The following is a 46,294-nucleotide window of genomic DNA, read 5'->3' as shown; positions in this document are numbered from 1 at the left end:
AATGTGGCTCCTCTTGCTGGGCTTGAACCAGCGACACACGGATTAACAGTCCGTTGCTCTACCAACTGAGCTAAAGAGGAATTGTAAACTTCTTACTATTAAATCTAAACATAAATTAACAGTGTCTCTATTGCTCTACCAACTGAGCTAAAGAGGAATTGTAAACTTCTCACTATTAAATCTAAACATAAATTAACAGTGTCTCTATTGCTCTACCAACTAAGCTAAAGAGGAATTGTAACTTTCTCACTATTAAATCTAAATACAAATTAACAGTGTCTCTATTGCTTTATAAACTGAGCTAAAGAGGAATTGTTCTTTTAAGTCTTCAAATTATCAGACTCGTTACACTCGACATAATCAAGTTTAACTAAATGTGGCTCCTCTTGCTGGGCTTGAACCAGCGACACACGGATTAACAGTCCGTTGCTCTACCAACTGAGCTAAAGAGGAATTGTAACTTTTTCACTATTAAATCTAAATACAAATTAACAGTGTCTCTATTGCTCTATAAACTGAGCTAAAGAGGAATTGTTCTTTTAAGTCTTCAAATTATCAGACTCGTTACACTCGATATAATCAAGTTTAACTAAATGTGGCTCCTCTTGCTGGGCTTGAACCAGCGACACACGGATTAACAGTCCGTTGCTCTACCAACTGAGCTAAAGAGGAATTGTATAGCTAGCCTTCTATCATATCAATTGATTATATAATTGATAGTGTAACCAGAAACTTATTTGCTTCAGTCACGTTAAAGACGGGCGCAGTATATTTTTTGCGTTTAATCATGTCAACAAAAAAGGTAGATAAAAAAATTGGTTGCTGATAATTCAAGCAACCAATCACAATTACAGGCTAATTCGCCCTTTTATTGTTCAATATTAGAGCAGGTTAGATATCCCACTTAATACTTTTATTTATTTTTTCTTTCATCATTTCAAGTGGCTCGTCCGGTTCGCCAACAATAACAACACTTGCTTTACCAACCTGTTCAGAAATACCTTTAAGATGTTTGTTGCTAAATTCAGCGGATGGTGTGAAGTTTCCACCTTCAGGTACAACAAATACAGTAACACGCCCTTTTTCACCCTTAAATATCATGTGTAAGGCTGAAGTACCTTCAAAGCTACAATAGTTAACAAACATCACTTCGCCTAGACCAGATTCTGCAGTACCACCGTAAACAGCTAATTTAGCATTAACAGTTTGTAATGTAGCATTCTCATTTGCTTTGGCAGTTAAAAAATATTCTTGTTGTACATGCTGTAAAGCAATTGTTCCAATATCTGATGGTCCACTATGCTCAGTCAAGCTATTTAACATAGGTAAACTTAAACCAATCACAAATGCAATTGATGCCGCGATCGCGACATGCCAACGAGCACTCATATTTTTATCACGTTCCAATGCAAAGCTTTGCTCTAACATGATCTTATCCGTCAGATCATCTGGCACTTCAATCTGTAAGCTATTTTTTAATAGTTTATCGAATGCTTTTGATTCATCTATTAATTTTTTTGCACAATCTGACTCTGTTGCACGTGATAAAAACTGTTCTGACTTATCATTTGGCGTCGCTATTGCAGTATGACGAAATAAAATATCATCCATGCGCTTCTCCATTATTATTAATCTCTACTTTTAAGTTAGTTTTAAGTAAATTCTTTGCTCTAAATAATCGCGTTAAGACTGTGTTTTTATTTAGATCTAATTGTGTAGCTATTTCTTCAGCAGTAAAACCAGCAATAAGTTGTAATAATAAAGGTTCTTTATATTCAACCGGTAAAGCTGCTATTTTCTGTTGAATCAACTCTTGGTCATATGGACTAGTATTATCTTCTGCTGCTATTTCATAATCGTCTATATCAACTAATGATAATTGCTTACGTTCAAAGCGCCTTGCATTTTCTCGCCTTAAAATAGTAAATAACCACGCTTTTGCTGATTTATCATCTAATAAGCTATCAATGTTCTTCCACGCTCTTAAACAAGTTTCTTGTACTAGATCTTGAGCAACCTCAGGATCTCGGCACACCCAGAATGCATAACGGTATAAATCCGCACTATACACATTCACTAATGATTCATATCGTTTTTGTTTTCTATTCATATCCTTAAGGACCGCGCATGACTCACTTTTATTTCGCTTTGATGTAAAAAAAATCATTATTTTCCTTAATTATTTACTTTAAGCCCAAAATAATGAGCTTATATATAAGTTTTTATCTTAATAAGTAGTGTTATCACTGATCGACGAAACACCTTAAAATTTGAAGCTTTTTAATTTAATTTAAATTTTTTAATAATTTTGAAATTTTTTCTAAAAAAAAACGGTATCTATTGGTACAGCTAAAAAATAGAATTAAATAGGTCAAAGAGATAACTGTACTTTCCCTATTATAAAATAAACTTTCATACTTACTAAAACTTACCTTTCTTATTTAATATTATATTGACTAGAGCTTATTGAGGAATAATAGAAAACTAATTTCTTCAATAGAAATTGGTAAGCCATATAAGAACATGTCTACATAAATAAATTTAGCATTATGATGAATAACAAGAATCTATTAAATAAGTTAAAAATTGATAATAGCACTTTGAGTAAGAAGAAAAATCACGCTTTTATAACAATTTTAAAATTGTATTACCCAACTATCTACTTTTAAATTAAATACAGATTCTATTTTATTTCTACTGCCCAATTTATTTAACGATTAGAAAGTCGTAATGTACATCAATTGCTTTTCCTTCAATTTCTATTATCATTTTCAGTCGCCACAACATTCTATCTTCAGTACAAACACCAATCATGCTTTTAGCATGAGATTGAAGCTCTCCACCTTTTTTTGTTATAGGAGAGAATTTAATTGGGATTTGTCCCATAAACATGGTTTTACCCACTATTTTAGCACTCATGACTTGCCAGTTTTTAGCATTACTTTTTAGTGTTAAGTTATACCAATGTTCAGGTACGATCTTTCCTTCATCAACAGATAAAACGAAGTTTCCTAATATTGAATTAAAAACACAGGGTTGAGAAAGATCACAAATTGTTTCATCAAGCTCTAACCCTTGTTCATCAGCTTTAGACTTATCCGTTTCTATTTCAGATAAATCAATGGTTCTCCAAATGAATAAACCAATCAGTAAACTAAGCATACTAACTAGTTGAATCAATCTACTTTTTGTAAGCATTGCAATTCCTTGTAAAAATAGTGGTTAACGCGCATTTTTTAAAACAAACATTAATTTTATTGACATTAAATCAATGGAAATCTGTTCATTTTTTTAATTGTCGCGTAAACTTCGGTCCAAATATAAATGTTTTCAGTTTAACTTTAAAACATTTTTGTTGAATACTTATTTTTACGTCATAACGAACGTACATTGTAAATACATGCATGGAATCAACACAATGACAACCGCAACCAATATCCAACCTGACTACAACATGAAAGTAGTTCGTCAGTTTACACTTACCACCATTCTTTGGGGTATCGTTGGCATGAGTGTAGGGGTGCTTATCGCTGCTCAACTCGTATGGCCAGCTTTAAACTTCGATACACCTTGGCTTACTTACAGTCGTTTACGCCCCCTTCATACCAATGCTGTTATTTTTGCATTTGGTACGTCTGCGTTAATGGCCACTTCTTTTTATGTCGTTCAACGAACCTGTCAAACTAGATTGTTTGGTGGCCCATTAGCCTCTATTGTGTTTTGGGGATGGCAATTAGTAATTTTATCTGCTGCTATTTCATTACCTTTGGGTTACACAACGTCAAAAGAATACGCTGAATTAGAATGGCCAATTGACTTGCTTATTACTGTCATTTGGGTGCTTTATGCCACGGTTTTCTTTGGCACAATGGCAATACGTAAAACGTCACACATTTATGTTGCGAATTGGTTCTTTGGTGCGTTTATTCTAACAGTAGCGGTATTGCACATTGTTAATAGCATGGCAATTCCCGTTTCAATGTCATCGATGAAATCATACTCTGTTTACGCAGGTGCAGTTGATGCGATGGTGCAATGGTGGTATGGGCATAATGCCGTTGGTTTCTTATTAACAGCTGGCTTCCTTGGAATGATGTATTACTTCGTTCCTAAACAAGCAAACCGCCCTGTTTATTCTTATCGTTTATCAATTATTCATTTTTGGGCATTAATTGCCGTTTATATCTGGGCTGGCCCACATCACCTTCATTACACTGCATTACCTGATTGGGCTCAATCATTAGGTATGGTGATGTCACTGATCTTATTTGCTCCATCTTGGGGCGGCATGATCAATGGTATTATGACGCTATCTGGCGCGTGGCATAAACTACGTACAGACCCTATTTTACGTTTCTTAGTTGTTTCTCTTTCTTTCTACGGTATGTCTACGTTTGAAGGGCCAATGATGGCGATTAAAACCGTTAATGCTTTATCGCATTATACTGACTGGACAATCGGTCACGTACACTCTGGTGCACTAGGTTGGGTAGCAATGGTTTCAATTGGTTCTATTTACCACTTGGTGCCACGTTTATTTGGCCAACAAGGCATGTACAGCACAGCATTAGTTAACTTACATTTCTGGTTAGCCACTGTCGGTACTGTTTTATACATAGTCGCAATGTGGATCTCAGGTGTTATGCAAGGGTTAATGTGGCGTGCAGTAAATGCAGACGGTACATTAACGTATACCTTCGTTGAATCATTAGAGAAATCTTATCCGTTCTATGCATTACGTTTCCTAGGCGGTCTCATCTTCTTAACTGGTATGTTTGTAATGGCTTACAATACATTTAAAACAGTGACTGCAGAAGAAGGCTCTATCAAGCCTCAAGAATTAGCTTAGGAAGGAGTTGATAATGAAACACGAATTTATTGAAAAGAATGTTGGGTTATTAGCAATCCTTATTATCATTGCGATTAGCTTTGGTGGATTAGCACAAATTACACCATTAATATTCCAAAAAGAAACCAATACACCGGTTGATACATTACGCCCATACACAGCATTAGAAATGGAAGGCCGTGATATTTACATTCGCGAAGGATGTAGCGTATGTCACAGCCAAATGATCCGTCCTTTCCGTGCTGAGACTGAACGTTACGGTCATTACAGTATGGCTGGCGAAAGTGTTTGGGAACATCCATTTTTATGGGGTTCTAAACGTACTGGTCCAGATTTAGCACGTGTAGGTGGTCGTTATTCTGATGCATGGCATGAAGTTCATTTAATGAATCCTCGTGATGTAGTATCTCAGTCAAATATGCCCGGTTTCCCATGGTTAGCAACTGATTTGTTAACAGGTGAAGACACTGCTCGTAAGTTAGAGATTTTCAACATGTTGACTAAAGGACAAGGTCATAAAGATGAAAATGGAGTAATGCAGCCAATCTATACTGAACAAGATATTGCAGGTGCGAAAGCAGCAGTCGAAGGAAAAACTGAGATGCAAGCATTGATTGCATACTTACAATCACTTGGTCATGCGTTTAAATAATTAAAGTTGGTGCCTAGCAATAGGCACTTTAGGCTACTGGAGGCTATATGGATTTTGGAACTTTTAACGGATTATATACATTATTTTTAATTATTATTTTCGTTGGGTTGATTTTATGGGCCTACAGTAAAAAACAAAAAAAGTCATTTGAAGAAATGGGTAATTCTATTTTGGAAGATGATCTGGACTCAACACAGTATGAAAGCACCTCAAGCGAACATACAGGAGCTAAAAAATAATGAGCATTTTTTGGACAATATGGATATCTGTCATTACGTTAACCGTCATCATCGGTTGTGCAGTACTTCTGAAAGCAGCAAATACAAATAACACAGGCGTTAAAGAAGGCGAACCAATGCCTCATACCTTTGATGGTATTCAAGAACTGAATAATCCATTACCAAAATGGTGGGTTGGTTTATTTTGGTTTACGATTGTTATCGCACTAATTTATTCAATTGCTTTCCCTAGTTATACTGCAAATTGGAATGGTTTTTTAAACTGGACTAGTGCAGATAAAGACGTTACTGACGTTTCTAAGCTGGATCAACGAGCGGAAACATCAAAATCACAATACCAACGTGAAATAGATGCTGCAGAAATCAAATATGGCGAAGTATTTAAACAACTAGTTTATACCGATGCAGGTGTTTATAAAGACATCGAAGTGATTGCTAAAGACGCTGAAGCAGTAAAAGTAGGTCAACGTTTATTCTTACAAAACTGTGCTCAATGCCATGGTTCAGATGCACGTGGCAGTAAGGGTTTTCCAAACCTTACTGATGACGATTGGTTATATGGTGGCGATCCATTAACCATTAAAGAAACATTAATGAATGGTCGTAACGCAGCAATGCCTGCTTGGAAAGATATTCTAGGTGAAGATGGCATAAAAGAAGTAACAAGTTATGTATTACAACTAAGTGGTCGTCGTGTAAATGACATAGATGCCCAAGCTGGTGCAGAACGCTTCGTAGTTTGTGCTGCATGTCATGGTGCTGATGGTAAAGGTTTACATGCATTTGGCGCACCTAACCTAACGGATAAAGTTTGGTTATACGGTGGCTCACGTAAAGCAGTTGAAGATACATTACGTAATGGACGAAATGGTGTAATGCCAGCTTGGAAAGATGTATTAGGCGAAGATAAAATTCAATTAATCTCTGCATTTGTTTACTCTTTATCACAACCAAAATAAGTTAAATTTAATCGCTGCTTAGCGTATTAAAGTGAACATTTAAAGCCTCGTTAATCGAGGCTTTTTTATAGCTAAAATTCGTCATAAATGCTAGATTATCGCGTATTGCCTCCCCCTACTTTTAATAACAGGAATTGTCATGCAAACAGAAGTAAAAAAGTCTTGGTTTAAACAATTTTGGCCTTGGTTTTTAATTATTTTACCAATGGCAGCTGTTGTTGCGGGTATCAGTACTTTCATTATAGCTTCTGATAATAAACCCGATATGGTTGTTGATGATTATTATAAAACAGGCAAAGCAATTAATGCAGATTTAAGCTTACTAACTAATGCTAAAAAATTAGGCCTATCTGCTGAAGTCGTACAACAAGCAGATGGCTTGTTAATTAAAATGGAGGGGTTAGAAACAAATACATCGATCAGCTTCTCTTTATTTCATTCAACTCAATCTAAGCGCGACAAACTTGCAATGTTAACAGCTGACGCAGAAGGCAATTATCATTTTGAAACAGACCAGCCATTGGTAGGTAAATGGTCACTTCGCCTTGAACCCTTTGATAAGAAATGGCGCTTAGAAAAGAAAGTAGTTTTCCCATCTGAAAAAATAGCATTGTAAATGCAACAAGTAAGTCAATGCTTTCACTGTGGGGAGCCTAACCCAACCAAGACTAGTTTTCAGGTTCTGATTAATGGAGAGCAACAAACAATGTGCTGCCCAGGTTGTCAGGCAGTGGCACAAACAATTGTTGATAGTGGCTTAAGTTCTTATTATGAGCACAGAACAGAGGTTGCAGCTAAAGGGGAATCGTTAATCCCTGATGAGCTTCAACAACTTGAACATTATGATATTGAACAAATTCAACTCGACTTTATAAAACAAAATGGCAACACCACTGAAATAACATTAACTGTTGAAAGCATTAGTTGCGCTGCTTGTGCTTGGCTCATTGAAAAGCAATTACGTTTTTTACCTGGCCTTATTTTTGTTAATGTGAATACCACTTTAAACCGTGCTGTAATTCGTTGGGATAATGAACAGCTGGTACTCAGTAAAATACTGGAACAAATTCAACGTATTGGTTACAAAGCCTACCCTTTCCAAGTTAATCAACAAGAGTTGTTTTATACTAAACAAGTAAAATCTTACTTACGTAGGTTAGGGCTTGCGGGCCTTGCAACTATGCAGGTAATGATGTTTGCGATCGCCTTATATGCTGATTTCTTTTCAGGTATGCAACAAGAGTTTATTACTTACTTCAGGTGGGTTAGCTTTATTCTTGCAACACCGGTACTCTTGTATAGCGCACAACCTTTTTATGTAAATGCATGGCGTAATATCCGCAATAAAACATTAGGCATGGATATTCCTATTTCTATTGCTTTATTAGGTGCCTATTCTGCCTCCGGTTATGCAACTATCGTAGGGAGAGGTGAGGTCTATTTCGAGTCAGTCTCGATGTTCACCTTCTTACTATTATTAGGTCGTTTATTAGAACTCCGAGCTCGTCGTAAAGCATCTGAAACCAGTAGTAACTTATTGCGTTTGCTTCCCTCGATGGCGACATTATTAGAAACAAATGATGGCATTATTAGCCATCAATTAATCCCCGCAAAAACACTCATACCAGGGCAATATATACTCGTTAAGCCAGGTGAAACTATTGCAATCGATGGCATCATTATTGATGGGCAAAGTAATATTGAAGAGTCGATGCTTACTGGTGAACATTTACCTGTTTTTAAAAAGTCACGAGATAATGTTTATGCAGGTACTGTTAATATTAGTAGTGTATTGACCATTGAAGTGGTGAATATAGGTAACAACACACTTATTTCAGACATCATACAATTACAAAATAGCGCACAGCAAAATAAACCCCAAATCGAAATAATGGCTGATATCGTATCACGTTATTTCGTGGCAGCCTTATTGTTGGTAGCAACACTGACTTATATTGGCTGGAGCCTTATTGATCCTGACCAAGCATTTTGGATCACCTTGTCGGTACTGGTTGCCACTTGTCCGTGTGCATTATCTCTTGCAACACCAACTGCGCTAACCTGTGCCACTGCGCAGCTTAATAAACAAGGTATTTTAATTAAGCAACATCACGTATTAGAAACGGTGAATAAAATACATCATGTTGTTTTTGATAAAACAGGCACGTTAACGCAAGGTGACTTTAAATTGCTTAATACGCATCTACCCGCGCTAGGCGTTGCAAAGTACCCATATAATAAACAACAATGTATTAATCTTGCCGCAAATCTTGAAATGAACTCAGAGCACCCTATTGCAGTTGCTTTCACTCAATTAAAAAACCAAACTTTAATATTAAACAATATTGAAAATATTCCAGGGCAAGGCTTACAAGCAACTTGGGAAGATAATGGTCAAAAATTACAAGTTAAATTAGGTCATGCAGCTTTCTGTGGAGTGACTAGAGAATTAAGTAGCCAAGAGTTATTGATCTATTTGACTGTGAATCAACAATTAATTGCAACCTTTGAGTTAGGTGATGAAATACGTGAATCAGCAATGGATTTAGTTAGTTTTTGCCATAAAAACAACTTAGAAACCACCATGTTAACGGGTGATATTTCAGATAAAAGTGAACAAGTCGCTAAGCAACTTAACATTAAAAATGTAGTCAAAGGTGTTAGTCCACAACAAAAATTAGCGCATATCGAAACGTTACAACAATCGCAGCAAGTTATGATGATTGGCGACGGTATCAATGATGCACCGGTATTAGCAGGTGCCCATATTTCTGTCGCATTAGCTAGCGGTACTGACATTGCTAAAAACAGTGCTGACGTTATTTTATTAGGCTCTGATTTACGTAAAATAAACCTATTAACGACTAATGCTAAGCAAACAACACGTATCATTAAAGAAAACCTAGCTTGGGCTATCGGATATAACTTAATCATAGTCCCTTTAGCGGTGATGGGCTTAGTTCCTCCCTACGTCGCGGTCTTAGGTATGTCTTTTAGCTCATTAATTGTAGTGAGCAATTCATTAAGGTTATTAAAATGAATATTATCTATGTATTGATTCCGATTGCAATGATCTTTGTATCCATTGCTGTATTAGTATTTTTTTGGGCCGTTAAGTCTAATCAGTATGATGACCTAGATAGAGAAGGTGTAAATATTTTATTTGATGAAGATGTACAACCATCAAAACCAATGAAAAAAACGCAGGCAGATATTGAACACTCTGAAGGAAAGGTATCTAAAACAACTCCCTTGAAAATAAGTGATATAAAACCAGATGCTCATTAATGACTTTTTAAGTGCTTTTTTAATTGGTTTACTAGGTGCTGGGCATTGTATTGGCATGTGTTCAGGGATTGCTAGTGCACTGAGCTTTTCAATCAACCCAGATCAAAAAAATGGATTACTTTCATTACTACTCTATAACTTAGGCCGCATAACGAGTTATTCAGTGGCAGGGTTTATCTTCGCAGCCAGTAGCAGTGTATTAATTATCTGGATGGGAGGCAAAGAATCCCTTATTTATTTACGTATTATCGCTGCCATCATGATGCTGTTATTAGCATTTTATATTGCTAGATTATGGAATGGCTTAATAATAGTAGAGCGAGCCGGACAATTTTTCTGGAAATTCATAAAACCTTTAGCACAATATTTTTTACCTTTAAAACACCCTGCTTTAGCTTTTCCTCTCGGTTTTTTTTGGGGATGGTTACCTTGTGGTTTAGTTTACTCTTCTTTGGTTTGGGCAATAAGTACTGCTAATGGGCTTAACGGTTTAGTTATCATGCTTGGCTTTGGGTTAGGGACATTACCTGCCATGATGCTAGTCGGCTCTTTAAGCCATAAACTGAAAAATATTCTAAATAAAAAATGGTTTAGATATGGCAGCGGATTAGTATTAGCACTATTTGCTTTTCAAACTATTTATGTCGCATTTACACAGTTATATTAGCACTTACCTTAACCCCCTTATGCTCCTAAAATACTGACCTAGATAGGCAACTTTGTGATTAACAATTTCAAAGGAACTTTATAAGGTGTTAGTATTAACACAAATCAATATTATTTAAGAGATGAATATGGATAAAAGCAATTCAAGTCGAGCACAAACAGGCGCTAATACAATTCACTGTCAAGATTGTAGTATTAGTCAACTATGCATACCTTACTCTCTTAACGAGACTGAATTAAATCGTTTAGACACTATTATCGAACGTAAAAAACCAGTTCAAAAAGGCAGTGAGATTTTCAAAGCTGGTGATAACATGAAGTGTTTATATGCAATTCGTTCAGGCACTTTAAAATCTTATACCATCACAGAGCAAGGAGATGAACAGATCACTGCTTTCCACCTTGCTGGTGATTTAGTTGGTTTTGATGGTATTAGTACAGGTACGCATCCAAGTTTTGCACAAGCGCTTGAAACTGCAATGATTTGTGAAATTCCATATGATACTTTAGATGAATTATCGACAACAATGCCTAAGCTAAGACAGCAAATATTACGTCTGATGAGTAGTGAAATTGTTGGTGATCAAAATATGATTTTACTTCTCTCGAAAAAGAATGCAGAAGAAAGATTAGCTTCATTTATTCATAACTTATCAGTTCGCTTTGCAGCTCGTGGTTTCTCGCCAAAAGAGTTTAGATTATCGATGACACGCGGTGATATCGGTAATTACTTAGGTCTAACGGTTGAAACAATCAGTCGTTTATTAGGTCGCTTTCAAAAAAGTGGCATGATTGCGGTTAAAGGTAAATATATTACTGTATTAGATAATGCTCAATTATCTGAATTAGCAGGATCAATCGTTTAAAATCAACAAGCTCTTATCTACTACGTAACTTGCCAGAAAATAAATTAATTTCCATTTTCTGGCAGATATCACTATCTGTTTGTCCTTATTTGATCTAAGTTATAGTTATATAGATTATTAAAAATTGGAGGCGAACATGCTTAAATACCGTAATATTTTAGTTTATATAGATCCAACACAGGAAGAGCAACCCGCTCTACAGCGTGCTATTGAAATAGCCGAAAAAGATAAAAATACTAAAATTACTTTATTCTTATCTTGTTACGATCTGACCTACGAAATGACCTCTTTAAGTTCTATGGAAGAACGTCAAGCAATGCAGTCATTAGTCATTCGAGATAACACGGAATGGCTAGATACACTTGCTGCGCCTTATAGAGAGCAAGGACATATAATAACTTGTCAGGTGCATTGGCATAATCGTCCTTTTCAAGCAGCTATTCAATTAATACTAAAAGAAGGATATGATTTATTAATAAAATCAACACATCCTCATCCGCGTCTTAGTGCTATTTTATTTACACCGACAGACTGGAATCTACTCCGCAAATGCCCAATTCCATTATTATTAGTCAAAGTAAAATCGTGGCCTGAGAATGGTAATATCTTATGTGCAGTTGACTGTAAAAGTATTGAAGATCCTGACCATCATAACTTAAATGAATCTATTTTAGCGGAAGCCAATGATATTGCAGAGATGGTGAAATCAAATGTGCACGTAGTAAATGCTTACCCTAGCCCACCAATGAATATTATGATGGAACTACCTGAATTTGATCCTATTCATTATGAAGATGGCTTAAAAAAATTCCATCACAAAACCTTAAATAATTATGCAAATAAATATCATATAGAAACACAAAACATTCACTTACATCAAGGTTTACCTGAAGATGTTATTAGTGATGTAGCACAAGAAATTAAAGCAGAATTAGTTATTTTAGGAACAGTAGGACGTTCAGGTATAGGCTTAACACTATTAGGTCATACTGCAGAACAAGTAATTGATAAACTTGATAGTGATTTACTCGCCTTAAAACCAGCTGGTTTTATCAGTCCAATAAAACTAGAGTAATTAACAGTTTCAAGCGACCAATACCATTAGGTATATGAATTAAACTTTACTCAAAACCACAACTCAATTTAAAACCTAAATTGAGTTGTGGTTTTATTATATTGTTGTGTTTTTTATATAGTTATTTAATCTCAATTCTGGTTAATGAAAACAAAATTACATTTAAAATCATAAGATTATATTTTTACTATACTGTGCTGTTAGTTTTGTGTTGTTCAAGGCGAATTATTGAAGCAATAACGGGTTATTGAAAGATAATTTAACGCAGAAATCCGCGGAAATAGCGATGTTGTATTGCTTTGCTTATCCAGAACTGAGGTTATTTAGTGAATCCCACAACTTAGAAGTGAACTTTCTAAGTTCGAAAATTAGTTCAGCTCTTTAATCGGAATAGTATAAATATTTAATTGCAATAAAATACACGTAGAATTGATAAAAACACACTAGAAGCCAAATTCCAATTATGTAATTAAATAAATGATTGGAATTTTTTATACCCATTAAATTAATGTAATAGAGCTAATTTATTTGGGTCCCAAGCAGTTTAAAAATATTACAGTTTAAATACCTCAACAGACTTATTTAAAGCAGCGGCAATGTTTAATAATTCAGTGGCTCTTTTAGTGTTATTCCTAGCACCATCAAAAGCAGTCTTGGCTATATTATTGATACCAGTAATACATTGATTAACTTCACCAACAACTACTGCTTGTTGTTCAGTTGATGTTGCAATTTGATCATTCATATCTTGGATAATTGAAATAGAGCGACGTATCTCTTCTAAAATATTATTTGCATCTCTCGATTTTATTACCGTTAATTTTGCATTATCTAGATTAATTTGTATCAACTCTATTGCATTTTTTGATTCATTTTGTAGACGATCAAGCATAGACCGAATTTCAACAGAGATGTCTTTGGTTTTATTGGCAAGATCTTTTACTTCACCTGTTGAAACAGCAGAGTCTTGCCTTCTTCCTTCAACTTCAGCCGCTTCAATAATGCTATTTGATGCCAATAAACTTGTTTTCTCTGAAACATCAATAATCAATTCAATAATGTAGCCAATATTCTCAACTTGCTTTTCTAAGGTGCATATCACTTGCTGAACATTAGTAATACCTTCTACTAATGTTGAAATACTGGCATTCATATCATTTACAATATGAATACCTTTAGTCGTCTTTTCATCTGCTTCGTTCACCACCGTTGATGTGTATAAGGTATTACGTGCAACTTCACTAACTGTTGCAACCATTTTATTTAATGCTGTAGAAGTTAGCTCTAGCTCTTTTATTTGTGTCCCTGAGCTATTGTTCACTCTGGAAGCTGATTCTGACATTTGCACTGATGAAATGTTTAATTGCCTTGTCGATGTATTAATATTTTTAATAATATCTTTTAAATTATCCACCATGGTGTGAATTGCACTATAAATACCAGTTTCACGGCCAGTAAGAGGAGCAACAGAATTTAATTCTCCTTGTGCAATTCTTTTTACAATAGCTTCGATTTCAGCCGGCTCTCCACCAATAGGACGATACATCACTTTCATTATTATCAGATAAGTGAGGTACAGCGAGGTAATAATAAATATTAATGCAATCCATAAGCTAACTTGTAAATTTTTACTTGATGCTTCGTTAATATCATCCCAACTGCTCCAGCTCCAGACAGTCCAATTTAACGAATCGATGACAACTCCTGAAACGGTATACTCCACCCCTTCTAAATAATAATCATGATTGCTGATACTCTTATTTTTAAACTCTTTATAAGAAGGACGTTCGTCATATATATTTTTACCGATTAAACCAGCTTCTTTCGCTGCAAGTAGATAACCATCTTGACGACTTACAAAAATATTGTTTTCAGGTGCAAGCTCTTGAATAAAGCCAGTAATTTGATTAATACCAATATTTAAAGCAAGCACACCTAACACCTTTTCATTACGCTTAATGGGTACCGCGAATGTAGTGACTTTATTACCATAACTACTTACATAAGGACTTGTAATTATTTTATCTTCACTATTAAATGCCCGTATGTACCATTCACGTTTTTTTTCTTTGGCATTAAAACCGGCCTCTAGACCATCATTTTGATGTGTATAACTACGTGCATCCTTAGTCGTAATATAGGCATCAAGAACTCCTAAGTTATTTGCTATTATATGTAACGATTGAATCGTTTTATTTATATTTAATAAACCAGTTTCATCGATTTCAATATCATTAGCCATGACATTGAGTACATCAAAATAACGTTCTATTTTCTGCTCAAGTGCTTTAGATATTAAAAAGGCTTGATTATCTAACTTTACGGTCTTATTTTCCGTTGATGCTGTTTTAAAATTATTGAAGCCAACACCAGAGACTAGCAATATGATTGATGTGAAAAGTAATCCGATTAATAATAATATTTTTGTTTTTGCAGTCATGTTTATTATGCCTAAAATGAACTGTGTTTATTGGAGAGGTGTTATATTTAAAGTGTTATTCATCTCTTTCTATCAATGTCTTATATATAATTTTAAATTTCATAACGATGTGTCAAAAAAATAATGGCAATCATAAATAATTATGTTGAAGTTATATTAATAACTAACGAGAAAATAACTGCTAATTCTACAGCTGTTAGGCAAGCTGATTAATTTAGCGAAATAAGTTTTACTTCATATTTTATAGTGCATAAATATTTTCAATACTTTTCTTAAACAACATTAATATTCGAAGTAAATTAGCTACAACATCGGCACTTTTTACCTTCAACTAGAGCATGGTTGTAGCTATACTTTTCAAGCTTTAAATTTAACCTTCTGATTTTAAGTAGTTAAGTACTACTTCATGATGGTCTTTGGTTTTAAATTTATTAAAGATATGCTCTAACTTACCATTTTCATCAATTAAGAAAGAAGTCCTCACTACGCCCATATTTTCTTTGCCCATAAATTTCTTTAATTGCCAAACACCATAGCTTTCACACGTGCGATGATCTTCATCGCCCAGTAAGGTAAAGTTAAGATCTTGCTTGTTGATAAAATTAGTTAACTTCTTAGGAGTATCTGGACTAATACCCAACACAACAACATTTAATGCAGTTAATTCATCTTTACTATCCCTTAAAGCACAGGCTTGCGTAGTGCAACCAGGTGTAGAAGCTCTTGGGTAAAAATAAACGAGTATTTTTTTACCAAGATAATCACTTAACGTAACAGGTGAGTTATTTTCGTCTGGTAATGTGAAGTTTGGTGCCAAGCTACCGATTTCTAACATAATATTTATTCCTATTATTTCATATTTAAAGTCATTGTTACTAATTTCGAGCTCAGCTTTTACTTAATAGCTGATGGTATTAACGGCTGAAACTTTAATTCATTTACTGCTTATTTCAAGAGAACAAATTACTTTTCAATAAGCTCTATATCATCCAAATCAGCTTGCACTGCTGGCCATGCATTTAAAACAGCTTTAACAAGTGTTGCTAAAGGAATAGCAAAAAACACCCCCCAAAACCCCCATAAGCCACCAAAGATTAAGACTGATATTATAATAACCACTGGGTGTAAATTAACTGCTTCAGAAAATAAAATAGGCACAATTAAATTACCGTCAAGCGTTTGAATGATACCGTAAGCTATCATTAAGTAAGCAAATTCAGGAGAAATGCCCCATTGAAATAAAGCAACAACCGCTACAGGAACCGTCACTGCAGCAGCTCCTATATAAGGTATCAATACAGACAAACCAACTAATACAGCCAGTAAAGCTGAATAACGCAAATCCATGAAAAAGAAAGTAAAGTAAGTCGCGACACCAACAATTAAAATTTCAGTTATTTTACCTCGAATATAATTCATTATTTGACCGTTCATTTCTGACCAAACTTGAGCCGCTAATTTACGATTTTGAGGTAAGAAACGAGCCATACTAGCAATTAATTGATTTTTATCTTTAAGCATAAAAACCATCATTAATGGTACTAGCACCGCGTAGACGAGTAACGCAGCAATATTCAATATAGAGGCAAAAGATTGTGATAATAAAAAACCACCACTATCAACTAAATAACTTTTTATAGTACCAATGATGTGTGTAATAGTAACAGGATCAATAGCATCGGGATAATGAGCAGGTAGAGTTAGAATATATGCTTGCCCTTGATTTAACATGGTTGGCAAATCACGAATAAAGGACGCTGCTTGCTTGAAAATAGTTGGTAAGACACCTAAGAAAGCAAAAATAGAAATAGATATAAATAACAACATAACAATTAATGTAGCAAACGTTCTATTTATTTTAAAACGCATTAAATAAGTTACAGGCCAATCTAATAAATAAGCTAATACTATAGCAACAAATAGAGGGGCTAAAATATTGCCAAAAAGATAGATGACAATAAAAGAAAATAACAAAAGTAGGAACAAAACACTTAAATTAGGGTCTGAAAAACGTGTCTTATACCATTGAAATAGTTGCATAAACATTGAAGATTAATCCTTCTATTGGTGCACATAGGTCGTTCTATAGGCCAGAAAACACTTACTAAACAACAATTTACTTTAGGTAGCTAAAGCGATTTTTATACTGATAATACATCACATTATTTATTATCTAATTGAATCAATAATGTATTTTGATTGCAGTGATAGCAATAGTTTTTTTTATCCAAATACCGTCGAATATCCTGTATTGCGACTTGGTTAGAAAATAACACCTCGATACTTGCATTTGTATCTAAAGTGAGTAATTGCTGTTTCAGTAAAACTAATGCTAATGGACAACGTACTTGGCGTAAATCTAAACTTTGCATAGATATTATCTTATTGCACTTAAATATGTGATAAATGAATGAATTATAGCATTTCATTCATTTGAATAGTCCATCATTGCGTAATAAAACAATTGTAATCCATAACAAATAGCGAATTGAAAATGTTATGCTCATTCTAAGATACCGTTCACCAATAGGGTTAACATTAATACTTATTTATGCTCTAAAAAAACATAACCTTTAACTGTATAATTATGATCTATTTAATCTTGTTTACGTAACACTTTTTACGTAAGTTAAATTACCTTAATTACCTAATTTAGGTAATCTTAAGCTAATCATTCACTTGGAGTTAGTAATGCGTTACAAATTAAAACTCGTTACAGCATATTTATGCTTATCTAGCTTATCTCCGGTTAGCTTTGCTAATAATGACTTACCTGAAATTGGTACAGTAGGCGCTGGCGCATTGACAATTGAAAAAGAAAAGCAATATGGCTGGGCATTTAATATGATAGCTAATCAAGCTTTGCCTATTATTCGGGACCCAGTGTTAAATCATTATATATCGGAACTTGGTCAAGATATCGTCAGTCATTCAGACTCTGTAAAATTACCTTTTAAATTTTTCTTAGTAAAAGATGAAGATATTAATGCAGCTGCTTTCTTAGGGGGAAATGTAAAGATTAACACAGGGTTATTTTTGTACGCTGAAACAGAAAGTGAGCTGGCAAGTGTTATTGCACATGAAGTTGCACACATTACACAGCGCCATTTAGCTCGAATATTAGAACAACAAGCGCTTAGTAATCCAACTTCAATAGCAGGTTTAGCTGGTTCAATATTATTAGCATTAGTTTCACCAGCAGCAGGGTTAGCAGCATTATCAACGACGGTAGCCGTCAATATTCAAAGCCAAATTAACTATACTCGTTCACATGAATATGAAGCGGACCGTATTGGTATTCAAACATTAGCAAACGCTGGCTTTGACCCTTATGGAATGGCTGATTTTTTCGGTAAATTAGCTGAAAAATACAAATATGCTAGTCTACCGCCACAAATGCTATCAACTCATCCCTTACCTGAAGCACGCCTTTCTGAAGCGCGTTTACGTGCTAGTCGATTGAAAAAAACGCATATAAAAAATAGTTTAGATTACCACCTTAGCAAAGCGCGTATCACTGTCAGGTTTCATCGTTTAACAGCGCCGACACTGATTAACCAATATCAAAGTCAGCTGCAAAATCATAAATATCAATTCAAAAAAGCAGCTGAATACGGTTTAGCATTAGCTTACTTTAAAAATGAGGAGTTTGAACAAGCCGAAAAGATTAATAAGCAATTAATTAATGATGATCCTAATAACTTCTTTTTTATTGATTTAGCAGCTGATATTTCATTATCAACTAAACATGTGCAACAAGCGATTGATTCACTAATCTCTTATGAATATCGTTTTCCTGGTAATGAAGTCATTTTATTAAATTTAGTCGTAGCACTTAAACAAGACAAGCAATATGCATTAGCAGATAAGAAAATAGAATACTTTTTGCGATCTCACCCTGATCATATCTTAGGGTACTTATTAGCAATAGATCTCTATAAAAAAATGCATGAAAAAGCCAAAGAATTTGCAATGAGAGCTGAATATTTAGCATTACTAGGACGATTTAAAGAAGCATCTGAAAAAATGAGCAGTGCCTTAGCTTATACAGAAAAAAAGCTAGATCAAGCACGCTATAGTGCCAAAATTGAAGAGTTTAAACGCGATGATATTCGTTTAAAAGCCTTACAAGATGAATAATTAATTTTTAATATATTCACTAAATGATAGATACAATCTTTAAATAATATTAAAAAAAATTTGGTGAAATTCGTTTTTTTATAAAAACATATAAAATTAAAAGCTATAGCGGTAATACTAATTATATTAAATATGTATTCTAAATTTGACGGAGGAAAGTGGCTTAATTTAAGGCGTAAATGGAGGCACTTCGAAGATTAACTTAGTTAATCGTCTGTCTGAAAATTAACAAAAAGATGTTAATGAGTGTAATTGGTATCATTATATCATGCGTTAATGAGTTAATGAGTTAATGAGTTAATGAGTTGCTATTTTACTAATGACATAATCGAATTAGCGAGCTAATTAACTCACTAATCCGAAAACGGTTACTTTAAAAAATAGGCACGTATGATATTAAGCTTGTAATATTTTTAAGAAATGTAGTTCTTTACTGTCATCAGCAATAAAACCCATTTTAATTAAATAGTTACGGTGCATATAATGGTTCGCAGCAGCTTTTAAAACTTTAACCCCCCTTTTCTGTAAAAAATGTTGATTAGTTTTAAAATAATAAGTACCTAATTTATAATCACGATATTTAGACACAACATAATCTAAATAGATTTCAAAACAACCGTCTTCATTTAAATCACCAACTAATAATCCAGCAATACTGTCATTACGCAACATATAAAAAACACGATTAGCTTGATACAACTGTTGTAATGAAACTTGCTTCGTTATTTCTACCTCATTGTTGCCAATAAAGTGTCGAAGGTACTCTGAATCAATTGAAGTAGAAACAATTTTAAACTCTTCTTTTGTTGCATAAATCTTATATAAGAAATAAACATTAATAACAGCAATGCCAAGATTCATAATCATGGTAGGCCATGAATTGATAAAATAAGCAAAAGCAGCAAACAATAAACAACCAATAAAATTGATTAGGCGTAATTTAATAATTGAACTCATTGTTAATGAGATCAGCACCACTAAAGATGCACAATAACCAAACCATTCAACCCAATTTATTGAGTTTAACTCAACCATATAACTAACTCCGATAAATAAAATACAACTATCATCTCCCCATAAAAATGGGTAGCACACTTTACGCCATTTAGACTCGCATAATAAGGGGAAATTAAATAGATAATGAGATTGAAATCAAAGTAGTTTGAGAAATTATAAATTTTTCATGTAAATAATTAAAAATTAAGTTCAAACATATTACTTTCAAATTTATTGTGAAAATAAAAAGTGAAAATTATAGTACTTCAATAGCAATAACAGTTTTAGAATAGAGAATAGAGAATAGAGAATAAAGGATAGGGAATACCTTAATTCATAAAGATAATCAGACAAAGAAATTTGTATTTAATCATCTATTTATCATTATAATGATTTATAACATCCAAAATATAATTCACATGAGAGTCTTATGGATCACAACCTATTATTGCTATTTATCCCCACCTTTTTTGCCGTGTCAATTACACCAGGAATGTGTATGACTTTAGCAATGACGTTAGGTATGACCATTGGTATTAGACGTAGTCTATGGATGATGCTTGGAGAATTAGTCGGTGTTGGCTTAGTCGCTTTATCAGCGCTAATTGGTGTCGCTACTTTACTGCTCGCTCGCCCTAATCTATTTTTATTCTTAAAGTATGCAGGTGGTGCATATTTATTATACCTCGGCATACAAATGTGGCGCTCTCGTGGAAAAATGGCCATCCCAGCCACACCTGTAAATCAAGACTCAGTCAAACGTACTGCATTAATTAGCCAAGGCTTTATTACGGCGATTGCTAACCCTAAAGGTTGGGCATTTATGATTTCACTACTGCCTCCTTTTATCAATGCAGATACGCCCTTGTTACCACAAGCAACACAACTAATCGCTGTAATATTATGCTTTGAACTAACTTGTATGCTTATTTATGCAACGGGTGGAAAAACATTACGTCACCTATTACAACAACAAAGCAGCGTAAAATTATTAAACAGAATTGCAGGCTCAATGATGATGTTAGTCGCGGTATGGTTAGTAGTCAGCTAAATTGACGCCTCAAATGATAAAAAGCGTACGCCTTGTGGCGGGCAAGTTTCAATGGAAAGTATTACCAAACCACTTGTCTCAAATACTTTAATAAACAATTTGAATATTCCAGAACCATGGCAGCAATGGTGGAAAAGCAGTAGTGCAGATCGGTTCTATGTGAATGATCTGTTTATTCTTAAATTAGCCAATGCAGACTAGCGTTATTATTCACATTAAGTGAACGTTAATGAAAGAGAGTATGAAAGCTCTATGACCAGATAACAAAAAAGCGCCGAAGCGCTTTTAATCAATATGATCACTATTAAGTTTTATTACTTATTAGTGATCGTAATGCCATTATCTGCAATCACGATATCGCCATTTTTATATAATTGACCAATGGCTTTTTTAAAGTTGCCTTTACTCATTTTCAAAATTTTAGCAATTTGATCCGGGCTACTTTTATCTGATAATGGTAAAAATCCATCATGTTGTCTAAGCGTTAATAATATACGGTCAGATAAACCATCCATTTTCGCATAACCTGTTTGCGTTAAGCTTAAATCAATTTTTCCATCTTCACGAATACGTCTAATATAGCCTTTACACTTTTTACCAATACCAAGGTCACCAAAGACATCATTTTCAAAAATAACGCCCCAATGTTTATGGTTAATAATCGCTTTAAAACCAATATCAGTACGGTCTGCAATTAGTAAATCAACTTTTTCACCGACTTTATATTCAGCAGGTACTTTATCTAAAAATCGATCTAATTTAGATGAAGCAAGTAAACGCTCACTGATATCATCTTGATATACATAAACGACATAACCAAAGCCAGTTTTCATTGCTACTTTTTGTTGGTTAAATGGTACCAATAAATCTTTTGGTAACCCCCAATCTAAAAATGCACCAGCCCGGTTAGTATCGATTACTTTTAACGAAGTAAACTCACCAGCAATCGCTTTTGCTTTTTGTGTCGTTGCAATTAAACGGTCTTCAGAGTCGAAATATAAAAACACTGTAATACTGTCACCAATATTCATTTCATCAGTAACATAACGCTTTGGTAATAAGACCTCTCCAAAATTTTGTCCTCCATCTAAATAGAGTCCAAAATCCACTTCTTTAACGATTTTAAGCTCGTTATAAGTGCCTACTTTAATCATAATTCTCTCTTTTTAAATAACCCTCATCATATGAAGATTTTAGTGTTTAGTTTTTATTGTTTAGGCTTATCGATTACGGCAACCGTTAATCTTGAAGTACACACTAATTGCTGACGCTCATTACAAATTTCTATCTGCCAAATTTGCGTACTATAACCAATATGTACTGCGGTTGCTGTTCCCGTTACTATGCCTTTCTTAATACTTCTAATATGGTTAGCATTCACTTCTAACCCGACACAGACTTTATCGTCTGCTACCGCTAAATTTGCAGCAACGCTACCGAGAGTTTCAGCTAAAACAACTGATGCGCCGCCATGTAATAATCCATGAGGTTGATGCGTCCTATTATCCACGGGCATAGTGCCTTGAATAAAATTATCACCGACCTTAGTGTATTCGATGCCTAACAGTTCAATAATAGTATTTTCACTTATTGTATTTAAGCGACTTATTTCTGTGCTTTTTTTCCAAATACTCATTGCGCCCTCTACTATTCTGTTGGCATCTACTTTCATTCAGCATCTTATAATAAACTCAGTAATGCTTGTACTGGGTGTTTAAGTGTTTCACCCTCAATACGTTTCACCTGGCTACGACAAGAATATCCCGTCGCAACACATTGTGCTCTATCGCGTTTTGCTATTTCAGCTTCCCAACTTAAACTATAAATAGCTTTTGACTCGGTAAGCTTACCAGCATCGTGACCATAGGTTCCAGCCATGCCACAACATCCCACTGCAACTTCAGATAATGATCCACCGAAATGCTTAAAGATAGATGACCAGTCATTTGCAGAGGTAGGCTCAGCCGTTTTTTCAGTACAGTGACCTAATAAGAAAAAGTCTGCATTTTCAGATTTTTTAGGTTCGCCTGATAATCGTGGTTTTAACCACTCTTGAAATAGTTGAACATTAAACTGACCACGTTTTTCACCTAACGCTAGCTTATATTCATCACGATAACATAATACCATCGCGGGATCTGTCCCAACCATAGCAATATTTAACGCCGCCATTTGATTCAAAAACTCAGCGGAGTCATTAGCCGTTTTAGCAAACTTACTTAAAAATCCTTTAATATGCTGTGGCTTGCCATTAGGCTTAAATGGTAAAACAACTGGCTTATAATCTAACTTTTTAATCGTTAATATCAAGTCACGTACTACGTCTGCATCATAATAAGTAGTGAATGGGTCTTGCACGATTAATACATACTGCTCACGTTGCTCAGCCGTTAATGCTTGTAATTTTTCTAAATCAAACTCTGTAATATCATTATCTTTCAATGCTGATTTTAGTGTTGGAGATGAAAGCTGCGGAATATCCACCATACCGACTATTTTTTCAGTCAAAACAGACGTCACTTTCAACCCAGTAAAGAAGTTAAAAAAGCGTGGCATTGTTCCCATTATTGGTGCGTATTGTTCAACATAAGCGACAAAATAATCTTTCACGGGGCGTAAATAACGGTCATGGTATAAATGAATGAACCGAGATCTAAACGTAGGTACATCAACTTGCACAGGACATTGACTACTACAAGCTTTACACGCTAAACAGCCTTGCATTGCTTCCATCACTTCATGTGAAAAGTCGTATTCGCCATTGCGTTTAGCTAACGTATTTTTGAATTTAGTAAAAATACTCGCATTTTTGCCTGCGTACAAATCACTTTCTAATTGTAGAACATCAATATCGTTATTCGCTAATTGACGTAACCATTCACGCATTAAGCCAGCACGACCTTTTGGTGAATGAACACGATCGCGTGTAACTTTAACAGACGGACACATTGGTGATTTTGTATCATAGTTAAAGCACAAACCGTTACCATTACAATCAACGGCTTGTTTGTAACTTTCTCGTATTTTGATCGGGATTTGTCGGTCAAAGGTACCGCGCTTAACCGCATCAACACTCACTAACTGATCCGTTGAATCGATTGGTGTACAAATTTTGCCTGGATTAACGCGGTTTTTAGGGTCAAACGCAGCTTTAATTTTTCTTAATTCATTGAATAAAACATCACCGAAAAAATCAGGGCCATATTCACTACGGAAACCTTTGCCATGCTCACCCCACATCAAACCTTTATACTTAGCCGTTAAGGCAACGACTTTGTCTGATACTTCACGCATCAATTTTTCTTGTTCTGGGTCACATAGATCTAATGCAGGACGTACATGTAAAACACCGGCATCGACATGACCAAACATGCCGTAATGCAAACCTTTATCATCCAATAATTGACGGAATTCAATAATATATTGCGCTAAATTTTCAGGCGGAACACAGGTATCTTCAGCAAAAGCGATCGGTTTTGCACGACTATCAGCTTTACCTAATAAACCGACTGCTTTTTTGCGCATACCGTAAATTTTGTTAATGTCGCTTAAATCACTACAAATTTGATAGCCGATCACACCTGCTTGTTTATTACTGATCAACCCATCTAGCATAATAATCAATGCATCGATTTTTTGTTGTTGGATCGTTTCATCAGCTTCTGCAAATTCAACGATATTAATGCCGTCTAGTACTTGCCCAGGCACATCGCTAATTAAATCTTTTACGCTATGCCAAACGATATCTTGCTTCGCTAGGTTTAATACTGTGGAATCGACTGTTTCAACGGATAATGCATTTGCTTCAACTAAAAAAGGCGCATTTTGTAAAGCCGATTGAAAACTATCATATTTAATATTGAACAAAGTACGATAAGTTGGAATTTTTTGAACGTGTAACGTCGCTTCAGTGATAAAGGCTAACGAGCCTTCGGCGCCACATAAAATACGCGTCAAATCGACACTGCCTGTATTTGGATCATACACATGCTTTAAATCATAACCGGTTAGAAAACGATTTAACTTAGGAAAAGTCTCTTCAATATTTTGCTGTTGGCTCTCACAAGTATCAATAACTTGACGGTAGATTGCACCAATAGCGTCATCACGTTCAACTTGTTCTATCAAATCAACGGGTAATAGAGGTTTAGTTTCTAACAAACTACCATCGATTAATACCGAGGTTAACGCAAGAACATGATCACTTGTTTTACCGTAAAGTAATGAACCTTGTCCTGATGCATCATTACTGATCATGCCACCAATAGTGGCACGGTTACTTGTCGACAAATCAGGAGAGAAGAATAGACCATGTGGTTTTAAATAATCATTTAATTGATCTTTAACCACCCCTGTCTGAACACGAACCCAACCTTCCGCCGCATTAATTTCAAGAATATTGTTCATGTGTTTCGATAAATCTAGCACAATATCATTAGTCAGAGATTGACCATTAGTACCCGTACCGCCACCACGAGGGGAGAAACGAATATCAATAAATTCAGGTAACTGAGCAAGCTGACAAATGACAATAATATCTTCTGTCGATTTAGGGTAAATAACCGCTTGTGGTAAACATTGATAAACACTGTTATCTGTTGCAACGGCTAAACGGCTTGCATAACTTTTAGCTATTTCACCTGAATAATCACTTTCGCTTAATGCTTTGATAAACGCAAAAGTATCCTGCTTGATATTCTCTTGGTGGTTTAAGTTTGGGATCATGTGTAGAGCGCTCTAATTCAGTAATGGTATTTTGAAGATAAAATAGACGAAGATGATAGCATAATTAACAATAAAATAAGGATTTAGCGCATAAATGATCATCCCTAAAGCTAAAATTTCAAACATTATTTAAGATAGTAATTATCATTAAGATTTACATGCGATAATTTTAATTGTTCAATTTCAAAGAAGCATTGAATTAAAGAGTCATTGGCCAATTAATGGTTTTATTAATTCGAATAATATTTGGTAAAAATGACGTTGAACAAAATGTGATAGAAAAAGAAATAAGTGAAGGCTTAGGAATGATGAGTTAGGAAATACTCGTCCAAAACAACCTAGCCATTATCTGTAGTAATGATACTTCACCATAGCAGAGAAGCTATTAAATCAGGATGATTAAGCACTATTATTAAACGGTAGCTATTAAAGATAGTTATTAAAAGTCGTTATTAAATACAGCTATTAAGCATAGCCCTTAAACAGGGCTATTGATCATAAGCATTTAGTATAAGGTTTAATATATAGACTGTTTAAAGGCCTATTAAATTACTACTAAAGCTAAAGAACCACGCTTTAAAAAGCGTAATTAGTCAACTTACTTGGCGGAAATTCAGGCTCTTTCACAACCACAGGAGCGACAGTTTTAGGAACTTCAACTGCAGGTGCCGGAGGCGATACAATGACAACAGGAGCAAGCTGTTCATATTCTTTTTCTTTTTGACTTAAGCATGCAAAAACTAACGTAGTCTTAGTATCATTACCAAAGAAACCAGTATATTCGTTGAGATGTTTCACTTCCATAAAACGATTTTTCTCTAAGCAGTATTCATTCGCTTGAGAAAGAATAGAAGCTAATAGCTTATCTTCTTTATCTGAAAAAACAGTTTGCTCTTTACTAATAAGGTAACTGTCTTCCCCTGCTTCAATAGGGCCGATAGAATTCGTTGAACAACCACTTAATAATAAAAAACTGAACATGAAGATTAATGCTTTAACAACCATCGCTATTTTCTCAACTCGTATATAATATGTATTTAGGCATATCGTGCCTGTACAAAAAAATATAGATTATACGTAATTTAAATATTAATTTCACGCTTTTGAATATGTCAAAAACATTAATCAATATAACACCTCTAAATATCCTATTTGATCATCATTAAGTTCTACGAATAGGGAGTATTATCAAAAAAATTATAACCATAAAAAAAGCCAATATCACATTGCTAATATTGGCTCTTTGATGGTTATTAAGTGTTTCGCTTATTAGCAGCTAAAGATTACCTTTAATTACTTAATTACTTACTTAAGTAATAAGCTACTGATAGTTTCTATGCCATGCCCTTTCCCACCGACAGCCCATTTACCATTTGCAGCAAGTTGATAACTTCCAGACAAATCAAAATGTATCCAATTGTGCTCAGGTGTTTTTACAAACTTAGCTAAGAAAGCGGCAGCTGTAGAGGCACCCGCCATACTTTCGCCACCACTGTGGATATTTGCAATATCAGCAAATGCAGAACCAATCTGTTGTAGATGAAACGATTCTAATGGTAAACGCCATAGTTTTTCATTTACTTCTTTTGCTGCTTCAAGTGCTGAATCAGTAAACTCATCATCCATACTTAAAATACAATTATAATCACGCCCAACGGCTGCTTTAGCTGCACCCGTTAAAGTAGCGGCATCAATGATTTGTTTAGCACCATCTTCTTGTGCTGCAATTAAACCATCAGCGAGCACTAAACGCCCTTCAGCATCAGTATTCAAGACTTCAACGCTAACGCCATTTTTATAATGAATAACATCACCTAGTTTAAAGGCTTTACCACTGATCATATTTTCAGCACAACATAAGTATAATTTAACGCGCTTTTGTAGCCCATTTGCAGCTGCTAATGCGAGAGCACCAGTAACCGTTGCAGCACCACCCATATCACTTTTCATTGCCGCCATAGAAGGGCTTGGTTTTAAACTGTAGCCGCCAGAGTCAAAGGTAATACCTTTACCGACTAAAGCAAAATCAACGGGAGCATCTTCATCACCGCTTGGGTTATAGTCAAGTTGCAGCATACATGGCATATTGACACTGCCCTTACCGACTTCATAAATCCCTACATAACCATCAACATTGAGTTGTTCACCAAAGATAAGTTTATACTTTAATGGTACTTTATCAGCACACACTTGCTCTAATAATAGACAGGCTTTTTCACATAACACTTCAGGGGTGACAACAGCAGGACCTAGATTAATGGTTTCTCTTACCCATTCATTAATTAGCTTTTTGGTTTTTAATGAATCGATCGCCTCTTCATCTAACTCAGGAAATTCAACATCTGCACCTGTTTTTGCGTTATAGAAACCTTGGCAAAATGCCCAACATAAATCTGAATTCCATTGTTCACCCACTAACTTCATTTTAGGTAATGACATGTTATCTAATTTACGCGCAGCACTTTGCACTTGAGATAATACGTCATCTCTATAATTAAGGTGAATCGTTGCTTGCTGTTGATCAAAAGATAATAAAGCGTTCTCACCCCAAACAGGGTTTGCCTTTTGATCCGATAAATTTACTAAAAATGGTTGGTTCATAACATTCCTTAATGGGTATAAATGCGAGTATTAGATCGCGTTTATACATTGATATTGTTAATCATTTTCATCAATCCAACTCAGTTGAATTGCTTCTAGAATACGTTCACTGCAATGCTCTGGCTTATCATCGAAACCTTCTAATGCTAATACCCAATCACGCAGGTCAGTAAAGCGTATAGCAAGTGGGTCTTGCTCTGGATATTGTTCAATTAATGCAAGTGCAATCTCTAAAGAATCGGTCCATTTTAATATCATTAAGTTATCCTTAAAATAAAATTGGGTGACTAACTGCTTTAATATTATTGGAAGCTAAGCTTTTAAGTTAGTTTTTAACTTGGCTACATTAATAAAAGGATTATTTAATCAATAACACTAATCTAAACAAGTATGTCTCTAATCTTACTCTTAAGTAATAAGGGACTTCAAGGCAAAAGCATATCTGTTTTACAAAAATCGAAAAAGAGAGATAATCAACTTAAAAAAACAAAATATGAGTAAAGATAAAGGCAGAAATTAATCACTAAAAGGGAGAAGTAAAGATAAATAAATAGAGATGGCAGGAGGTAGCAGTAGAAAGTTACAGCTTAAACATTAGCGGTAATAAAAATTGATTAAAAATCAGCTAATACAATAGATTATATTAACTGATTTTAAACAATGAGCATTAATAATATTAATACTCATTGTAATCGTGATGACTAGTGATTTTCTGACACGATGTTAACTGTGTACTTTGGAATTTCAACGACTAAGTCTTCACCTTTAAGGCAAGCTTGACACCCTAAGCGAGACTCTGATTCAAGTCCCCAAGCTTTGTCTAACATATCATCTTCTAATTCATCACTTTCTTCTAATGAATCAAAACCTTCACGAACAACTACGTGACAAGTTGTACAAGCACATGATTTCTCACAAGCATGTTCAATATGAATATGATTTTTCAAAGCAACATCTAAAATTGTTTCGCCATCTTCAGCTTCAACAACTAAACCATCTGGACATAATTCTTCATGTGGTAAAAATATAACTTTTGGCATCTTAAAACCTTTCTTTTATTAAATTTAGCTTAAATTTCGTCAACGGTGTGACCCGTTAAAGCAGCTTTGATTGATACATCCATACGTCGTTCTGCATAGCTATCAGTTAATTTATCAATTGCTTCAATCGCTTCTTTAATGGCATTTAAATCATCACCATTAGCAAGCGCCATTAACGCATCGATAGCCGTTGCTATTTGTGTATATTCTTGTTCATTGAGTAATTGCTTACCATCTTTTTGCATTGCTGCTTGTAGGTTTTCAACAACACGTTTTGCTTCTACTTGTTGTTCAACTAACATACGCGCTTGAATATCTTTTTCAGCAAAGGTCATAGAGTCAGATAACATTCCCATTACCTGTTCATCACTTAAACCATAGCTTGGTTTAACTTCAATATACGCTTGTACACCCGATGATTTTTCCATCGCTGTCACACTTAATAAACCGTCCGCATCGACTTGGAAAGTAACACGTATATGTGCAGCACCCGCTGCCATTGGTGGAATATCAGTTAAGACAAACTTAGCTAATGAACGACAATCAGATACTAATTCACGTTCACCTTGTAAAACATGAATCATCATAGCCGTTTGGCCATCTTTAAACGTTGTAAATTCTTGTGCACGAGCAACAGGGATAGTGGTGTTACGTGGGATCACTTTTTCAACCAAGCCCCCCATCGTTTCTAACCCTAAAGACAGCGGTAAAACATCCAATAATAACATTTCAGAATCAGGTTTATTACCCACTAAAATATCTGCTTGAATCGCAGCACCAATCGCAACCACTTTATCAGGGTCAATGCTGGTTAATAATGTTTTACCAAAAAACTCAGCAACTTCTGCACGCACTAATGGTACGCGAGTCGATCCACCTACCATCACGACTTCAACGATTTCTTCTAAACTCGTATTGGCATCTTTTAATGCACGTTTACAAGCTCGCACTGTTTTTTTCACTAACTTAGCAATTAATTGTTCAAAGGTAGATTTTGATAATGTACCTGACCATTGCACTTCTTGTAAGGTTATTTCAACTTGCTCGTTATCTGTTAATGATTGTTTTGCCGCACGTGCTGTTTTTAATAACTCTTGTTGTAATTGTGGCGTAATACCACCACTAATACCTGCTTCTGATTGTATCCATTCAGCAATTGCTAAATCAAAATCATCACCGCCTAATGCAGAATCACCGCCAGTAGCTAATACTTCAAAAACACCTTTATGCAGATGTAAGATAGAAATATCAAAGGTACCGCCACCTAAATCGTAAACGGCAATTAAACCTTCTTTACCAGAGTCTAAACCATAAGCTATCGCGGCTGCGGTTGGTTCGTTTAATAAACGTAATACATGTAACCCAGCTAAACGCGCGGCATCTTTTGTTCCTTGACGTTGTGCGTCGTCAAAATAAGCAGGCACTGTTATAACAACACCACTCAAGTCACCCTGCAAACTCTCCGTTGCACGTTGTGCTAATACTTTAAGAATTTCAGAAGAAGCTTGTACTGCATTGATAGGGCCACAAACCGTTTCTATTTGTGCTAAACCACTTTCATGGGCAGAAAACTCATAAGGCAAATGTGTTTGGTCTAAATCCGCTAAAGATTTACCCATTAAACGTTTTGCTGATACGAGGGTATTAAGAGGATCACTTACCGACTTTTCTAATGCTTTCTTGCCGACCAAGACTTGGGGGGTATTCTCAGCTGATAGCGCATAATTAACCACTGATGGCAGCATATCTTGCTGTTCCATATCAGTTAGCGTTGTCGCTTTACCACTACGCACGGTAGCGACTAATGAATTGGTCGTTCCTAAATCAATGCCAACAGCTAATTTATGCTCATGAGGAGCTGCTGATTGACCAGGTTCTGCAATTTGAAGTAATGCCATGCGATTATAGTCCTATTATTTCCGAATACTGCTAGTCACAGAGTTAGCCAAAGAAATTAGTCGAATAACTTCTCTTCTAATAACTCAATTTCAACTTGCAGTTTTAACATGAATTTTAATTTACGAACAAATGTTGCTGTTTGCTCTAACTGCTTTGCTTCTAAAGCAGCTTCAATCTCTGTTTCTAAACCCTTAACGAGTGCTGAAATTTCTTTATTGAAGTCTTCAATTTCATCTTCGTCATCCGCAGTAAAGTCAGCGATTTTTTCTCGCCATTCCATTTGCTGCATCAAAAATCCAGTGTCTTGCAAAGTACGCTGTTCTAGTTCGATATCTAAGCCACTCAGCTTTAATAGATATTGAGCGCGTAGGCAACTGTCTTTTAACGTTTGGAAAGCATCATTGATTTCTGTACTTTTTTGCATTGCCTTTAAACGAGTACTATCGTCTTGCATTGCAAACTTATCTGGGTGATATTGTTTTTGTAAGTCACGGTAGGTTTGAGATAACTGCGTTTTATCAACAGAGAAAACAGCAGGTAGAGAAAATAACTCAAAGTAATTCAAAACAATTTCCTAACTTGGCAAATACCGATTTCATTTAGATTAATCTAACGATTGGCATCATCGCCTATTTCGTTATTGAATAAAATTGGTATAAGAATAAAACAACAAAGTCTGACCATACAAATGTATCGGTCAGACTTCATGATATCAATACAGCGTCATTTATACGCTAAAGCTTTCACCACAACCACACTCACCATCGATGTTTGGGTTGTTAAATTCAAAACCTTCATTGAGACCTTCTTTAACGAAGTCTAATTCAGTTCCATCAATATAAAGTAAGCTTTTTTTATCAACTATGATGTTAACACCGTGGTCAGTGAACATTTCATCGTCATCATTCAGAACATCTACAAACTCAAGTACATAAGCCATTCCAGAACAGCCTGATGTTTTAACACCGAGACGTAAGCCTAAGCCTTTGCCACGGTTCTTTAAAAAGTTTGCCACATGATTTGCAGCAGGTTCTGTTAGTGTAATAGCCAAAATTGACTCCGTTTATTTAATTCATAAACAATAATAGATGATGATCAACGATCACCATCTAACATTGCTTTTTTAAGCGTTTTTACTTTTGTAATCTTCAATTGCTGCTTTAATTGCATCTTCTGCAAGAATAGAACAATGAATTTTAACTGGCGGTAATGCAAGCTCAGCTGAAATATCTGTATTAGATATTTTTGCAGCGTCTTCTAATGATTTACCTTTTACCCATTCTGTTACTAATGAGCTTGAAGCAATTGCGCTACCACAGCCGTAAGTTTTGAATTTAGCGTCTTCGATAATACCGTTAGCATCAATTTTAAGTTGTAATTTCATTACGTCACCACAAGCAGGTGCGCCAACCATTCCAGTTGCAACGCTTTTATCATCTTTATCAAATGAACCTACGTTACGTGGGTTTTCATAATGGTCGATTACTTTTTCGCTATAAGCCATGAGTGTATTCCTTGTATTCGTTGAATAATGTTTACGTGCGTATTAATTAATGGTGTGACCATTCAATACTGTTAATGTCGATGCCTTCTTTGAACATATCCCATAGAGGCGACATATCACGTAAACGACCGATATTTTCACGGATAATTTTAATTGCGTAATCAATTTCAGCTTCTGTAGTGAAACGACCAATACTGAAACGGATTGAACTATGTGCTAATTCATCATCACGACCAATGGCACGTAATACATATGAAGGTTCAAGGCTTGCAGAAGTACATGCGCTACCAGAAGAAACAGCTAAGTCTTTTAATGCCATTACTAATGATTCGCCTTCAACGTAGTTAAAGCTGATATTGATGTTACCTGCAACGCGGTTTTCTAATGAACCGTTTACATAAACTTCTTCCATATCGCTTACACCGTTAAGTAAACGGTTACGTAATACTAAAACACGTTCATTTTCGCTCGCCATTTCTTCTTTTGCGATGCGGAAAGCTTCACCCATAGCAACAATTTGATGTGTTGCTAATGTACCACTACGCATACCACGTTCGTGGCCGCCACCGTGCATTTGAGCTTCTAAACGAATACGAGGCTTACGACTAACATATAATGCGCCGATACCTTTAGGACCATAAATTTTATGAGCAGAGAAAGAGATTAAATCTACTTTCATTTTTTGCACATCAATCTCAATTTTGCCAGCACTTTGCGCTGCATCAACATGTAAGATTGTTTTATTTGCACGACATAACTCGCCGTAAGCAGCAATATCTTGGATAACACCAATTTCGTTATTAACATGCATTAAACTTACTAATACCGTGTCATCACGTAATGCTTCTTTTAATTGTTCTGGTGTTACAATACCGTCTTCTTTCGGGTCAAGGTAAGTGACTTCAAACCCTTCACGCTCTAATTGACGACATGTATCTAAAACCGCTTTATGCTCAGTTTTAGCAGTAATAATATGTTTACCTTTTTTCTTATAAAAATGCGCAGCACCTTTAATAGCAAGGTTATTTGATTCAGTCGCACCTGAAGTGAACACTATTTCACGAGAGTCAGCATTAAGTAAGTCTGCAATTTGCTCACGAGCAATATCCACAGCTTCCTCTGCTTGCCAACCAAAACGATGAGAACGAGATGCTGGGTTACCGAAGTCACCATCTGTTGATAAATATTGCACCATTTTTTCAACAACGCGTGGGTCAACGGGGGTAGTTGCTGAATAATCAAGATAAATTGGTAATTTCATTTTTTTCTCCACTGCCTCTATTTCGAGATAATATTAAGCAGTTCGCTATTAGTAAATTTATTGTTCTGTTGCTCTGACACGTTTTGTACATGTTCGCTGGCCATTAATTCTTCTAATGTAATACCATCTAAAAACGAACTAATACGCGTACTTAACTGTTCCCATAAAGAATGGGTAAGACACTGCACTCCGTCCTCTTGGCAAGCGCCCTTTCCTGAACATTTACGCACATCAACACTTTCATTTACTGCATCAATGATCATTGATACTGAAATCTCTGATTTGCTTTTGCCCAATTTATAGCCGCCACCTGGGCCACGTACACTGCTCACTAACTCTTTTTGTCTAAGCTTAGAAAATAGTTGCTCTAAGTATGAAAGCGATATTCCTTGACGCTCAGAAATTTCAGCAAGTGGTACAGGACCATTATGCTCTTTTATTGCAACATCTAGCATCGCAGTGACCGCATAACGGCCTTTTGAAGTTAATTTCATATAGAGTTCGCTATTGTGAGTGTTAATTAACTAAATCAGTTAATTGACGTGTGACTTAATACAAATATTATAAATACCTGACAAAATTAGTCAAGTAAATACCTGACAAAATTAGTCGGGTATTAAATACCTCAATTTGCTCACATAAACAGCACTACATTTACCTAAACTTAACTTCGTTTTATTTTTTATTAATTTCTTTTTCTTTATCAGCATCGGCTTCGATACTGTTTATTGATTTTTGCATGCTACTGAAAATACCACGAAGCATTCTTAATTCGTTGATTTCTGGTCTTGCTCTATTAAATAGGCGACGTAATTTATCCATTACTAATCCAGGATGAGCTGGCACAATAAATCCGATTTGGAATAATGTTTTTTCAAGATGTGCAAGCATTCCTTCAAAATCAGAGGCTCTTGGGTATTCTTCCACCACTTCAGGAAAGGCTTCTGAAGCTAACGATGCCATACGGACTTCATAGCTTAATGTTTGTACTGCCATGGCTAAATTTAGCGAGCTATAGTCTGGATTTGCAGGAATAAACACATGAAAATGGCACCTTTGTAACTCATCGTTAGTTAAACCGCTATTTTCACGACCGAATACTAATGCTACTTTGTGTTTTTTACTTTCGCTTGCCGCTTTAACACCCATTTCTCTTGGATCTAACATAGGCCAATCAAGGGTTCTAGGTCGCGCGCTTGCGCCAACAACGAGTCCACAATCAGCAATCCCTTCATCGAGTGTTTTATAGACTTTGTGATTTTTTAATACATCACTTGCGCCTGCAGAAAGCGCGACAGACTTACCATCGATTTCACATTCAGGATCAATCAACACTAAATCAGTTAAACCCATTGTTTTCATTGCTCTAGCAGCGCTGCCAATATTGCCAGGGTGAGAGGTGCCAATTAATATAATGCGAACATTGTCTAGCATTGTTTTTCCTTCGTCATTCAGTGATTTTTTTGAGCGCAAAGTTTAGCACTGTTTATGTAACAACTAAACCATTCAGGGAGAGCATTTTAGACTAAATATAACGGTTATCGTCTAAAGAGAAATATAGAAAACTCTTCTTATTATAGAGAAGCCAATAATATCGAGGACATAAAATGGACCATGATAACTAAGTACTCCCAAAGCTTCCCTAAAAATAACTTCAAATTAATATTTATAACCAATTGAATTTAAAGATATCTATATTTATTAAGATTTATTAGAGTGCTAAAAAACCTAATGTTATGATAATAACAACACATCAACTTAGGTAATGTTGTTTAAATATGAATTGAAAATAACAACTACCTAAGCATTAACCCCCCATCAATCCTCAATAATTAATTCAAATTAATCAGGCTTATAAAAGCACGATTAACAATGAAGAGCTTTTATTTAACAGGCTAAAATTTAACCGATTAAAATATTGCACAATTATGTGACCTGTGTATAATTTCGCGCCGAAGGAATCTCCCTTCATGTTCTTTTAAAATCTAATGGTGATCCTATGCATCCAATGTTAAATATTGCGATTCGTGCTGCGCGTAATGCGGGTAAAGTAATTGTTAAAGGTTATGAAAATTTAGAGTCTGTTGAAGTTGAAGAAAAATCACTTAACGACTATGTAAGCAGCGTTGATAAAGAAGCTGAATTAGCAATTATTGGTACGTTACGTAAATCTTACCCAGACCACAGCATCGTAGCTGAAGAGTCAGGTATTGATAACGGTGCAGATACTGATCACCAATGGATTATTGACCCATTAGATGGGACTACAAACTTCATTCACGGCATCCCTCATTTTGCTGTTTCAATTGCATTAAAAATTAAAGGCCGCACTGAAGTTGGCGTAGTTTTTGATCCAATCCGCAATGAATTATTCTCTGCTGTTCGTGGTCAAAGTGCACAAATCAATGGTTACCGCACTCGTACAAGTACTGTACCAAAACTAGCGGGTACTTTATTAGCAACGGGTTTCCCATTCAAACAAAAATATAACCTTGAAACTTACCTGAACATATTCCAAGACTTCTTTACTGATGTTGCCGATATGCGTCGCAGTGGTAGTGCAGCACTAGATTTAGCTTATGTTGCAGCTGGCCGTATGGATGGTTTCTGGGAATTTGGTTTAAAACCTTGGGATATCGCTGCAGGCGAATTATTACTTAAAGAATCTGGCGCAATGATGACAGACTTTAATGGTGGTAACGATTACTTCAAGTCTGGTGATGTTGTTGCTGCTAATCCAAAGCTTTTAAAAGAAATGTTAACAGTTATCCGTAAGCATAACGCTTAATTGTTAAACTGATAAAACCATTAGATTTAAAATAAACCAGATCATTCGATCTGGTTTTTTTATGTCTACGCTTTAACAAAAGTCACGTTTTATAAACTTAAACATTAAACGTTGCCACCTAGCTTTAGCCTTATTCCTTACCTTTTAGCTCTTTACCTTTCAAATCTTTACCTTTTAGCTCTTTATCTTTTAACCCCTACCCTAACAAACTTAACTTCATCGAACTCTAGCGCTGAACTACAACCAATATACTGAAATAAATAATCACAAGACTGACCGTCTATTTGTACAACGCTTTAACCATGAGCCCTTTTCTTGTTTTAAGTTATTTTAAGTTATCGTAAATTTTTTTAATTTACCCACTAAAAAATTAATAAACTAAACTAGAAAAAAGCAATACATTATGAATACAACAAACTACCATATTTATATTCTAATTTAGACAAGCTATAGAATATGAAAGCTAACCTTATTTGCGTAATGTTAAATTGATACTGACCACTGCATGATCAGTGCTTTCACCATCGACATCAAAGCTTGGGTTAATTAAATGTTTATCAGTATTAATATAGTCACTGACTTCGAAGTAACTTGATTGTTCAGCAGCATCAAACTCACTAGAGAGCAGGATATAATCTAAGACTGAACTACTTTGACCAAAATAATGTGTCGCACCACGAGTTAACAATTTATCAGCTTCAACTTCTTGATTCGCATCGCCAGTCATTTGCTTATTAGCTTGATGATTGGCTTCATATAAATCCCATGCATCTCGTAAAGTATAAAACTTAACCAGTCTCTGCTGATTTTGATCATTATTGAACAACATATTGGGCGTGACCAAGTGTGCGAGAATACCGTCTTTTAATGGGTTATTAAAATCTCCCATTAACATCATGGCATTGCCTTTTTTAGCTCTTCTTTCAATCATTTGCATCATTAATAACGTCGCCTCACTACCCCGTTGAATAGATGATGCCCAGCCACCAGCGACCTGCGCTTTAAATTGCGATAATACATTGCCTTCTAATGAACTTAATTTATCGACTTCTCCCTGCCATGAAGCACGTTTAGATTTAAAGTGCACAACATAACAATCACATAAACCTAAATGAGGAAGCTCAACGGTTGCTCTTACCACTTGGCGACTAAAGTTAAATGTTTCTGTTAAACCTAATTGCACTGCGAGCTCTTTATCAACACTCACCGTAGCAACTTCCGTAATAGGAAATTTACTCGCTAAAGCAACAACGGGGTCTCGATGAATAAAATCATCAATGACTGTTGGCTTATCTACTACAGCAAAATATTCATAACCTTGTTTTTTTACCAATACCTCAAGAGCTTCAATACTAAAGACCTCTTGAAACCCGATAATATCAGGTTGATGTTTTTGCAAATAAGAAGCAATCCAATTTTCCTTTTTTTGCCACTGTTCTGCTGAATAGATACGATCAAAATCATAAAATGCATCAGGTGGAGCAAGGTAATTAAACAAATTAAAAGTCGCTACTTTAATTTGCGTTTGTTCAATTTGTTCCGTCGATGATAAATCATCAACGGAAGCTTCATTATTGGCAGATAGAAGGGAAATAGAGTTAATTGGCACAAAATCCTCTTTTCTATTCATGTTTAATCAGCATTGTTGAGCGTGATGATGAAACATGAATAAGATAACTTATTAATTAAGCAATAGTATCGCACAGAGAAGTCAGAGTATAAGCATAAATGCCCTCTATCGCTTATTTACTCCTTTTAAAGTCTGAGATTTAAAGTGAATAAGAATGGGGACAGAGAAACTATAAAATAACCACAGAACATGTAGCCTACTCATTAGTTATTTTAGCAAGATAGTGTGTAATACTATCTTGCTGCAAACTAATATCACCTATATTAGAAGCAACCCACTGCTGATCATAATAGCTATTAGTGTAACGCTCACCACGGTCACACATCAATGTAACAATCGATCCGGTTTGCCCTTGCTCAATCATTTTCTGTGCGAGCTTTAACACACCAAACATATTAGTGCCGGTACTTGCCCCCACTTTTCGTCCTAATAATGACGCAGTCCATAACATTGCAGCAATAGACTGTTTATTATCAACACACAACATATTGTCAATCACAGAAGCGATGAATGAAGGCTCAACACGAGGTCGACCAATCCCTTCTATTAAACTTCCTTTACCATTAATTAACTGTTTATCTCCGGTTAAATAATAATCATAAAAAACCGAATTTTCAGGATCAACAACGGTTAACTCCGTCGTTAATTGATGATAACGAATATAACGCCCAATAGTTGCACTGGTGCCGCCCGTTCCAGCACTCATTACAATATGAGTGGGTACTGGGTGTGGCTCATGCTGCATTTGTATAAAAATAGAGTCAGCAATATTGTTATTACCGCGCCAATCAGTTGCACGCTCAGCATTAGTAAACTGATCCATATAATACCCATTTAACTCTTTTGCTAACCGTTCTGATTCTGCATAAATTAAATTGGTTGAATCCACTAAGAAACACTCACCACCATAACGCTTTATCTCTGTAATTTTTTGTATGCTGGTTGATTTAGCCATTACGGCAATAAAACGTAATCCTAACAAACGAGCAAAGTACGCTTCAGAAATCGCAGTGCTGCCAGATGAAGCCTCAACTATCACCGTATCTTCTTTGATATTGCCATTACATAATGCATATAAAAATAAAGAGCGAGCTAAACGATGCTTTAAACTTCCCGTTGGGTGTGTGCTTTCGTCTTTAAGATAAATATCAATGCCCTTTAGTTGTGGTAAATCGACTTTAATTAAATGCGTATCGGCACTACGTTGGAAATCGGCTTGAATTTTGGCGATGGCCGCACTTACCCATTGACGTTGATGATTCATAATATTTATCCTGTTTAAATAATAAAGCTAGTTTACCTTTGCTTAAACAGAATTAACGCCCTATAAATCTTCTAACAAGCCACAATAAAAAACATTTTTCTGTTAAAGTTAAATATAAAGAAAATAACACTCATTCTGTAGGGCAACTTACCCTATATAAAAAATTGAAGAGGCAATATGAGCTTAGACGCTACGGATAAAAAGATAATCACCCTACTACAGCAAGATGCTTCATTATCATTACAGCAATTATCAGAGCAATTGAACCTAACCAGCACACCATGCTGGAACAGAATTAAACGCTTAGAAAATGAAGGTGTTATTCAAAAGCGCGTTGCATTAATTGCACCTGAAAAGGTAGGCCTAGAACTGGTCGCTTTTGTACAAATCAAAACGCAGCAACATTCGGAAGTCTGGCTCCGAAACTGTGTGCAGCAAGTAAAAGGGTTTGCACAAGTTTTAGAGTTTTATAGAATGGCAGGTGAATATGATTACTTGCTCAAAGTGATTGTTAAAGATATGCGTAGTTATGATCACTTCTATCAGCAATTAGTGAATGATGTAGATGGATTAACCGATGTAAATACTAGCTTTGCTATGCAACAGTTAAAATTTACTACCGAACTTCCTATAATGTAATCAAATAGTGATCCTGAACGTTTAACACATTACACTGTCACTATCTCTAATGAATACCTAATTCCCGTATAAGGATGTTTTTAATGAAATTGTTTCTAAAGTTAGCCGCCGCACTGATTGTGCTTTTAATTTTAACCGTGGTAATAGTCATCAATGTTGTTGATCCAAATGACTATAAGCAGCAAATCCAAGAACAAGTTAAAAAAAATATCAATAGAGATTTAGTGATCACAGGTGAACTCGACTGGAGCTTATACCCTTTATTAGGCCTTAAAAGTGGCCAAGTGACGTTATACAACAATCCTGAATTCGAAGAAAAAACCTTTTTAGATGTTCAAAATGCATCTATATCAATTAATGTATTACCACTTATTTCTGGGAAAATAGAAGTAGGTGAAATTATATTAGACGGTGTTGATTTTAACCTTATTACCAATAAAGACGGTTCATCAAACTTAGATAATTTACAAGCTGAAGGCACAGAAGTCGTAGCAGAAGCTGCAAAAGAAGAAACGCCTGCGACCGAAGAAGAGCAATCAACAGAAGCCGTTGACCTTTCTCAATTTGTTTTATCTGGTATCACATTAACAAATGCAGAATTGCAAATTATTGATCACCAAACGAATGAAAATCAAAAAATCGCAATAAAAAGCATGGTATTAAGTGAGTTTGCTTTCGACAAAAAATCACACTTTAGTTTAACGAGCTCGTTTAAGAATGAACAAGTAGATGCTGATATCGCACTAGAAGCCGATATATTTATAGATTCAACATTGAATAACATTGAACTGACTGGCTTGACCATTGAAAGTAAAGTATTAAGTGATGCGCTAGCAGACAGCACACTGAATACAACCTTCACTAGTGGCTTAACCTATAAGGTAGATACAAAGCAGTTAGATGTTAAAGCAATCATAATTAACAATAAATTCACTGGTTCATACTTAGATGGTGATATTTACATTAACAGTAGTGATATCCATATAACCAATCACAATGAATTGGAGCTTGGTAAACTAACATTAACAAGTAGTTTGACGGGCAGTGCTTTAAGCAATAATACATTAAACACAAATTTACAAACCAACCTAGCAGCAGACATACAAAAGCAAACTGCAAAAATAGATCAATTTGAATTAAAAAACACAATCGAAGGTAAAGACTTACAAGGTAACGTAAACCTTTCATTTAAAGAAATGAATGTCAGTGACTTTGAGAAAATATTAATTAAACAATTCAAACTAGTTAGTGAATTAAATGTACCAGCGGTCAGCAAGGATAAAATTAATAGCACAATAGAAAGTGAGATTAGTTATGACCTTGCAAAACAAAAATTAAGCATCGATTCACTACAATCAACAGTGAATGATATAGAGCTAGGTGGACAACTTAGCTTTATCCAACAAAGCGTACCTGTTATTCGTTACAGCTTAAAAGGTAATATATGGGATTTAAACCCATACCTAACGAAAACCACGGGTCAAAATAATGATGCAGCTAGCACAGAAAAAGGAGAGCAAGCAGCTGAAACAGAACCTGACTTAAGCATTTTAAAAGAACTTGATATTAAAGGTGACTTAACGATCGCAGGCTTGTTATATGAAGATATTAGAATAGGTAAAATCACTAATAACTTAACCGTTAAAAATGGTAAAGCAACCATCAGCCCATTAAATGCACAGCTTTATAATGGCTCATTAAACATTGATGCATGGGTTGATGAGAAAGGAGGTGCAAATCAATATAAAGCGACAACCTCTATCAAGAATGTTGTACTAATTGACTTGTTGAAAGACGCAGCTAAAGTAGAGCTATTAAGTGGTACTGCAAACTTTAACTTAGTAGCAGACGGTAAAGGGTTAACGTCAACTAAGATACAACAAGGTGTAAATGCAAAAGGTGACTTTAAAATTCTTAATGGGGAGTTATACGGTATTAACCTTTCACAAGAAATACGTGTTTTAAAAGCAAAAATCAAAGGTAAAACAATAGCGCCAGATAAACTTGTTAAGAAAACAGACTTTGCATCATTAATCGGTGAGTTTACGCTACAAGATGGTATCGCTAATAATCAAAAGTTACTAATGTCATCCCCTGTTATCCGTTTAGATGGCGCTGGCACTGCGAATACAATTACTGAAGCTCTTAATTATAAATTAGGTGTAACGCCTCTTTCAAAAGCCGGAGAAGAAACTGACTTCCTAGATCTTGATGGTGTAACTATTCCATTATTGATTAAAGGTACCTTTAGTAAACCGTCATTTAATTTAGATACTGAAGCCGCTTTAAAAGAGAAAATTGAAGCAGGTAAAAAAGCGTTACAAGAAAAAGCAAAAGAAGCTATTTTAGGTAATAAGTCCAGTGATGAATTAAAAGAAGAAGCAAAAGATTTGAAAGATAAATTGAAAAGTTTCTTTTAAGCAATATTAATTTAGAACCTAGAAATAAATATTAAGCTTCGTAAAAATAGCTGATTCAGGAAACTGATTCAGCTATTTTTTTACCTTCCCTTCATTAATATAAAATAAGAAAATAGAAAATAGAAAATAGAAAATAGAAAATTACGAGATGGTAGGATTCAAAACCCGATTAATGATATAACTAATTAATAAAGTGTATCTCATAAAACATTCAAGTAAACAGGTACACTAAAACATCTAAAATAACACTCCATACATAAACTTAATTTAATCTAAGGACTTCACTTACCATGCTTCCATTTATTAATGCACAAGATATAGAAAGTAACTTATCCTGGACAGAGCTTTGCACAGCGTTCCATGAAGGACATAAAGCCTCTCGTGCAGATATTGATGACATTTTATTTAAACACGGTGACAATGCTTTATTAAATCGTGCAGCGTGGATACAAAATAAAGGAATAGGTGTTAAGACGGCAACTATTTTCCCAAATAACGTGAAACTATCCCCTCCAGTCCCAAGTGTTCAATCTATATTTACCTTATTTGATGACCAAACGGGTACCCCTCTTGCTATTATTGATGGCAAGTTAGTGACTAAATGGAAAACCGCGGGTGATTCGGTATTTGCAGCAAAACTATTAGCAAGACCTGATAGTAAAATATTAACAGTGATTGGTGCAGGCGCAGTTGCATCATCAATCATTGATGCTTATCGAGCCTTATTTCCTGATTTGGAAAAAATAATTATTTGGAATCGCACCTTTGAAAAGGCACAGAAACTCGCTCAAGAAAAAGGAGTAGTCGCTATTCAAGATCTTTCTGAAGCCTTGAGTGATGCTGACATTGTTTCATCTTCTACTATGTCGACTTCTTCTTTCATTAAAGGAGAATGGATTAAAGAAGGAACTCATGTTGATTTAATTGGTGCATACCGTCCAGATATGAGAGAAGCAGATGATTCTCTACTGGTAAAGTCTCGCATTTTTGTTGATGCAAGAGAAACTGCAATTCACGATATAGGTGAGCTAGCTATTCCCATTAAAGAAGGTGTTATAACAGAGGGTGCTGTCATTGCTGATTTCTACCAACTATGTAATGGTGTTAAGGCGCGTCAAACTGATAAAGAGATAACACTATTTAAAAATGGGGGTGGCGCTCATCTTGATTTGATGACCGCGCTATACATTATGAAATGCCGCCGAAATAACAAAGCTTAAATAGAGAAAAAAGGCATTCTTTTATTGATGTTGGTATTGTTATTGTTATTGTTATTGTTATTGTTATTGTTATTGTTATTGTTATTGTTATTGTATCGAAGCTTTGCTCCAGTGCAATTTCATATTACTAATAAAATGTTAAGAAAAAGACCATCGAATAAAACGATGGTCACCTAACATTAACCAAATTAATCCTATGGGCTGAACTTTATACAAAATGGTTTAATTCATTAATCTAATTTTTTCAAAATTTGTAACCTAGTATTATGAGATGTTAGCGCACTAAATATATCAATGACTTTATTTAGTGCGACCTAATACTTAATGAATTAAAGAAGTACTCACAGGCTTCTTAGCTGCCTTTGCCGCTTTCTTCTCTTTTGCTGTTAAAAGCGGTTTCTTTTTGGTCGCTTTCTTACTGTCTTGGCCTTTACTCATGATACTTTCCTTTTTGAAGTAAACTCTAAATTAAAGTTAATTTGAGACTACCTAATGACTGAGGGTACATCGTTGAGCTAAAAGAAAATGCGCAACAATTCAATATGCTCTTAAGGTTAAACAATTGATATAAATAGATGAGATAAGTGATACTGAAGTTAATATGAGCCCTTTATAACAGTTCCATCGAGTTTGAGAGGCAATCTATTTTTCAGAAAAAATTATCCTGTTTCGGACAAGGACAAACAAGCAGAAAAAGGAATATTTCCCTTCACATAAAACAATGAAAATAATAAAAATGGCATACACAATGATACATACCACTCATAACTATTCCTCCATCCTTGGTTGTAAATGTATATAATACCAACTCTATGATTTCCTAAATGACTGTCCCAACAGAGGAACCAATCCAGTGAAAATGATTAATGGCCTTAAAGATATAATCGATACTTTTGACACCTTTATTTTGGATCAATGGGGTGTATTACATAACGGTGGAAATGCTTTTCCAGAAGCAATAGCAGCATTAACCTTTTTAAAGTCACATAACAAAAAAGTCGTCATCTTATCTAACAGTGGTAAAACAGGATCGTTTTCTTACGGTCGTTTAGAAGACTCAGGCATTACACGAGATTTGTATTTAGATGTATTAACTTCAGGCGATCATATGCGTCAAAATTTCGCGTCAGGAAAGTTTCAACACCTAGGTAAGCAAGCTTTGCACTTTACCTGGGATAACGACCACAGCGTAATTGATGATTGTGGGTTAACAGAATCAATACGAGATGAGGCTTCCTTCATTTTATGTTGTGGTGTTGATCGCGGCGATGTTGACGCTTACATGGATGATTTAGCCTTCGCTTATCAACATAACCTTGAATTAGTCGTCAGTAACCCTGATCTTGTTGCGATGACACCAGAAGGAACGTTAAAAACCTGCCCAGGTGCAATAGCGAATGCTTACCAAAAAATGGGTGGCACTGTGCATTGGCATGGAAAACCACAAAAAGAAATTTATGCAATGTGTAAAGAATTGGTAGGCGGTTGGGATAACGCCATCGCAGTAGGCGATAGCTTAGAGCACGATATTGCAGGGGCAAATGGTGCTAATATCAGTAGTTTGTTCATTACCTCTGGCATCCATACTAAAGCTATTAGTAATGAAAAAAGTATTGTTAACTTATGCGATGAATTTTCAGTTAAGCCTAGCTTTTATATTGATTGGTTCAAAGCATAACAAACCTAACTGTTACTGTGTTTACTCTTTATGTTGAAAACATTCATATCGATTTTTACCGCGTCTCTTGCTTTGATATAAAGCAAGGTCCGCTTGCTTAACTAATTCAATAGAATCAGTATTGAGTTGTGGAATAACGGATGAAACACCTAAACTAATAGTCACATGATCGTAAGGCGACTCGCTATGCTTTATTTGTAAGCTAACTTATATCTAGAGATAGGTGGCTTATTTGATTACGCCTTCAAAGGGCTAAAGTAAACGAACAAGGCATACTACATTTGAAACTTTAATTTATCTCGGTGTTCATTATCTTTTTATTGGTTGCGAATATACTCAATAACCATATTTTCATCTAAACCTACTATTAATAAAAAATCCTCTCGAGCTCAAAGCTTTCACCA

43 protein-coding genes, 3 tRNA genes and 1 pseudogene (1 of these 47 running past the window's edge) are annotated in these 46,294 nt (G+C 35.2%); 18 read left to right on the top strand and 29 right to left on the bottom strand.

All coding sequences use genetic code 11. The features are described from left to right. Positions 1-4 precede the first annotated feature (4 nt). The 6 genes from V6255_RS07265 to V6255_RS07240 all read right to left on the bottom strand — a co-directional run bounded on the left by V6255_RS07265 (position 5) and on the right by V6255_RS07240 (position 3,198). Positions 5-80: transfer RNA gene (locus V6255_RS07265), tRNA-Asn, on the bottom strand. A gap of 297 nt (positions 81-377) precedes the next feature. Beyond that, positions 378-453 (bottom strand) — tRNA-Asn (locus tag V6255_RS07260). 143 nt (positions 454-596) lie between these two features. Next, positions 597-672, bottom strand: a tRNA-Asn gene (locus tag V6255_RS07255). Between the two features lie 219 nt (positions 673-891). Then, positions 892-1,611, bottom strand: coding sequence for a DUF3379 family protein (locus tag V6255_RS07250; protein WP_341627544.1), 720 nt, complete (start codon positions 1,609-1,611; stop codon positions 892-894). After that, positions 1,604-2,167 (bottom strand): sigma-70 family RNA polymerase sigma factor, encoded by a 564-nt coding sequence (locus V6255_RS07245; RefSeq protein WP_341627543.1) that lies wholly within the window; start codon positions 2,165-2,167, stop codon positions 1,604-1,606. Before V6255_RS07245 ends, V6255_RS07250 begins: the two co-directional genes overlap by 8 nt. 539 nt (positions 2,168-2,706) lie before the next feature. Beyond that, positions 2,707-3,198, bottom strand: a complete 492-nt coding sequence (locus V6255_RS07240) for a hypothetical protein (protein WP_341627542.1) — start codon at positions 3,196-3,198, stop codon at positions 2,707-2,709. A 220-nt stretch (positions 3,199-3,418) separates the two neighbouring features. Between V6255_RS07240 and ccoN the strand changes: the two genes are divergently transcribed. The 10 genes from ccoN (at position 3,419) to uspE (ending at position 12,594) form a co-directional block, all read left to right on the top strand. Next, positions 3,419-4,849, top strand: coding sequence for a cytochrome-c oxidase, cbb3-type subunit I (gene ccoN, locus V6255_RS07235; RefSeq protein ID WP_137297810.1), 1,431 nt, complete (start codon positions 3,419-3,421; stop codon positions 4,847-4,849). A 13-nt stretch (positions 4,850-4,862) separates the two neighbouring features. Then, a complete protein-coding gene (gene ccoO, locus V6255_RS07230) occupies positions 4,863-5,501 on the top strand; it encodes a cytochrome-c oxidase, cbb3-type subunit II (RefSeq protein WP_160063094.1) in 639 nt (212 codons plus the stop codon). Positions 5,502-5,548: 47 nt separating this feature from the next. Continuing rightward, a complete protein-coding gene (locus V6255_RS07225) occupies positions 5,549-5,740 on the top strand; it encodes a cbb3-type cytochrome oxidase subunit 3 (RefSeq protein WP_160063096.1) in 192 nt (63 codons plus the stop codon). Continuing rightward, a complete protein-coding gene (ccoP, locus tag V6255_RS07220; RefSeq protein ID WP_341627541.1) occupies positions 5,740-6,699 on the top strand; it encodes a cytochrome-c oxidase, cbb3-type subunit III in 960 nt (319 codons plus the stop codon). The genes V6255_RS07225 and ccoP overlap by 1 nt, the downstream gene beginning before the upstream one ends. Before the next feature lie 139 nt (positions 6,700-6,838). Further along, positions 6,839-7,315, top strand: a complete 477-nt coding sequence (locus tag V6255_RS07215) for a FixH family protein (RefSeq protein WP_341627540.1) — start codon at positions 6,839-6,841, stop codon at positions 7,313-7,315. After that, the gene (locus V6255_RS07210) at positions 7,316-9,739 is read left to right on the top strand and encodes a heavy metal translocating P-type ATPase (protein WP_341627539.1); all 2,424 of its coding nucleotides are present in this window, start codon (positions 7,316-7,318) and stop codon (positions 9,737-9,739) included. After that, entirely contained in the window at positions 9,736-9,987 is a 252-nt protein-coding gene (gene ccoS / locus V6255_RS07205; RefSeq protein ID WP_137297804.1) for a cbb3-type cytochrome oxidase assembly protein CcoS, read from the top strand. The genes V6255_RS07210 and ccoS overlap by 4 nt, the downstream gene beginning before the upstream one ends. Beyond that, positions 9,977-10,654 carry a sulfite exporter TauE/SafE family protein gene (locus tag V6255_RS07200; RefSeq protein WP_341627538.1) on the top strand — a complete coding sequence of 226 codons (678 nt, stop codon included), beginning with the start codon at positions 9,977-9,979 and terminating at the stop codon, positions 10,652-10,654. Before ccoS ends, V6255_RS07200 begins: the two co-directional genes overlap by 11 nt. 121 nt (positions 10,655-10,775) lie before the next feature. Beyond that, a complete protein-coding gene (locus tag V6255_RS07195) occupies positions 10,776-11,519 on the top strand; it encodes an FNR family transcription factor (protein WP_425355912.1) in 744 nt (247 codons plus the stop codon). A gap of 136 nt (positions 11,520-11,655) precedes the next feature. Next, positions 11,656-12,594: a universal stress protein UspE gene (gene uspE / locus V6255_RS07190; protein WP_341627536.1), complete on the top strand. Its 939-nt coding sequence runs from the start codon at positions 11,656-11,658 to the stop codon at positions 12,592-12,594. A gap of 553 nt (positions 12,595-13,147) precedes the next feature. On the opposite strand, the gene V6255_RS07185 is transcribed toward uspE, so the two are convergent. From V6255_RS07185 to V6255_RS07170, 4 genes are all read right to left on the bottom strand, one after another. Further along, positions 13,148-15,034 (bottom strand): methyl-accepting chemotaxis protein, encoded by a 1,887-nt coding sequence (locus V6255_RS07185; protein ID WP_341627535.1) that lies wholly within the window; start codon positions 15,032-15,034, stop codon positions 13,148-13,150. Between the two features lie 370 nt (positions 15,035-15,404). Continuing rightward, on the bottom strand, positions 15,405-15,869 hold the full coding sequence (gene bcp / locus V6255_RS07180; RefSeq protein ID WP_341627534.1) for a thioredoxin-dependent thiol peroxidase: 465 nt from the start codon (positions 15,867-15,869) through the stop codon (positions 15,405-15,407). 128 nt (positions 15,870-15,997) lie between these two features. After that, entirely contained in the window at positions 15,998-17,080 is a 1,083-nt protein-coding gene (locus V6255_RS07175) for an AI-2E family transporter (protein ID WP_341627533.1), read from the bottom strand. A 116-nt stretch (positions 17,081-17,196) separates the two neighbouring features. Next, the gene (locus tag V6255_RS07170; protein WP_341627532.1) at positions 17,197-17,406 is read right to left on the bottom strand and encodes a sulfurtransferase TusA family protein; all 210 of its coding nucleotides are present in this window, start codon (positions 17,404-17,406) and stop codon (positions 17,197-17,199) included. A 319-nt stretch (positions 17,407-17,725) separates the two neighbouring features. Between V6255_RS07170 and V6255_RS07165 the strand changes: the two genes are divergently transcribed. Next, the gene (locus tag V6255_RS07165) at positions 17,726-19,174 is read left to right on the top strand and encodes a M48 family metalloprotease (RefSeq protein ID WP_341627531.1); all 1,449 of its coding nucleotides are present in this window, start codon (positions 17,726-17,728) and stop codon (positions 19,172-19,174) included. A 396-nt stretch (positions 19,175-19,570) separates the two neighbouring features. Here the strand turns inward: V6255_RS07165 and V6255_RS07160 are convergent, their stop codons facing one another. Further along, positions 19,571-20,209 (bottom strand): hypothetical protein, encoded by a 639-nt coding sequence (locus V6255_RS07160; protein ID WP_341627530.1) that lies wholly within the window; start codon positions 20,207-20,209, stop codon positions 19,571-19,573. Between the two features lie 391 nt (positions 20,210-20,600). On the opposite strand from V6255_RS07160, the gene V6255_RS07155 reads away from it, so the two are divergent. Both V6255_RS07155 and V6255_RS07150 read left to right on the top strand, forming a co-directional pair. Further along, positions 20,601-21,221: a LysE family translocator gene (locus tag V6255_RS07155; protein WP_341627529.1), complete on the top strand. Its 621-nt coding sequence runs from the start codon at positions 20,601-20,603 to the stop codon at positions 21,219-21,221. Between the two features lie 51 nt (positions 21,222-21,272). Beyond that, positions 21,273-21,422, top strand: coding sequence for a hypothetical protein (locus V6255_RS07150; RefSeq protein ID WP_341627528.1), 150 nt, complete (start codon positions 21,273-21,275; stop codon positions 21,420-21,422). 113 nt (positions 21,423-21,535) lie between these two features. Here the strand turns inward: V6255_RS07150 and V6255_RS07145 are convergent, their stop codons facing one another. The 14 genes from V6255_RS07145 to trmJ all read right to left on the bottom strand — a co-directional run bounded on the left by V6255_RS07145 (position 21,536) and on the right by trmJ (position 35,685). Next, positions 21,536-22,375 carry a CvfB family protein gene (locus V6255_RS07145; RefSeq protein ID WP_137297793.1) on the bottom strand — a complete coding sequence of 280 codons (840 nt, stop codon included), beginning with the start codon at positions 22,373-22,375 and terminating at the stop codon, positions 21,536-21,538. Between the two features lie 53 nt (positions 22,376-22,428). Next, positions 22,429-22,893 (bottom strand): hotdog fold thioesterase, encoded by a 465-nt coding sequence (locus V6255_RS07140; protein WP_341627527.1) that lies wholly within the window; start codon positions 22,891-22,893, stop codon positions 22,429-22,431. A gap of 8 nt (positions 22,894-22,901) precedes the next feature. Next, positions 22,902-25,946, bottom strand: coding sequence for a D-2-hydroxyglutarate dehydrogenase YdiJ (gene ydiJ / locus V6255_RS07135; RefSeq protein WP_341627526.1), 3,045 nt, complete (start codon positions 25,944-25,946; stop codon positions 22,902-22,904). A 576-nt stretch (positions 25,947-26,522) separates the two neighbouring features. Continuing rightward, positions 26,523-26,951 carry a hypothetical protein gene (locus tag V6255_RS07130; protein WP_341627525.1) on the bottom strand — a complete coding sequence of 143 codons (429 nt, stop codon included), beginning with the start codon at positions 26,949-26,951 and terminating at the stop codon, positions 26,523-26,525. 300 nt (positions 26,952-27,251) lie between these two features. Further along, positions 27,252-28,547, bottom strand: a complete 1,296-nt coding sequence (gene pepB, locus V6255_RS07125) for an aminopeptidase PepB (RefSeq protein ID WP_341627524.1) — start codon at positions 28,545-28,547, stop codon at positions 27,252-27,254. A 57-nt stretch (positions 28,548-28,604) separates the two neighbouring features. Next, on the bottom strand, positions 28,605-28,805 hold the full coding sequence (gene iscX, locus V6255_RS07120; RefSeq protein ID WP_341627523.1) for a Fe-S cluster assembly protein IscX: 201 nt from the start codon (positions 28,803-28,805) through the stop codon (positions 28,605-28,607). A gap of 443 nt (positions 28,806-29,248) precedes the next feature. Then, positions 29,249-29,587 carry an ISC system 2Fe-2S type ferredoxin gene (gene fdx / locus V6255_RS07115; protein ID WP_137297788.1) on the bottom strand — a complete coding sequence of 113 codons (339 nt, stop codon included), beginning with the start codon at positions 29,585-29,587 and terminating at the stop codon, positions 29,249-29,251. Between the two features lie 29 nt (positions 29,588-29,616). Continuing rightward, positions 29,617-31,485 (bottom strand): Fe-S protein assembly chaperone HscA, encoded by a 1,869-nt coding sequence (gene hscA / locus V6255_RS07110; protein ID WP_341627522.1) that lies wholly within the window; start codon positions 31,483-31,485, stop codon positions 29,617-29,619. Between the two features lie 56 nt (positions 31,486-31,541). Continuing rightward, positions 31,542-32,051: a co-chaperone HscB gene (gene hscB / locus V6255_RS07105; protein WP_137297786.1), complete on the bottom strand. Its 510-nt coding sequence runs from the start codon at positions 32,049-32,051 to the stop codon at positions 31,542-31,544. Between the two features lie 162 nt (positions 32,052-32,213). Further along, positions 32,214-32,537 carry an iron-sulfur cluster assembly protein IscA gene (iscA, locus tag V6255_RS07100; RefSeq protein ID WP_137297785.1) on the bottom strand — a complete coding sequence of 108 codons (324 nt, stop codon included), beginning with the start codon at positions 32,535-32,537 and terminating at the stop codon, positions 32,214-32,216. Between the two features lie 72 nt (positions 32,538-32,609). Further along, on the bottom strand, positions 32,610-32,990 hold the full coding sequence (gene iscU / locus V6255_RS07095) for a Fe-S cluster assembly scaffold IscU (protein WP_137297784.1): 381 nt from the start codon (positions 32,988-32,990) through the stop codon (positions 32,610-32,612). 46 nt (positions 32,991-33,036) lie between these two features. Further along, entirely contained in the window at positions 33,037-34,251 is a 1,215-nt protein-coding gene (locus tag V6255_RS07090) for an IscS subfamily cysteine desulfurase (protein ID WP_137297783.1), read from the bottom strand. A gap of 17 nt (positions 34,252-34,268) precedes the next feature. Continuing rightward, entirely contained in the window at positions 34,269-34,745 is a 477-nt protein-coding gene (gene iscR / locus V6255_RS07085; protein ID WP_137297782.1) for a Fe-S cluster assembly transcriptional regulator IscR, read from the bottom strand. 181 nt (positions 34,746-34,926) lie between these two features. Next, positions 34,927-35,685 (bottom strand): tRNA (cytosine(32)/uridine(32)-2'-O)-methyltransferase TrmJ, encoded by a 759-nt coding sequence (gene trmJ, locus V6255_RS07080; protein WP_341627521.1) that lies wholly within the window; start codon positions 35,683-35,685, stop codon positions 34,927-34,929. 565 nt (positions 35,686-36,250) lie between these two features. Between trmJ and suhB the strand changes: the two genes are divergently transcribed. After that, on the top strand, positions 36,251-37,039 hold the full coding sequence (suhB, locus tag V6255_RS07075; protein ID WP_137297780.1) for an inositol-1-monophosphatase: 789 nt from the start codon (positions 36,251-36,253) through the stop codon (positions 37,037-37,039). A gap of 469 nt (positions 37,040-37,508) precedes the next feature. On the opposite strand, the gene V6255_RS07070 is transcribed toward suhB, so the two are convergent. Beyond that, the gene (locus tag V6255_RS07070; protein WP_341627520.1) at positions 37,509-38,669 is read right to left on the bottom strand and encodes an endonuclease/exonuclease/phosphatase family protein; all 1,161 of its coding nucleotides are present in this window, start codon (positions 38,667-38,669) and stop codon (positions 37,509-37,511) included. A 196-nt stretch (positions 38,670-38,865) separates the two neighbouring features. Then, positions 38,866-39,933, bottom strand: coding sequence for a PLP-dependent cysteine synthase family protein (locus V6255_RS07065; protein ID WP_341627519.1), 1,068 nt, complete (start codon positions 39,931-39,933; stop codon positions 38,866-38,868). Between the two features lie 177 nt (positions 39,934-40,110). On the opposite strand from V6255_RS07065, the gene V6255_RS07060 reads away from it, so the two are divergent. The 4 genes from V6255_RS07060 to V6255_RS07045 all read left to right on the top strand — a co-directional run bounded on the left by V6255_RS07060 (position 40,111) and on the right by V6255_RS07045 (position 45,890). Further along, on the top strand, positions 40,111-40,572 hold the full coding sequence (locus V6255_RS07060) for an Lrp/AsnC family transcriptional regulator (RefSeq protein ID WP_137297777.1): 462 nt from the start codon (positions 40,111-40,113) through the stop codon (positions 40,570-40,572). An 83-nt stretch (positions 40,573-40,655) separates the two neighbouring features. Next, the gene (locus V6255_RS07055; RefSeq protein ID WP_341627518.1) at positions 40,656-42,992 is read left to right on the top strand and encodes an AsmA family protein; all 2,337 of its coding nucleotides are present in this window, start codon (positions 40,656-40,658) and stop codon (positions 42,990-42,992) included. Positions 42,993-43,282: 290 nt separating this feature from the next. Continuing rightward, positions 43,283-44,212: an ornithine cyclodeaminase family protein gene (locus V6255_RS07050; protein WP_341627517.1), complete on the top strand. Its 930-nt coding sequence runs from the start codon at positions 43,283-43,285 to the stop codon at positions 44,210-44,212. 859 nt (positions 44,213-45,071) lie between these two features. Continuing rightward, a complete protein-coding gene (locus V6255_RS07045; protein ID WP_341627548.1) occupies positions 45,072-45,890 on the top strand; it encodes a TIGR01459 family HAD-type hydrolase in 819 nt (272 codons plus the stop codon). A gap of 21 nt (positions 45,891-45,911) precedes the next feature. Here the strand turns inward: V6255_RS07045 and V6255_RS19300 are convergent, their stop codons facing one another. Beyond that, entirely contained in the window at positions 45,912-46,085 is a 174-nt protein-coding gene (locus V6255_RS19300) for a diguanylate cyclase domain-containing protein (protein ID WP_425355914.1), read from the bottom strand. Between the two features lie 122 nt (positions 46,086-46,207). Continuing rightward, positions 46,208-46,294, bottom strand: a pseudogene (gene tnpA / locus V6255_RS07040) (IS200/IS605 family transposase) (it continues 247 nt past the right edge of the window).

The organism is Psychromonas arctica (assembly GCF_038155225.1).
Taxonomy (GTDB): Bacteria; Pseudomonadota; Gammaproteobacteria; order Enterobacterales; family Psychromonadaceae; genus Psychromonas; species Psychromonas arctica_B.
This window is presented reverse-complemented; position numbering and strand designations above follow the sequence as displayed.

Bases quoted from the DNA above. Each gene is read 5' to 3' on its own strand.
- V6255_RS07250 (WP_341627544.1), bottom strand. From the start codon at position 1,611: ATGGATGATATTTTATTTCGTCATACTGCAATAGCGACGCCAAATGAT.
- V6255_RS07245 (WP_341627543.1), bottom strand. From the start codon at position 2,167: ATGATTTTTTTTACATCAAAGCGAAATAAAAGTGAGTCATGCGCGGTC.
- V6255_RS07240 (WP_341627542.1), bottom strand. From the start codon at position 3,198: ATGCTTACAAAAAGTAGATTGATTCAACTAGTTAGTATGCTTAGTTTA.
- ccoN (WP_137297810.1), top strand. From the start codon at position 3,419: ATGACAACCGCAACCAATATCCAACCTGACTACAACATGAAAGTAGTT.
- ccoO (WP_160063094.1), top strand. From the start codon at position 4,863: ATGAAACACGAATTTATTGAAAAGAATGTTGGGTTATTAGCAATCCTT.
- V6255_RS07225 (WP_160063096.1), top strand. From the start codon at position 5,549: ATGGATTTTGGAACTTTTAACGGATTATATACATTATTTTTAATTATT.
- ccoP (WP_341627541.1), top strand. From the start codon at position 5,740: ATGAGCATTTTTTGGACAATATGGATATCTGTCATTACGTTAACCGTC.
- V6255_RS07215 (WP_341627540.1), top strand. From the start codon at position 6,839: ATGCAAACAGAAGTAAAAAAGTCTTGGTTTAAACAATTTTGGCCTTGG.
- V6255_RS07210 (WP_341627539.1), top strand. From the start codon at position 7,316: ATGCAACAAGTAAGTCAATGCTTTCACTGTGGGGAGCCTAACCCAACC.
- ccoS (WP_137297804.1), top strand. From the start codon at position 9,736: ATGAATATTATCTATGTATTGATTCCGATTGCAATGATCTTTGTATCC.
- V6255_RS07200 (WP_341627538.1), top strand. From the start codon at position 9,977: ATGCTCATTAATGACTTTTTAAGTGCTTTTTTAATTGGTTTACTAGGT.
- V6255_RS07195 (WP_425355912.1), top strand. From the start codon at position 10,776: ATGAATATGGATAAAAGCAATTCAAGTCGAGCACAAACAGGCGCTAAT.
- uspE (WP_341627536.1), top strand. From the start codon at position 11,656: ATGCTTAAATACCGTAATATTTTAGTTTATATAGATCCAACACAGGAA.
- V6255_RS07185 (WP_341627535.1), bottom strand. From the start codon at position 15,034: ATGACTGCAAAAACAAAAATATTATTATTAATCGGATTACTTTTCACA.
- bcp (WP_341627534.1), bottom strand. From the start codon at position 15,869: ATGTTAGAAATCGGTAGCTTGGCACCAAACTTCACATTACCAGACGAA.
- V6255_RS07175 (WP_341627533.1), bottom strand. From the start codon at position 17,080: ATGTTTATGCAACTATTTCAATGGTATAAGACACGTTTTTCAGACCCT.
- V6255_RS07170 (WP_341627532.1), bottom strand. From the start codon at position 17,406: ATGCAAAGTTTAGATTTACGCCAAGTACGTTGTCCATTAGCATTAGTT.
- V6255_RS07165 (WP_341627531.1), top strand. From the start codon at position 17,726: ATGCGTTACAAATTAAAACTCGTTACAGCATATTTATGCTTATCTAGC.
- V6255_RS07160 (WP_341627530.1), bottom strand. From the start codon at position 20,209: ATGGTTGAGTTAAACTCAATAAATTGGGTTGAATGGTTTGGTTATTGT.
- V6255_RS07155 (WP_341627529.1), top strand. From the start codon at position 20,601: ATGGATCACAACCTATTATTGCTATTTATCCCCACCTTTTTTGCCGTG.
- V6255_RS07150 (WP_341627528.1), top strand. From the start codon at position 21,273: ATGGAAAGTATTACCAAACCACTTGTCTCAAATACTTTAATAAACAAT.
- V6255_RS07145 (WP_137297793.1), bottom strand. From the start codon at position 22,375: ATGATTAAAGTAGGCACTTATAACGAGCTTAAAATCGTTAAAGAAGTG.
- V6255_RS07140 (WP_341627527.1), bottom strand. From the start codon at position 22,893: ATGAAAGTAGATGCCAACAGAATAGTAGAGGGCGCAATGAGTATTTGG.
- ydiJ (WP_341627526.1), bottom strand. From the start codon at position 25,946: ATGATCCCAAACTTAAACCACCAAGAGAATATCAAGCAGGATACTTTT.
- V6255_RS07130 (WP_341627525.1), bottom strand. From the start codon at position 26,951: ATGGTTGTTAAAGCATTAATCTTCATGTTCAGTTTTTTATTATTAAGT.
- pepB (WP_341627524.1), bottom strand. From the start codon at position 28,547: ATGAACCAACCATTTTTAGTAAATTTATCGGATCAAAAGGCAAACCCT.
- iscX (WP_341627523.1), bottom strand. From the start codon at position 28,805: ATGATATTAAAATGGACCGATTCTTTAGAGATTGCACTTGCATTAATT.
- fdx (WP_137297788.1), bottom strand. From the start codon at position 29,587: ATGCCAAAAGTTATATTTTTACCACATGAAGAATTATGTCCAGATGGT.
- hscA (WP_341627522.1), bottom strand. From the start codon at position 31,485: ATGGCATTACTTCAAATTGCAGAACCTGGTCAATCAGCAGCTCCTCAT.
- iscU (WP_137297784.1), bottom strand. From the start codon at position 32,990: ATGGCTTATAGCGAAAAAGTAATCGACCATTATGAAAACCCACGTAAC.
- V6255_RS07090 (WP_137297783.1), bottom strand. From the start codon at position 34,251: ATGAAATTACCAATTTATCTTGATTATTCAGCAACTACCCCCGTTGAC.
- iscR (WP_137297782.1), bottom strand. From the start codon at position 34,745: ATGAAATTAACTTCAAAAGGCCGTTATGCGGTCACTGCGATGCTAGAT.
- trmJ (WP_341627521.1), bottom strand. From the start codon at position 35,685: ATGCTAGACAATGTTCGCATTATATTAATTGGCACCTCTCACCCTGGC.
- suhB (WP_137297780.1), top strand. From the start codon at position 36,251: ATGCATCCAATGTTAAATATTGCGATTCGTGCTGCGCGTAATGCGGGT.
- V6255_RS07070 (WP_341627520.1), bottom strand. From the start codon at position 38,669: ATGAATAGAAAAGAGGATTTTGTGCCAATTAACTCTATTTCCCTTCTA.
- V6255_RS07065 (WP_341627519.1), bottom strand. From the start codon at position 39,933: ATGAATCATCAACGTCAATGGGTAAGTGCGGCCATCGCCAAAATTCAA.
- V6255_RS07060 (WP_137297777.1), top strand. From the start codon at position 40,111: ATGAGCTTAGACGCTACGGATAAAAAGATAATCACCCTACTACAGCAA.
- V6255_RS07055 (WP_341627518.1), top strand. From the start codon at position 40,656: ATGAAATTGTTTCTAAAGTTAGCCGCCGCACTGATTGTGCTTTTAATT.
- V6255_RS07050 (WP_341627517.1), top strand. From the start codon at position 43,283: ATGCTTCCATTTATTAATGCACAAGATATAGAAAGTAACTTATCCTGG.
- V6255_RS07045 (WP_341627548.1), top strand. From the start codon at position 45,072: ATGATTAATGGCCTTAAAGATATAATCGATACTTTTGACACCTTTATT.